The organism is Sulfurimonas sp., assembly GCF_026196735.1.
Classification (GTDB): domain Bacteria; phylum Campylobacterota; class Campylobacteria; order Campylobacterales; family Sulfurimonadaceae; genus Sulfurimonas.
Genome location: NZ_JAPHUF010000017.1, coordinates 1 through 43,972, shown reverse-complemented (window position 1 = coordinate 43,972; position 43,972 = coordinate 1). Strand labels below are relative to the sequence as shown.

Below are 43,972 nucleotides of genomic sequence, written 5' to 3'. Positions count from 1 at the left end.
ATCCTCTTGCCATTAATTACTATAGATCCATCGTCTTTTAGACAAGCATCTTCTAAAGAAATTCTTAAACTTTCGTTATGTGTAAAAAAGTTTTGATTCTTGTAAAATTCTAACTTAAACTTACTAAAAACTTGCTTCCATGAAACATTTTTTTCAATTCTTTTTAAATATATTTCAACAAGTTCATCTCTACTTACTTCTATGTCTAACTTGGCAAAATATTCAGGTGCATTTGCTATATTTAAACCAACCCCGCAAACAAGCTTATCTTCGACTATATTTGTAATCATTCCACCGATTTTTTTATTATCTATGTAAAAATCATTTGGCCATTTAATCCAAACCTGTGAATTTAACTCTTCTAGCGTCTCTTTTAAGATATAAGAAAAATATATAGATGCGGACTCTAATTTCAAATCTTTTGGCAAATCTTCCAATGCAATTGCAAAGGATAAAAACAGATTTCCGTCCAGGCCCTTCCAAGAATTTTCTCTACTGCCTATCCCATCTGTTTGAGAGTTTGCAACAACAGCATATGGCAGTGATATTTTTTTTTCTTTTATTAACTCTTTTAAGTATTTTTGTGTTGAGCTTAGAGTATCAAGATAGAGTGTCTGCAATATTTAATCTTTTACCGTTTATATAAGAGATTATATCCATCTCTTTTTTAGATTGAGGTTGAACTCTCAAGATTCTAACACTGCCCTCTTCGCAGCCAACAACTATACTGTTTTTATCTACATGTAGAATCTCGCCAATCTTGTTTTTACTCTTTTTATCTACAAGTTCCATCTGTGTTATCTTCAAACCGCTGTTTAGATATACAGCCGGCCAAGGAGTAAAGGCACGATATTTATTATATAAAGTTGTTGCATCTTTAAACTCTACTTCGCCATCTTTTTTACTTATCTTTGCACAGTGAGTAGCTTTTGAATCATCTTGCTTGACAGGAGTGTATGAAGAAAAATTCTCAAGCACTTCAATAGTTAAGTCTGACGCAACTTCTGTAAGTCTCTCAAACAGAGATTCAACCATCTCATCTTGTGGAACATCAATCTCTTTAATTTTAATTATATCTCCAGTATCAAGGCCAATATCCATAAGCATAGCAGTAACACCGGTTTTAGAGTCTCCATTTAAAAGAGTTTGCTGAATCGGGCTGGCACCTCTATATTGAGGGAGAATAGAAGCATGTAAATTTATGCATGGGGCATGTTGCAAAACTTCAAGTGGCAATATTTGACCATATGCTGCTACAACTATAAAGTCACATTCTATCTGTAAAAGCTCTTGTACCGTATCTTCATCACGAAGTCTATTTGGCTGATATACATCAATATTATTTTCAAGTGCAAGTGTTTTAACAATCGGAGGAGTTAAAACTTTTTTTCGCCCAACAGGCTTATCAGGCTGAGTATAAACTGCAACAACTTCCATATCAGGAGTTGCTATAATTCTTTTTAAAATAGCCTCTGCATAATCAGGTGTACCCATAAAGATAATACGCATTAGCTATTTACCTTTGTAAAAAGTGTTCCACCGGTATGTTTGTCATGTAACATAAAATCTTTGATATCACTCAAGTCATATCCGCTTGACAATACCATATCAAGATTATGTTTTAGGAGGTAGTCAGCTGCTTTTAATTTTGTAAGGATTCCACCTGTAGCAAAAACACCATGGGGTGTTGCCTCTTTTTCAAGGTCTTCTTGATTTATAGAGTTTACAACTTTAAGAACTTTAGCATCTGGATTTTTTCGTGGATCATCATCATAATAAGCATCTATATCTGAAAGTATAATCAACATGTCAGAACCTGTATGTTTTGTAACATAAGCTGAAAGTTGATCATTATCTCCGACAACAAGCTCTAGTGTTGATGTTGCATCATTTTCATTTATAATCGGGATAACGCCATTACAAAGAAGAGTATCGATTGTATTTTTTACTCTTTTTATGTCATCTTCTTTGTTAAAGTTAGCAGAAGTAACTAAAACTTGTGCAGTAATAATACCGTGAATTGCAAATTTTTTACTATATTTATTCATAAGTATTGGCTGACCTATAGATGCCAAAGCCTGCTTATTTTGGATGACACTTCTATCAAGTTCTAAAGCTGTATATCCTGCTGCAACCGCACCTGATGAGACTAAAATAACTTCATTTGTTTTTCTTAACTCTGCTAAAAAATTAACTAAAGCCATCATTCTGTTTAATGCTATTTCATCATTGTCAGTTAAAACAGCACTTCCAACTTTTACAACTACTCTTTTCATATTTTTCTTCTCAGTCTTTTGATGATTGTTAGCGTATTTTGACATAATACATCTTATATCATCCCAACTATAAATATTGTTTTTATTAAACCCTATCAGACTGCACTAAATTAAACAGAGCATACTTAAGTGCTTCTATATTTTTATTAGTTGCAGATGATATTGGAGCAACTAAATATGGCAATTTTCTATCAAATCCTAGCGTCTCATCTGCAGTACTTTGAACATAATATGGCATTGATTCATCAAAATTAAATTCATTTGTTTTGCTTTGCTCTATGCCTAGTAGTTCAAAAAAGCCAAGAACCAAATCTTGAAGTTCGTCTGGCGGAACAACATCAACGCGCGTTAATGCAATAGCATACTTGCTATTGCCCAGTTTTTCAGAAAAAGAAGAAATTTCATCTTTTAATACTTCTATTTGTTCTTTTAAATCTCTGTATGAAGCCAAGTCAACCATATATAAAAGAATTTTGGTTCTCTCTATGTGTCTTAAAAATTCAATTCCAAGACCTTTACCTTCGTGTGCTCCACCGATGATTCCAGGAATATCCGCCATAACAAATGATTCAAAATCACCAATATTTACTTGACCTAGTTTTGGCGTAAGTGTTGTGAACTCATAGTTTGCTATCTCTGGGCGAGCATTTGAGACAGTTGAAATAAGAGTTGATTTTCCAACATTAGGAAAACCGACTAAACCAACATCTGCAATAAGTTTTAAATCTAGTTTTATGTGCCTCGTCTCACCTTTTTCACCAGGCTGAGCATATGTTGGTCTTTGGTTTGTCGATGATTTAAAATGAACATTTCCAAGTCCGCCTTTTCCGCCTTCAAGAAACTTTACTTCTTCTCCATGTTTTAACATGTCAAAAAGAACTTCACCACTCTCTAAATCTATTATCTGTGTTCCCGGCGGCACAATAATAGTCTTTTTAACGCCTGATTTTCCGGTCATATTAGAACCTTCACCCGGAGCACCGTTATCTGCTTTTATATGCATCTTTTTTTGAAAGTGAGAGAGCGTGTGAGTGTTGTTATCACATTTAAACCAGATGTCGCCGCCCTTACCGCCGTCTCCGCCGTTTGGTCCACCGTTTACGACAAATTTTTCACGACGAAATGCAACACATCCTTGCCCACCTTTTCCAGAAGAGACTGTTAATTCTACGCTATCAGTAAACATATATTTTCCTTGATGTTTAAATACCTGATGTTACAAACTAAAACGAACTCGTCCATTTTAGCGGTCAGTTAATACTTAAGAATTTACTACTAATAATAAAAAGTAAACTGTTAAATATTTAAAATTTTGTTAGACAAGAAGTCTAAATTTGAAGTAGAAATATTTGAGCCAAGGCTCAAATATTGTAGAATTATGCAGCGGGGATAATTGAAACTTGTTGACGTTTTTTATCTTTTCTATGAAATGATACAACTCCATCAACCAAAGCAAAAATCGTATGGTCTTTTCCCATACCGACATTTTTTCCAGGATGAACTTTAGTTCCTCTTTGACGGATAATGATATTACCTGCTACTACAGCCTCTCCTCCATACTTCTTTACACCAAGTCTTCTACCAGCTGAGTCACGATTATTCTGTGTACTACCTTGACCTTTCTTATGTGCCATCTTAAATCTCCTTAAGTTTTTTTAGCTTATGCTGCTATATTTGTAATACGAACACGCGTATAATCTCTTCTAAAGCCTCTTTTTACTTTAGAGTCTTTACGACGACGCTTTTTAAAAGTTATAACTTTTTTATCACGACCTTCATTAATAACTTCAGCAGTTACAACAGCACCTTCTACGAATGGTGCTCCCATTTTAAGTTCGCCTGCATTTACTGCTAGAACTTCTTTAATTTCGATAGTAGCTTTAGGCTCAAGAGACATTTTATCAAATAATAAAATATCGCCCTCTTGAACTTTATACTGCTTACCACCGTTTTTGATAATTGCGTACATGTACAATTCCTTAAAATCTTTAATAATTAATTCTCTTGAATATATCAAATATCATAAATTCAAAAGTATCATTTCTACAAAAAGTCTGGAATTGTATCTAATGAAGCTTTAAGTCTTGTTTAATTATTAAAGAAAATTAGCTTTATTTTACTTATCTACTCAAGTTCTAACTGCATCAGATACATATCTTCACCGTCAAGAATATTAAGATCTGTACTTTTGCATTTAGGACAATAATACTCTATACTATCTAAAACTTCTTCATTTAGGCACTTATTGCACCTTATAACAACATTTTGAATGTTTATTATGAACTCGGCATCCTCGCAGATAGTTTTTTCTTTAAATACATCAAAGGCAGTTTTCAAGAGTTCGGGTTCAACCCCACTCATAACGCCTATTTTTATAACAACTTTTGTTACTTTTGTAGCACTGTTTTTTACGGCATTCTCTTCACATGAGTCTAAAAGCGACTGGACTATACTATATTCATGCATCTAAATTTCCTTTTAATCTTTGAGGTGTTTGTAATGCACACACTTTATACACAAACTCATATCTTAGTTTATGGAAAGAGCTATCTTTATCCCAAAACTCAGAATGCATCACTTTTAATTCTTCCTCTTTTTTTTGCTCAATTATATGAAGGTTTTTGGATAAAAACTCCTCTTTATCATATAAAAAATCGCTATATTCATCTTCATCTTCACATAGTTTTTGAGAAAATTCATTTAAAGAGTCAAAATAACCATCAGCTTCAAAAACTTCATCAATCATGCCAATCCCAAAAGCATTGTTTGCACTGATTGGCAGACACTTATTTAAAAGTTCTTCGGCTTTTTCTTCTCCTACTCTTTTTGGCAGTGTAAATGTGTGATACTCGCTTCCGCTAAGACCCAAAGTTTTATAGTGCGGATTTAAAACAACATCTTTACATGTCACAACATAATCACAAGCAAGAGCCAAAAACACTCCGCCTGCTCCTGCATTTTTATGCAGAGATGCAACCGTGATGACATCATCTGCAAAAAGTATTGATTTTACAACATCATTCATGGCATTTATGTTGCTCCATCCATCCTCTCCCTGTTTTTTAGAGTCTTCAAGAATATTTAGATGTATGCCGTTGCTAAAAAAATCCTGCGCGCCGATAAGCACAATGACTTTTGCACTCTCTTTTAAATGCTCAAACGCATACTTTAGCCTGATGCACTGTTCAGAATGCATAGCGCCGTTGTGAAAGTTAAAACACAAATACGCCACATCGCCGTCTTTATGGGAGCTGATTTCGTAAAATGTTTTATAACTCATGTCAAAAATAAGAGGAAGCCGCTCTTCTTTAACGCCTTTGATTTTATCTTTTAAAACATAAGTTGAGGGAAGTTTAAACCTGCCGACTTCTTGCAAGTGGCTTATCCATAAAGCGCCATCAATGGTTCCGACACAAACAGCACCGTCTCTTTTTGCGATTATCTCTTTTGGATTGCCTTTGAGTTTATCTTCTCTCCACGCTCCAAAGAGATAACACTCTATCCCAAAAAACTCATCTTTTACACCGGGAAAACTATCGCTTACATGTATCTTTTTTATAATCTCTTTTGTCGTATCTTTTTGCCAATCAATAGCTCTCTCTTTTTGCGTTAAGTAATTATGCATCGGCATTTTGAGTTGAGGAGTGGGTTTAAACTCTTTGTCATCCAAATTTTTAAGCAGCTCTTTTAAGGCTTTTGAAGCGGCATCAGCTACTTCGTTTCTATATATGGAAGCCTTTGTAGCATCTCTCATCTCGAATCTGACCTCGGCGTATATATCTCCGCCGTCAAACTCTTCGTTTGCTCTAAGTATGACAACGCCCCACTCTTTTTTATCTTCCCTTATGGCATGGTCGAGCGCATTGTGTCCTCTGTCTCCTCTTATGCCGGGATGGAGAATAAAAGTGGGAGTTTTTAGAAATATCTCACTTGGGAGATACTTTTTTAGGTACGGGCAAAATACGATATCTGGTTTAAACTCATCAACACTCTGCATCATCGCCTCATTGCTTATGGCATACTGCACCGACACTGTGTGATTCATATCTTGAAGCTCACAAAAAACTCTTTGTGTAAGAGAGTTAAAAGCCGAAACAATAAGAAGTATTTTCATAACTTTAGCAAATCCTTGGAAGCAGTTCACCGCTTGGCGTATCTAAAAACCGTGAAGTTCCCCAACTACTCTTTAAAATAACCTTTTTTAGATGAGTGTCTGTTACTTTGGCGATAATCGCTGCATTTTTGCAACTCTCAAAAGTTTTTAAAATCTCAACTGCTCTTGGTGCATCTTCATGATTTACCGCCAACACAAAGGTACCCTCATTCGCCAAAGCAGTCGCTTCAAAACCGAGCATCTCGCAGATACCTTTTACCTCATCACTGACGGGAATGATCTCTTCCTCAACCTCGATGCAGATATTTGACTGCCTCGACCACTCGTTTAAAACCGCACTCACTCCGCCTCTTGTCGCATCTCTCATGGCAGTTATCTTTATGTTTGCATCCAAAAGGGCTTCTACCTGAGGAAAGAGTGATTCACAGTCACTTTTAAGCGAACTGCTCATCTCAATGCCTTCGCGCGCCACAAAAATAGCCGCCCCATGACACCCAATATCACGGTTTACAATGATGACATCATCCTTACTTATGTTGTTTGAGCTGATACCTTTTTTTAAAACTTTACCGATTCCCGTAGTGTTTATAAAAATCTTATCAACACTCCCACGAGGTACAACTTTAGTGTCTCCGCTTACGACAATAGCCCCGTTAATCTCAAGCTCTTTTTTCATACTCCGCACGATTCGCTCAAGCTCTCTAGTCTCAAAACCCTCTTCTATAATTACGCTACATGTCAAATACTTCGGAGCAGCACCCATCATAGCCAAATCGTTACATGTACCACAAACCGCAAGCTTACCAATGTCCGCTCCCGCAAAAAAAAGAGGCGAAACCGTAAAACTATCCGTTGAAAATGCCAACTCTCCGTTATGAATAATTGCTGCATCTTCACTTTTGTCAAGTATCTCATTTTTAAAGGCTTTGTAAAAAACCTGAGAGATAAGTTCGTTATTCTCTTCTCCACCGTTTCCACAAGCTAGGCTTATTGTTTTGTTCATACCAAATTCCCATACTTATAATAAGCCGCACACGCTCCCTCAGAGCTTACCATACAGCTTCCTATGGGTGAAGTTGGTTTACATGCAGTGCCAAAAATAGTACATTCTGGTGGATTTGCCATGCCTCTTAAGATATTTCCGCAGATGCAGAGTTTATGGTCTTCTATCTCGCCAATTGGCAAAATATCTTTGTAGATATCCTCTGCGTCATACTCTTTAAACTCTAACTTTAGTTTTAGTCCGCTTTTTGGTATGTTTCCTAAACCTCGCCATTTAAAGAGGTCTGCTTTGTCAAAGTATCTATTTACAAGTTCTTGCGCTTTGACATTTCCATCATAAGTCACAAGTCGTTTGTATTCCACTTCAAGAGAGCATCTGCCCTCTATAAACTGTTTTACTATCATGCTGATTGCCTGCATGACATCAACCGGCTCAAAACCAGAAACGACTACGGGACGGTTGTAGTCCCTTGGGAACTCTTCATAGATTTTACTTCCACTGATTACACTTACATGGGAGGGTCCTAAAAATGCATCTATTTTGTTGTTGTAACTGTCAACATGTATGTCTCTGGAGTCTATAAGTTCACGCATAACTTCGGGAACGGTTACATGGTTTATGTGAAAGAAGACGTTTTTGATGTTCTGCTTTATAACCGCGTCTAAAAGTGCGGCACTCATCGGTGTCGTAGTCTCAAATCCTATAGCGAAAAAGATGACTTTTTTAGTCGGATTCTCTTTTGCGATTTTTAGACATTCAAGAGGAGAATAGACAAAACGGACATCTGCACCTTTGCTTCTTGCAGTTTGCAGACTGCCGTTGCTTCCGGGTACTTTTATCATGTCGCCTAGAGTTACGAGTATAACGTTCGGCTGCATACTTAAAACATAGGCATGATCAATGCGCTCTTTTGGCATGATGCAAACCGGACAGCCCGGACCGTGGATAAACTTGATGTTTGAGGGCAGAAGCTGAGGAAGACCGTACTTCATGATGGTATGCGTATGTCCGCCGCAGACTTCCATGATGTTTATAGAATTTTTCAGCTTTGCCGCATCCACTTTTATGATTTTTGCATAAGCTTTTATGGTGTCTGCATCTCTAAAGTCATCATACAGATTTTTTAGTTCTAGCTCCATCTCAGTCTCCTTGATTTGAACACTCATCTGCTTCTAAAATCGCCAGCTGCCTATCCTCTTCGTTCATAGCATCTATAATCTCTCTATAAAGCTCCAAACTCTCCAGTGCCTCTTTTTCATCGATTTTGTTCATCACAAATCCGATATGCAGAAGCACATAATCGCCTACATGTATATCTTCTTCGCTCATCAAAGATAAAGAGGCTTCTCTTTGCACGCCCATAGTATCTACCGTTGCTATCTCATTCTCTTTGTCTATTTTTACTACTTTTGAGGGTATTGAAAGGCACATTATCTCATCTCCATTTTAAACTTTATCCACTGGGAAACTTTTTTTATTGAGTTCACTTCTTTGGTGCTGACTTCAAGTATGTCAACACCCGGCTTTAACTTTCTCGCCGAGTCTTTCTCTTTCTCAATATCATACTCAAAGTACGGGAGCAGGTCTGTTTTAGTAAAAAGAATCAAATCTGCTTGACGAAACATAACGGGATATTTGGCTATCTTGTCTTCGCCCTCGGGAACACTGACAAGCACTATGTTTAAGTGGCTCCCCACGTCATAACTTGCAGGGCAGACGAGGTTTCCGACATTCTCTATAAAACATACGTCCATATTGTCCAAATCCATGTGATGCAGAGCTTTATGAACCATAAACGCGTCCAGATGACAAGCCGAACCCGTTTGAATCTGATGAGCCTGTATCCCTTTTGCTTTTAGTCTGTCCGCATCCCTGCTTGTCTCCAAGTCGCCCTCAACAACACCAAATTTAAAATCAGCCAAATCCGACAAACTCTCCAAAAGTGCAGTTTTTCCACTTCCGGGACTGCTCATAAGGTTTATGCACAAAACGCCGTGAGAGTTAAAATGCTCACGATTATGCTGTGCCTCTTTGTCATTTTTATCTAAAATCTTCGTAATAATCGAGATGGTTTTAGGGTCATTTAACTGTGGATTGTCATGTAGATGCTTATGAGCACTCTGGTGTTCATGCGAATCCCCATGATGATGTTCGTGTGAATGGCTATGTTCTACAACGCTGCAGCCGCAATCTTTACACATATTTATATCCTTAATTTTATTTCTTTCTTTCTATTTTTTTATCCGACTAGCATGTTAGAGCCGACGACAACGGAGACGACTCCGGCAGTTGCAAAAACTCTTCTTAAGTTCTGTTTTGAGTTTAGTAGATTTTTATTAATATAGAGTATGACTAACCCGAAACCTACAAATATACTCATAACTCCAAGTGTAAAAGCCAAAACCATTACAAAATCAACACTCTGTCCCTCAATTACTCCAAGCGTTATAAGCATTCCGCGAACTCCGCCTATGCCCATCAATGCTCCTATGGTAAATGCGGAAGCGGTGTCCCTGCTGTCATGAGTATGCTCTTTTCCAAAAAACACATGAAGATGCTCTCTGCCGTCATGCGTATGTTTTTTTAAACCTATTCTATCTGTAAAAACCATAAACAAAAGATATATACCGATGCTTAGAATCACCAATGAGGAGATAAGGTCTCCGTATCCTAAAATAGCCTCGCTTACATGATAACTCTCTAATATTTTTGCAAATACAAAAAGAGACAATCCGTGTCCGAGCGCAAAAAGAGTAGTAATGAGCATAGTTTTCTTTTTGTTTTTACCGATTGAAAAATCTGCAATAGCCGTAAGATGGTCAGGTCCAAAAGCATGCAATACCCCGTACCAAAAAATAAGCAACAATCCGACATTTTCCATACGCTCTCCTCTTAGACTGAATAGGTATTCATATTATATATTTTTTAAATAAATTTAAAATAAATTTTATATTTTATTATTACTCTTTTTGAAAAACACAATAAAGCTGCCCCAAAGCAATTCCGCCGTCATTGGTAGCCGTTTCTTGCTGAAAGTAGTATTTGATTTTCTCTTGTTTCAACTCTTGACATGTAAGCTCAAGCAGAGTTTTGTTTTGAAAAACTCCGCCGCTTAAAATCACTTCAAGTTTTTCTCTTTTTGAGATATCTACGATGATTTTTACAAGCGTGTTTATGAACATGGAGTTTAGCTCTTTTTTATCCGGCTTATTTTTTAACATGTACTCTGCTATTTTAATATCTATCACGCCGTTGTCTATTGTGTAGTCGAAGCATTTTTCTATGTTCTTGTCATAAAAACTCTCACACAAAAGTCCGCTCTCGCCCTCATAGCTTACTCTCTGGGCAATGCCTGAAAATGAAGCAACGGCATCAAAAAGTCTTCCCACTGAGCTGCTTTTTGGTGCGTTTAGATTTTTTACGTAGCTTTGATGAAGCATTTTAATTTCTACAAGCAAAAAGGATTTTACAAGGTCTAGTTCAAGCTTTAAAACCTCTTCTAAAGAGAGTTTGTCAAAAAGCATACTTAGAGCAACGCGTCTCGGCTCTTTTATGGCCTTTTCGCCGCCCAGAAGTTTTACCGGCTTGAAACTGTATTTGCGTTTGTCTCCTACAAAAACCTCTCCGCCCCAAAGTGTGCCCTCATCTCCGTAACCCGTGCCGTCAAAACTGAATCCAAGATAATCACCCCTAAGTCCGAACTCCGCTTTGCAGGCGTAGATGTGTGCCAAATGGTGCTGTACTTCTACAAGCTCTTTGTTCTGTTTTTTCGCCCATTTGGTCGTTTCATAGTTTGGATGTCTGTCATGCACTATGATGTCAGGTTCAAAATCGTAAAAGCGTTTAAAAGTCTCGATGGTTCTCTCAAAAAATCCAAAAGCTTCCATAGAGTCCAAATCTCCGATATGCGGAGAGAATATAATATTATCGTCCATCGCAAAAGCTATGGAATTTTTTGCATTTGCTCCGACTGCCAAGATTTTTTTCTCGCTTTTAAATGGGAGTTTTATTACCTTTGGAGCGTATCCGCGAGCGAGTCTTAGTATCTGCGTTTTACCCTCTACGACCTGAACGAGCGAGTCGTCAACTCCGTTTATAATATCTCTGTCAAAATCAAGAGTAAAATCAACAAAAGGAAGCTTTTTAAAAATGTTTTCTGCGTTTATGATGATAGGCTCGTCGCCGAGATTTGCGCTTGTGGCGACTATGGGATTTTGCAGATGTACAAAGAGAAGATGATGAAGGGCGGTGTAAGGCAAAAAGCAGCCTATCCTGTCAATATTTGGAGCTAAAAAGTGTGATATTTTGACATTGTTTTGACATGTAAGCTTTTTCAGTATGACGATGGGCGCTTCTTTACATGTCAGTAGTTGTTCTTCTTTCTCGTTTACATACGCCAAAGCCTTTATCTGCTCCAAATCTTTGCACATGATGGCAAAAGGTTTTGTGGGTCTGTGTTTAAACTCTCTTAACTTTTTTACCGCCTCATCATTCGTTGCATCGCAGATTATATGAAATCCGCCTATGCCTTTTATGGCTAAAATATTTCCCTCTTCTATGAGAGAAGCGACTTTTTGGATAATCTCTTTTTGAGCAATATCTACTTTTTTATCGCCTCTAAAAAGAGACAACGCAGGTCCGCAATTGTTGCATGAAATCGGCTGTGCATGGTATCTTCTGTTTAAGGGATTATTGTACTCTTCTTCGCACGATCTGCACATCTTAAACTTCTGCATGGATGTATTTTTTCTGTCATAGGGAACTGTTTTTATAATTGAGTATCTAGGTCCGCAGTTTGTACAGTTTGTGGCAAAATAGTTATGATATTTTCTGTTTTTCTCATCTTTTATATCTGCCAAACACTCTTGACATGTAGCAGTATCGGGAGGAATAAGAGCAGATTTGTATGAGGTTTTTGAGTCATCAGAGCTTTGTATAATCGCAAAGCCTTTTTTTAAAAGCGGTTCTATCTCTGTTTTTTGTATATCGTCTATTCTTGCAAGCGGCGGGAGTTTGAAGCGGAGCGACTCTTCAAAAAGCTCTATATCTTTCTGCTGTGCTTCTGCTTCAATTTCCACTCCGTTTATGTCGTTTTTGACAAAACCTGCGAGTTTGAAATCGAGTGCCGACTTATATATAAAAGGACGAAATCCGACACCTTGAACCTGTCCTTTTATAAAATATCTATATCTTTTCAAAACAATTCATTTCCGCCGTATAAAATATTTTTTCCGTCTATCGGCAACTCTTTATTGAAGTATAGCTTATGATTTATAGAAACTTCTTTGCTAAGTTTACTAAAAAGATGTCTATTTTGTAAAAGTGAACCCGTTACAACCACAGCATCGCTTTTCATCTCCTCTTTTATCTCATCCAATTGAGTTGAGACAAACTCCACAAAACTCTCAATAACCCCGTAACTAAGCGTAAGTCTATCAACATCCGCCAGCTTGAAACTCATAGCGGTTCTAATCGTCATCAATGGGTCTAAGTAAACCTTAGAGTCAACTCTTTTTAGTTTATAGTCAATTCTTGGACCTTTTGTTCCAAAAAATGAACTCGCACTATCTTCAAGCACTTTTGCAGATGCAAAAATATTTTTATCTTTTGAGTAACCTAAAACTATGGAAACTATACCCCAGAGTTTGTAAACGTTAAACTCTTCTTCATTAAATGTTATGGCAGATATTGCCTCAAAATGCTCTGGAAATTTGTTTTTAAAGTTCTCTACCAGCTTCTTGCCGCTTTCATTTGAACTCATGATAGAATCAAACACATCTTTAACAGAGTCAAATTTAAACGCAAATGAGAGATACTCTATAGTTCCGAATTTTTTACAATAGACTAAAATATTATTGTGATACATTTTGGAGATGTTTACTCCAACAACCGTGTTATCAAACAAAGAGTGCTCTTTTATAACCGAGAAAAAAGCTCCTACATGAGGGATTAAATCATTGCTGTTACTTAGATTTTGATATGGCAGACCTTTTTCTCCTCTTACTATGGCGATATGATTATCGCCGACGACAACTTCGATAGGCTCTAGCTCTTTTTCATACTCCGCTAAATCAAACTTGACATCAAAAGGAAGCTTCTCTTTTGTAATAAAGATTAGATTAATCCCCAATTTATGAAGCTCATGTAGTAAAAGATGCAAAACTAAATCATCAGGGAGTTTAAAACGGATAAGTTCATCTGCGACATCTTCAAAATCCATTTTAAATTTGATGTTTGTTTTTAACTTTACAAAAGGTTTCTCAATGGCTCCAAGTGCCGCCATTTCGCTGTTTGTACCATTTGTGTAGTGTGCAATCGTACCTAAATCATAACTGATAATATCAAAATCAACCTCATTACATTTTTTACCTAATTTACCAATGAAATATTTCCCGTAAAACGTATTTACTTCAACTACCAAACCACTGCTTATTGATTTTGCAAGATTTACAAAATCATCTTTATAGCTCTTTTTTTCGCCATGAACATCGTATCCGCAGACTTCACACTCATGAAAAATATTGTAATAGTTCTCGTTTGACTCATCCATAACTTCACGCAAACACTTAGGGCAAAATGCCATAGGAAGTTTTTGTAATTGAGGTAAAACAGAACTCTCTTGCGGCATCTCATCTACGACTTTGACATCTGTTTCATGTAAAAAAATCGAGTGAGGCAACTCAAGTGAGAGTCTGTTTGCAAAACTCTCCAACTCATTGCTATCATCTGATTTTACATACAAAAATAGATTATCTGCGCTTTTTATAATTTTTGATTCAAAGAAAAATATTCCAAGCGTATTTAAAATTATTTTTTCATAAATCAAAGATGATGAGAGATAGTTAAATGAAAACTCCAATATCATTGTGTGCCTTTTAAGTATGTATATTTTGAGACCTCTTCCAAGGTCACTTTTTTTCTGATAAGAACTTTAACTCCAAAATCTTCTATATGTTTTGTGACAACTCTCTCCATAGTTAAGCTTGCTTTTAAAACCTCTTCAGTCATTGAAAATGTACTGTTTTCCCCGATTACATGCGGGATAACACCCACAATTTTAGTGGTAGGGAGGTCGCCGAGCATCTCAATCATCTGTAGGGTTTGCAGCATTTCGACCTCATGAGCGCTCCCATTCCATGTTATAAAATCAGGCACGTCATTAAAGTTAAAACTGTAAACATCTCCGACTTTTCCATCTGTTACGTTAACACAATCTATAAGTAAAACGTTGTCATAATCGGTGATAATCGGGATAAGTCTCTGAGCCAAAGTACCGCCGTCAAGAACATCTACAACATGTTCATTTGACACAAACTCATACTTTTCATCTATTAAATTTGCAAGATGAGGACCTATGCCCTCATCTCCAAATAGAATATTACCGATACCAAGAATTAAAATTTTCAATATAAACCCTTAATGTTTTCTTTTCCATCTATATCCGCTAAATATAGAATCAACTGTTCCCTCTTTTCCGTGAACGGCATTAAAAACTACCATGTAAACATGTCCGACTACAAAAAAGATTACTCCCCACATAAGAAGATGATGCAGCTCTCTAACTGCAGCAAGACCGCCTATCATTGCTTCAATGGCTCTCATACTATCATACAATACACCGCCCATTCCAAGATGAAAACTATGAACATAAAGAATAAGCCCTGTTATAATCAAACCTGTAATAGCAATGTAAAAGACAAAATAAGCCAAAAGCTGTATAACATTGTACGCTCCGCTTAGCTTTGGATGCTTTGTTAAAAGCAGATAATAACCTATCTGACTAAGCCAATTTTTAAGGCTCAAAACATCCTTAAAAGAGTTGATTTCAATCTTATCTTTTACCGAAAAGAAGAAGTAGTATGTCTTTCCTATAAACATAGAAATCATAATAAATCCAAATATCTCATGTACACCTCTAAACTCTGCATTTAAAAAGTTTGTCGGCTCTGCATTTACTGCAGGAATTATAAAAGGAACAGAGAGATAAAACCCCGTAACCGTTAATATAATTATACTAAACACCCTAATCCAGTGGTGCCATCTATAAAACGAAGTAAACTCTAGCTCTCTCTCAATAGTTTCATCGGCATGATTAAGAGAATTTTTTTCTAATGTATCAACACTTTGCATAATGACTCCCTTAAATAGTGCATCCGCCGTAAAGCGGGTCGATTTTATACTGGCTTAACGTTTTGCCTTTTGTATCCATTACATGTACTGCACATGCTATACACGGGTCATAAGAGTGAATGATTCTGATTATCTCAAGCGGTTGCGTTAAATCCTCTATCTTTAGTCCGATTAAGTCCGCCTCGTAAGGTCCTTTTGCACCTTTAGAGTCCATCGGTCCCGCATTCCATGTTGAAGGAACTACGGCTTGATAGTTTTCGACAACGCCGTTTTTGATTCTAATCCAGTGGCTTAACATCCCGCGTGGTACATCGCCTATGCCTCTGCCTTTATACTCTTTATCTTTATCTATTACATAAGTAGCGCAAGTCTCTTGATCAACTTTAAGGTTTTCTATCAGATTGTTAAAAGCAACAAGCGCATTATCTGCAACAAGTTTTGCCTGCAGCATTCGTCCTGCGGTTCTTCCCAGGGTTGAAAACAGAGCAGCCGCAGGAACGCCTGTTTTAGCCAAGAACTCATTTACAACTGCTTGTACTTTTTTGTTCCCTTTTGCGTAACCGACCAGTATAGATGCCAACGGACCGACTTCCATAGGTTCGCCGTTATATCTAGGCGATTTTATCCAGCTGTACTTCTCTTTTTCGTTAATCATCTTAGAATCTGTCATTTTGCCGTCAGGCCCGACTGATTGACCGTCTATAAAACCCGTATAGTTTGGGTTTGTAGTTCCCTCGTATGGGTGTTGTGGAGCATCGTCTTTATACCAAGAGTGGGTAGCTTCTTCCGTTATCTTATCTTCATCAATCTCAAAAACCTTACTCAAATCTCCGTTCATAATGATTCCGCTATCAAAAAGATACTCTTCTCTGCCTATCATAAACTCTTTATGCGCCATAAAGTTTTTAACACCCATAGGCTTCATAACCGAAGGCTCTGTTTTATACATCTCTGCAGCCATTACGATATCTGCATAGTAAGCGTTGTTTACAAAATCTGCTATTATTTGATACTTCACTAAATATTCGCCCATTCTAGCGGGATTAAGAAGATCCATAACACATGTAACGCCGCCTACCGCCAAACTCTGAGGGTGTGGATTTTTACCGCCAAATATTGCCATTATCTGCGCCGCCGTTCTTTGAATCTCAAGTGCCTTTAAATAGTGTGAAAGCGCTATAAGATTTTGCTCAGGCGTGAGTCTATATGTTTTATGCCCCCAGTATGCATTTGCAAAGGGTCCTAGTCCTTGAGGATTTTTAGCAAATTTTGCCACTTTTTCTTTTACTTTTTTAAGCTCATTTTCGCCTGTTCCTATAGGATTGTCCGTATATTTAAAAGCCAATTTACTAGCTTTTGCCTCATCAGCTGAGAGTGCAGAAACGATATCGACCCAGTCAACTCCGTGCAGATGATAAAAATGAACGACATGGTCATGTAAAAACAGAGCCGCATTCATAAGCGTTCTTACAAGCTCCGCATTATAAGGAATCTTAATTCCGAGTGCATCTTCAACGGCAATCGTACTTTTTAAATAGTGCGAATATGTACAAACGCCGCAAATTCTTTGCATCATCAAAGGTATATTTCTAGGGTCTCTCCCTTTTGCTATTACTTCTAATCCTCTCCAAAGAGTAGAAGAGACAAAAGCGTCTTGAACTACTCCGTCATCCCCTACTATTACTTCGGCTCTTAAATGTCCCTCTATTCTTGTTATGGGGTCAACTATTACTCTTTTTGACATATCTATACTCCTTGATTATTCTTTTGGGTTTTTAATTAGCGAAATCGCCGCATGTGCCGCTATACCTATTGCAGTAACCGTTAAAATTCCAACACCGATTTTATCCGCCGTTGCATCTGCACCAAGACCGCCAAAGACCGTATGATAAAGTCTATCGCCGAGAGGCTCGTGAACAATTCCCATTTTATCCCAGAAATCTGGCTCGCTACAACCCATGCAACCATGTCCTGCCTGAATAGGCCAAGAAGTACCTTGATTGAACTTCTGTTTTGAACAGTTGTTAAAAGTGTACGGTCCTTTACAGCCTACTTTATAAAGACAGTAACCATCTTTTGCGCCCTCGTCTCCAAACTCCTCTACAAATTCACCTGCATCAAATCTGCCTCTTCTCTCACAAGAGTCATGGATTCTAAGTCCGTAAGCCCATTTTGGTCTGTTAAAAACATCAAGCGCAGGAAGCGTTCCGTAAAGAATAAAGTGAAGCAGCGTTCCGACAATATTGCTCTCGCTCGGCGGACACCCCGGTACATTTATAACAGGTTTGTCCGTAACATTGCTAAGTGCCGTTGCATTTGTAGGATTTGGATATGCCGCTTGAACACCGCCAAAAGATGAACAGGAACCGATTGCAAAAATAGCCGCAGCATTTTCCGAAGCTTCCCTTGCACTCTGTTCTCCCGTTTTACCGTGAGCGCCGATAGTTAAGAAGTAATCACTCTGAGCGTGCGGAATACCGCCTTCAACCATTAAGATGTATCTGCCTTTATATTTTTCCATGGCATGTTCAAGATTGTGTTCAGCCTGCCAACCCGCCGCTGCCATAATCGTTTCATGATACTCTAGTGAAATATAATCAAATATCAGACTATCTATGCTCGGTGTTGCAGACCTAAGCAGTGATTCACTGCATCCCGTACACTCCGCCATATGAAGCCAAACCAAAGGAAGTCTATCTGCTAGTTCAGCAGCTTTTGCAACAAGAGGGGTAAAACTAGCAGGGAGCATCAACATGGCTGTCATAGCTCCCGCCCAACTCATAAACTCTCTTCTTGAAAAGCCTTTCTCTTCAATCAACTTTGATATCGATACCTCATCATCAAGTTTCGGTAAATTTGACAACTCATCCAATCTAGAAGACAATTTGTTAAACAGACTATTTTTCTCCATGATATACTCCCATTCAATTTTAATTATATTCAAAAAATGAATATTCATTCAGTAATAGTATATGAAAAAAACTTAAACTAAAATTAATCTAGTTCATATAACTATTATTTATACAAATATACTCTTCTTGGCTTAAAAAAAGATTATATTTTTTTTTTAATGGGTAGTACAAACTGAGCAGACATCAAACGATTTAAAAACAAGTTCGGCAGTTTTAACATCGCTTAAACCAATCATGGCTTTTTGCGAAACTCCCTGTTTATCTTTTGTTCCGCCACTTAAGTTCCATTGTGTCGGCGTGATAATCTCATAGTTTTTTATCATTCCGTTTTCTATCTCAACTTTATGAATAAGCGTGCCGCGCGCAGCTTCTACGGCAGAATATCCGCTGGAACTTAGTTTTGATATATCAATTGAGGGTTCAATATATGACTTTTCACTCAAATCCAAATCTTTAATCAACTCTTTTGAGTGTTGTAAAAGTTGAGATATTTCACAAACCCTTGCCAGTATTCTGCTAAAGATACTGTCGCCGTATTTTTTATGGGCATCTGCTATAAGCGGAGTTTTGTTCACCATGGCGCGGGCAAGCGGACCTACTTCATAATACTTATCTTTAAAGCTTACGTTTTTTGCAAACGATGAAGGCATTTCAGACTCTTTGACATGTAATACGGAGATATTATGAGTTACTTTTGCCTTTAGCGATTTGCCCTTTTTAAAGTAGCTGTTCTCTCCAAAAGAGATAAATCTGTCATAGCTTTTTCCATGCTCTAAAAACCCCTCTTTTTTTATCTCTCTTAGTATGTCGGGCAAATCTCCCTCATAATCCAAAAGAGCATCTGCATCCTTACATGTTAAAAAAATCTCACTATCTGTTTTTACCAGATTCTCTTCTACGAACTTAGAAGTCTGAGATATATAGTGCTCTAGTTTTACGATATCCATCTGCGTTATTTCACAAACCACTCCGCCGACAACTGCATAAGAGGTATGAGGATACTGCCCGCCGAATATTGCAATGGCTTTTCCCATAAGCTGAGACGGATAGGTAGCTTTTAAAATCTCTTGCTTATGTCCGAACAGCGGCAGCATTGTGAGATAAAACCATTTAAAGTGGTTTTGGATAAGCTCGAAATTAAGAGTCAACTCCCTTATAATCTTCGCCTTGTTTGAAAGCTTCAAATTACTATAGCAGCTCTCTAAGGCTTGAACTGTAGCTATTAAGTGGGCATGTCCGCAGATTCCGCAGACTCTGGGATTTATGACAAGTGCATCAAAAGCATTTTTGCCTCTTAAAATATTTTCAATATTTCTCGTTGACATAAACTCTATATCAACAAAATCAATCCTGCCCTCTTTAAAATTAAAGTTGAGTTTCGCCTCGCCCTCTATCTTCTCTATTAGTTTAATCATCAAAGAGCTTCTTTTCTAGTCTATCAATTTTAAATGCTTTTGAAATACCTGCGAGAGTAAGATAGACTCTTTTACCCACACCAACGGGGAGATTTTCTGGTATTGCCATATTTTTTTTCGTACTGAAGAGATTTTGTCTTGGAAAGGCAGGTTCTGTACAACCCATGCAAGGAAGTCCCGCTCTTGTTTTTGAGTTTACTTCATTCCACAGTATTTTGTTACAGCTTCCGTGGGTAAAGGGCGCTTGACAGCCGTGGTCGTAAAACATACACCCCTCTAGTTCTCCAAAACGGTGATTATCTACTTTATACTCAAAATATTCGTTTCTCGTACAGCCGTTATGGACGGTATAAGCGTAAAACTCTTTTGGTCTAAGAAAATTATCCAGTTTTAACGCGACGCTTTTTTTGATTGCATAAAGAGTGTTTACCAAAACTTCGGGATGAACGGGACACCCTGAAACCGAGATGGTTTTATCCAGCAAATCTTGATGTGTTTTTAGCGGTTCTTCTTGGTCAAAATGCAGACCTGAAGTCTCTTCATAACCGCTTTCTCTAAAGATACCGCCAAAAGTTGCACATGTACCGACTGTAACTATTTTTTTAACTATTTTGGAATATTTTTCGATTATTTCCACAACCGACACGTCGGCTCTTTTAAACTCTTTGGAGATTGCGCCTTCTATTAGCAAAATATCACATGCAATCTCTTTTGAGACTATATCTTCAAGAGAATATTCAGAATCTATAACGGGATGATAAATAAACTCAAAATCATCTAAAAATTGTTCCATGTACGGATAGTTTAAAAATGAGTGAGTATTGCCGTTGCAAGCGATTGCGCTAAGCCATAATACTCTCATTTTCTTTTTCATAACTACTCTGTGCTGAGTGTTTTGTAGATATTAAACGATATATCATCTACATAGTCGTTTAAATCGTTGGGCAAAATATTTTCACCTTTTAAGAAAACCATACCGCCTAAATAGCCCATAAAGAGGCCAAATGCGCTGAAAAAATCCTGTTCTCTCAAATCTCCGCATTTAACGCCCTCTTCAAAGTAAATCATTATCTCTGTAACAAATTCATTTACGCAGAGCATTCCCTCACAGCTCTCTTTAAAAACCTCACGGTTTGAGAGATATATTCTTAAAAAGTAGTCTATCATCTCAGGTTTTAAAGAGGCTGTTTTAAAATACATCTCTACTATTCTTCTTGTTTTTTCTTTAGTGGATATCTCTTCTTCATTTATCTCTTTTAACTTTTCGCCTAAATAAGCAGAGATATATTTGATGATTTCTATCGCTAAAACATCTTTAGATTTAAAGTAGTTATACATGTTGCCTACACTCATCTTTAGCGAAAGGGCAATGTCGGGGATTGTAGTGCTATAAAACCCTTTTGAGGCAAATAATTCTAGAGCCGCTTGTATTATCTGCTCTTTTTTTAACTGCTTTTTATCTAACAAAATACTCTCCTACTATCTTTGCGTAACAAAATTATACTATAAAGCCTTCTCAATTCAACTGCATCATCTGCTACTTAAGTTCTACTCTTCTCTCATAAAACTTCTTTAACCACAAATCCAGCGGAGCTATAACCCTGTATATAACCGGTACGACAAGAAGAGTGAGAACCATTGAGCTTAAAAGTCCTCCGATGATTGAGATTGCCATCGGCGCTTTTGTCTCGCTACCAAGACCCTCTCCAATTGCGAGCGGAAGCATGGCAAAGACCATCGCAATGGTGGTCATCAGTATCGGGCGAAGTCTCTTCTCTCCCGCTTCTATAAGTGCCTCATCCGCATTTTTGCCGTTTTGCACCGCATGGTTTGCAAAATCAACAAGCAAGACCGCATTTTTTCCAACCATTCCCATCAGAAGCATAAACCCGATCATAACAAAAAGACTAAACTGCAGCCCCGACATGTAGAGTGCGAGCATGACGCCGATTATGCTAAGAGGGAGCGCGACCATTATGATAATGGGCTGAATAAGCGACTCATACAAAATCGCCAAAATAATAAACATCAAAATAACACTCAAGGCTATTGCAGCCGCAAAAGCATCCGCCGTCTTCACCATCTCTTCGGCAAATCCCGTAAATCTATATGTCACCCCTTTTGGCAACAGTTTTTCAATCTCCTCTTCAGTGTAGGAGACCGCGCCGCCGAGATCTAGTCCGAAAAGGTCTGCAAAAATAGTGACTTCCCTTTCTCTGTCAAAGTGATTTATCGTCGCAAACGTTTGGCTCTTTGTAAAAGTAACCAAGCCATCAAGATAGACGAGCCTGCCCTCTTTTGATCTGACTTGAAGTTTTTTGACATCATCCAAAGAGACTCTCTCTTCATCGCTAAATCTCAGCGTGATATTGTACTGTTTTCCATCCTCTTCAAAATATGAGATCTCCAAATCGCTTGAGAAGGCTATTGCTATCGCCTCTGCTATATCCGATGCTGAAACGCCAAGGCTAGAAGCATTTTCTCTTAAAATATTTATATCTATCTGCGGTTTTGGCTCATCCAAATCCGTGTCAATATCAACAAACCCCTCTTTTTTTGAGAGATACTCAACAAGATTTTTCTTCGCACTCTGCAAATCTTCAAACGAGTCGGACTTTAAAACTATCTGATAAGGAACCGATACGCCTGCGCCTTTTATGTCGGGAATTGCCGAAGCGGTTATAAACATATCCTTTTTAAAGAGCTCAAGCTTCTGCCTAAGATCCTGAATAATCTCCTCTTGGCTCTGCTCTCTTTTATCTTTTGCGCTTAGTTTTACATATATGAGCGCTTTATGCTTCTCTTGGTTTGTGTTGTACCCTACATTTAAGGTCGTGTACTCCACATGAGGATTTGCTCGCACCAACTCCTCCACCTTTTTGGATTTTTTAACCATCTCTTCAAGCGAGATTCCGGCATCTGCTTTTATCTTTATCTCAAACTCAGACTTATCCTCTTTTGGTATGAAATCCATACCGATCTTTGGAAAGAGAGAGAGCGAACCAAAAAAGAGTATAAACATAAAGATCAGGGTAATCGTTTTAAACCTGAGAACAATTTTGAGCATCGCCTCATAGATGCGCTCCAGAGATCTGAAAATAGGCTCCGTCATGTCATAGAACCTGCTCTCGCCTCCCTTTAAAACCCTCGCACTCAGACTCGGGATGAAACTAAGAGCAATCGTGTAGGAGATGATGATGGCAAACCCGACGGTCATGGCAAAGCTCTCGAAAAACTTGCCTACTATGCCGCTCATGAACGAGACTGGGATAAAGACCGCCAAAAGCATTGCAGAGATAGCCAAAATGGTAAAAGCCATCTCTTTTGTACCCTCGTAAGCCGCCTCAAACTTGCTCATGCCAGCTTCCATCTTTTTGTAGATGTTTTCAATAACCACGATAGCGTCATCTATAATGATGCCTATTGCAAGTGTAAGCCCGATAAGAGTCATTTTGTTGAGATCGAATCCCATGTAGTTCATAAGCGCAAAAGTGCCTAAAATAGAGGATGGTATGGAGAGGGCAGAGACAAAGGTGATTGTGAAATTTCTTAAAAAGACAAAAACTATGACCGCGGCTAAGATCGCACCGTATATAAGGTCAAACTCTACATCTTTTAATGAGTTGACGATAAATGGCGAGGTGTCATTTAAAACCTTTACCTCAAATCTATCTGCAGCCATTGCTTCAAGCTGCGGAACTACACTTTTTACGCGCTCTACAATGCCGAGAGTATTTGTACCCGAGATCTTTTGAACCTCAAGCATAACACCCTCCACACCGTTGTACGAAGCGTAGCTTTTTGCATCGCTTAGAGAGTCTTTGACCTCGGCGATATCTCTTAATCTAATGTTGTCTTTTATCTTTATGTTCTTTAGCTCTTCAATGCTTAGCGCATCCGCTTTTGTTTTAAGTGTAAGCTCCTGCTCTTTTGTTATAAGCTTTGCACCTCCTATCTTTACATTCTCTCTGGCTACCGCCGAGTTTAGCTCCGAGATAGTTATAGCGTATTTGTTCAACTCTTTTGTATTTGGAAATATCTTGATCTCTCTATCTTTGTAGCCGACGATATTGATCGCACCCACACCGTTTATCTTTTGAACGGAGGGTTTTACTTTCTCATCAGCAAAGAGCATAAGATTTTGAAGAGTATCGCCCTTTGCGGTTAAAAATATGTTGATAATGGGCGCTGAGCCGATATCCAGCTTGCTTACAAGCGGAGTCTGCGCATCATTTGGTAGTTTTACGGCTGAGACCTTGTCTCTTACGTCATTTGTCGCTTCATCAATATCACGCTCTAGAAAAAACTTTACCGTGACTACGCTCACACCGTCGCTGCTGCTTGATATTATGCTGTCTATTCCGCCGATCCTCGATATGGCATCCTCTATCTTATCGGTGACCTGCGACTCTATCGTGCCCGCTTCGGCACCCGGATAGTTTGTCTGGATTGTAACTATTGGAAAATCGACATTTGGAAAGAGTGCCGAGGGCATTGACTTGTAGCTCATAAAGCCGAATATCACCAATGTAACTACATACATAAGAGTCGCGATCGGTCTTTTTATGGCTAGTTTATACATGTCATGCTACTTTTTAGTTTCAATATAGCCGTCACCGAAGAGTCCTGTGGCAAAACCCTTTACCTCGACCTCAGCGCGTAGTTTTCTGCTCTGTTTGTCTACCTGCGGGTAGAGTTTTGAAATAATGCCTCTGTGCTCTTTCTCATCCCCGTCAACCTTGTATCTGAAACTCTCTCCTATCTTTACATCCTGCCAATACTTCTGGTCAAACTCCAAAACAAGCTTCTGTTTTTCTATGCTTTGGAGTTTTAAGATGACCTTTGGCGACATCTCGGTCACGACATCCCCAGTTTCTACGCTCTTTTCATATATAACACCGTCAAAGGGAGCATAAAGCATGGTTTTTTTATAAAGCGCCTCTTGGTAGGCAAGATTTGCTTTTGCAAGCTCTAAAGCTGATTTTGACTTCTCATAGGCAAGAGCGTAGATATCAAACCTTGCTTCATCGATCAGATGGCGGACTTTTTGTTGTCTCTCATAATCTCTTGCGGCATACTTATACTCAACCTCCGCATTTGCCAACTCTGCTTTTGCAACATCCAAGAGCGCTTTTATATCATCGTTTGCCAAAGTCGCAAGCAAATCTCCTTTTTTAACGCTGCTAGAGACCTCTGCACGTACCTCTTTGACAATACCGCCTGCATGAAACGCCAAAGCCGCATCTTTAAGAGGCTCTACGAAAAAGTTTGCATAAACATCCTCGGCACTAAGGCTAAAGATGCTAAAAAGCACGCCAAAAAATATCTTCATCATTCTATAAACTCCTCTAAATCTCTTCCGCTGTAGAAGTAGTACATGGCATATGCTGTCTGCAACTCATTCAATGAGCTCTCATAAAGGGAGGTAGCATCTGTTTTAGCACTTAGCGCGTCCAGATAGATAACATAGTCGACCAAGCCTGCATTGTACTTCTCGTTTATGGTCTCAAAGGCGCTTGATGCGGCGACCAAAGCACTTTTTGCGCTCTTTATCTTAACCTTTACACTCTTTATCCTGTCGATGGAGAGCTTATAACGGAGCTTCTGCTCTTTTGACATATATTTTATCTTCTCATTCAGAGCCTTAGCACTCAGAAGCATGGACTCTCTTGCCTCCCTTGTAGCGCCATAGTCAAAGATCCTCATATTGAGAGTAAGCATAAAGACGTTTTGCTTATCTATCTTTGCAAAATGATCCTCGGCTATATCTCCATACTCATAGACCGTATAGACATCCTCGGCTTTTATGTTTGGATAGTAGATGCTCTCAATGGCATCTGCGCTCTTTTTAAGCGCTCTCTCTTTGTATATAAGCGACTTTACGGCATCTTGGGTCTCAATATCGCCAATATCAGCCTCTTTAAAATAGGAGTTATCAAAGCTCTCTATCTCTCTGCCGACTTTTAGCTCCAGAGAGCTTTTACGCTCAAGGAGCTTATACTTAAGCGACTCTATCTCATAAAGAGCTCTCTCATAAGATGCCCTAAGCCTCTCTACGTCATCCTCTGTTGCCAGTCCCGCGCCTCGAAACTGCCTTACTCTCTCAAGCTGTTCTTGCAGTGATCTTTTAGCGTCCTCTTTTGCTTTGAGGCTCGCTTTTAGACTGAGTATTGCGTAAAAATCTCCGACTATCTCCAAAGAGAGCTCTTGTTTTAGACTCTCTTCATCATGAAGGCTTGATGAGAACTCATCTTTGGCTTTTTGCACTAGTGCCGATCTTGCTCCGCCGTCATAAATATCAAACTCTGCTCTGGCATATCCTGCATAGACATCTTTTATCTGAAAAACTGTTCTATTACTTGTATTAGTGTAGGAGGCACCGATATCTACGGCAGGGAGATAGCCGCTCTTTTGTGATTCGACCTCTTGGAGTTTTGACTCTTTTATATATTTTGAAGATTTTATATTGTTGTTATTTTGATAAGCATACTCTAAAATAGATTGCAGGCTCTCTGCCGCCAAAAGAAAAGGCAGCATCAAAAAGAGGAGTTTTATCATTTTACCAGCGCTACTGCATCGATCTCTACAAGTGCATTTTTTGGAAGCGTCTTAACTGCGACCGTTGAGCGTGCGGGTTTGTGAGAACCAAAAGCCTGAGCATATATCTCATTGACCGTTGCAAAATCATCCATAGAGTCCAGAAATATAGTAGTTTTAATAACGCTTTGCATTGAAGCGCCCGCCTCTTCTAAAACTGCCTGAAGATTTTTCAGTACCTGTTTTGTCTGAACGACCACATCATTCTCGAGCATAACACCCTCGGGAGTAAGAGCGATCTGTCCTGATGTATACACCATTTTATTAGCTACTACTGCTTGGGAATATGGTCCTATTGCCGATGGCGCTTTGCTCGTTTGTACAAATTTCATCTAATTCCTTTAAAATATTCTGTAGAATTCTACTAAGTTTTTACTTATTTTAATTTTATTAATGCTTAGCTGAACAAGATTAATCTTCGTTTTCTTCCTTAACATCATTTAAGACTTCATATAAAGCTTCAACACTTCTATAGCCGACTATTGTATATATTATTTCGCCATTTTCAGTTAAGAAGTAATGCCTAGGAACAGGAGTTTTCTCTAAATGAGTTGGTATATCATCTATCTCTCTTGAAAGATAGATTAGAACATAGTCTTTTTCTAATTTTTCAATTACCTCTTTTTGAGATAAAACTTTTTTCTCAAACTTTTCACACCATGGACAATACTCGGACCCTATCAACATGTAAATGTTTTTCTTCTCTTTTTTTGCCTGCTCTTTAGCTTCATCGTAATCACTCGGCCAGTCAACAGCACAAAGAGTTGATATTAGTGCGATTGTTAAAATTAAATACCTCATCATCTAGCTCCTATTTCCATGTCTTAATTAAATCTTTAAATACTTCATAAAGATCTTGAACTTCTTTTTTAGTTGTTCTCTCATTTATACTATGTATTGTATCGTTTTTAACACCAAACTCTATAACATCTATGCCAGCAGCAGCTATAAATCTTGCATCTGAAGTACCGCCTGCGGTTGAGTGTTTTGGTTTAATACCCGTTATTTTTTCAATTGAGGAGTCAATATTTTTTACAAGTTTTGTATCAGTATTTGTTCTAAACGGATATGAACCCTGTGTCAACCTTAATTCATAATCAAGTCCATTAAGATTTTTTGCAACAAATGCGGTAACTTCTTTTTGAGTAGTCAAAGTCGTGTTTCTAACATTAAACATCATATCAAGATGACTTGGTGTTACATTTGTCACCTGCATGCCAGAGCGTATATCTGTTATTACAAATTTGCTTGGACTAAAAAACTCATCACCCTTATCTAAATCAACTCCTGCCATATCTGAGAGGACCTGAGCTATATTATGTATGGGATTTATGGCTTTTTCAGGATATGCTGCATGACCCTGTTTGCCTTTTAAAGTAATGTAGCCGTTTATAGAACCGCGGCGCCCTACTTTTATGGCATCGCCAAAATTATCTTCACATGTAGGTTCTGCAACGACTACAGCATCGGGAAGCATCTCGTTATTCTCTAAAAACTCTAAAACTTTTACAGTCCCATATGTCGCTTCACCCTCTTCATCTGAAGTAAGCAAAAGAGAAAGTGTACCTTTGAAGTTTTGAGCTTCTTTTACAGCCTGAGTAAAGGCAGCCACACCGCTTTTCATATCTTGAGTACCGCGACCAAATACAAAGCCGTCTTTCTCAACTGCTTCATAAGGATTTGTGTCCCATCCTCGGCCAGCTGGAACAACATCTACATGTCCTGCAAAGCAGAGGTGATCACCATCTGCAAATTTCTTATAAATAAAGAGATTTTTGACATCTTCTACATCAACACGAACGGCTGTAAAATCCGGCAGATAGCTCTCTATAAAATCCAGAAGTCCTCCATCATCAGGAGTCTCGCTCTTTTGAGCTATCATATATTTAAAAAGTTCTATTATCTGCACTATTTAGTACCTGGATTGTCATAAAAAATATATGGAGTAGCATAGTCACTTATCTCAAAATATAGCTTTTTCTCTCCATCATCTACTTTGTAATTGTAGTTTAAATCCAAATAACCGTATCCGTAACGATAAGTTCTTGGGGAACCTCCTTGGGTAGCCTCTGCCGTTGATAGTTTATCTATCTTTATGAATCTTTTTACAAGTTTTTCACCCATATAAATATCTAAAACACCATTTGTTCCGGTCCAGTTTTGTATAGTTCTTCCCATCTTATTCTGAGTCTCTTGAGTACATCCAGAAATCATAATGCTAAAAAGTATGCCTATAGTTATTGCTAATTTTTTCATATTTTCTCCAATTATCCAATGATGAATTATACAGTTTTTAAATTATAACTTTCTTTTAGTAAAATTATCTGTTTTTTAATATAGTCGTTAGTTAGACAATGTTATTATACTTCTAAATAAAATTTGGAGATATGCATGCAAAATCTCATAAAAGACAATTTTCAGAAGTACTATAAACTTATTATGGATAATTTGGAAGAGTACTCATACAGAGAAAAAAGATATGGTGTTGAATATTCACTAACACTTTGGTTATCTGACAATAATGTTAACTTTAAAGATTTTATCGATCACAAAAGAAAAACAGACATGTTTATTGAACTAGAGAAAAATCTCTGTTGCATCATTCTGGATTCAACAACTTCCCAAAATGCCATTAAAGCCACTTCAAACTTACAAACTGCATTCCAAAATAAAAACTTTGGCAAAAAATTATACACAAGTGTAGTCTTTTCAGAAGATTATGAAAATAATGAAAATATGATAAAAGATCTTTTCTATGTCTTAGAGTATTCTATATCTAACAATATGGACAATATTGTTATTGACAAGAGTCAGATGTTACTTCAAAACCGTTAATTTTTCTCTAATATAAAGCTGTTTACCCCATCAGTATACTCGTATTTTAAGCTATATTCATTAGCATTTAGTATATTCTTTACAATATATAAACCAAGTCCAAAACTTTGATTTGATTGCACATTATCCCCCTTAAAAAACGGTTCATAATACGCATCTAATTCATATAGTAGTTCTTTGCCTCTGTTTTCAAATATTATCTTGTTTGCATCTGTTTTTACAACTACCCTACTGTCCTCAGAGTACTTTATGCCATTGTCGATTAGATTTTTAATAGCAATTGAGAACAGTTTGAAGTCAATATTGATTTTAATATTTTCATACTCCTGAATTACACTATTCTCATCGCACATCAAAAGGTCAACCGCATTGTCAATGACATCTGCTAAATAGTACTCTTTTTTGTCCAATACTTTTTTACTAGATATCAACTCTTCAATAGAGGCAAATTCATTAATCAGTGCTTCAAGCCTGTAAAAGACTTTTTGCATTTTTTCACTATTTTCTTCTGTTTGTTCTAGTTGAGTTAGAAACTTTCCTTTAGTAATGGGTGTTTTTAACTCATGCATAATATTTCTGATGAAAATATTTCTTGATTCTTTTAGATTTTTTAGTTTTTTGGCAGATTTACTAAACTCATTTGCAAGAAGCGATATCTCATCTTGTTTTGTTGTTGCACAATCTATCTCAAAATCTTCATTTGCCAATCTTTGAACTTTCTTTCTTAAAGCTTTAAGCGGTTTTAACTTTTTTAATGTGGTTATATATAAAAAAATAAATGCTAAAAATATAACTGAAAATATAACTAAAATTGTACTTTGATGATTTGTGCTTTTGTTGTTGTTAGCTAATAGTACACTGCCTCTTGGTGTCTGAATATATACATAATACTTACCATTGAGTTTTAACTGCTCAAATCTGGCTCTTCTGGTGGTTCTTTCATCTACATGTAATAATTTTTTATCACTGAGTATTTTGTTTTGCTCTTGTGTGTCACTTATAATTGAAAAGTTCATAATTTGCAACTCTTCTTCTAGCTCTTTACTCAAGCCATTATGTCTATACTCTCTAAAAAACATTTGAGTTGTATCGCTGTTAATCTTTTGCATAAAGTGCTCTTCTCTTTTTTGAGAGCCTACATAGAGCACAACAAAGCTGATTAAAATCAATATTAACGATGTTACAAAAGTTACGGTTATTGCAAACAGTATGGAATCTTTTTTCATTCTACTAATTTATACCCCGCACCTCTGATAGTTAAAAAATAATTTGGTTTTTTTGGATCTTCTTCTATTTTATGTCTTATTCTGTTTATGATTACCGCTATACTTCCACTATCCTCATCACTGTTAAAAAGGTCACAACTATCTAAAATATCATATCTTGAAACTACAAAACCTTTTCTTTTGCACATTAAAGACATTATTTGAAACTCTGCAGGAGTGAACTTTATAAACTTACCGTCTTTTTTTATCTCTTGTTTTTCTTCATCTAAAACAAATATCTCTTTTTTATCTTCAACTACTTTTGGCATACTTTTGTTAAAGCGTCTAAGTATAGTCTTGATTCTAACTTCAAGTTCTCTAGGCTCATACGGCTTTGCTAAGTAGTCATCCGCACCAAGTTCTAATGCTATGACTTTATCTGTTATATCACTTCTAGCACTTGAAATTATAATGGGAATATCATGCTTGCTAACAAGCTCTTTACAAACTTCCAGTCCATCCATACCAGGAAGAGTAAGATCTAAAATGATTAGATCAAACTCCTCTAAAGCTATGGCACTAAGTGCTAAAAACGGGTCTTCATAGTTTGTTACCGAGATATTAAATTTTGACAAATACTGAGTCAAGACATCTGCTAACTCTCTGTCATCTTCTACCATTGCAATTTTTAGCATTTTGGCCTCCGCCTAGCATCATGTTTTTTTTCATAAGCTGTCTCATATCGAGCATAGTTTTAAAATCTTTCTTTTGAGAAGAGTCTAGTACTTTATAAATTTTTTCAATCATTTCAGCTCTTCTTTTTATTTTACCATCTCTTTTCTCTTTTGCCAATTTAATGAACGCTTTTTTATCAAAAGAATCATCACTAAATGCACTATGCGGTTTTGGCATACTTTCCATACTAGCCTTGACGATAGCTTTAACCTCAGCTCTTTGTTTATCACTTAAATCAAGTTTCATAAACATTTTTACCAAACCCTTATTTCCTCTATGTCCTTGACCTTTCATCATCTTTTGTTGATTACATCCAGCGTTATTTCCTTGTCCTTTACCACTTTGAGGAGAAAATGCTAACAGTGATGATGCTAAAAGTGCTGTAGCACCTAAACTTAAAATTATTTTTGTGTTCATAATGAACTCCTTACTTTAGATACTCAAAGTATAGGCTAAGTGGCTTAACAACATTTTAATAGAGGTTTAACGAAGTATTAACAGCAGGGTGATTATTTAATCCCAGTCATCCAACACAAAGCCATCAGACTCATCTTTTTGTTTTACTTCATTGATTTCAGGTTCTTCTATTTTAACTTCTTTAGGCTTACTCATCTGCTCTTGGAACTTTAACTCTAAACCATTTGAAGTCATAACAAAACCATCAACTCTTATTTTACCATCATGTATCTCTTTGTGATGATCCTTACATAGTGGAACAAGGTTATGCTTTGAATCTTTATGAAAATGCCCTATAAACCCAGCAGAGTCAGCTAAAGACTTATGGTTAATATGGTGAACATCTTCAGCTAAACTGCCACAAATTACGCACTTGGTTACATAGAGGTCTTTGTTATACTTACTTGTTTTTTTCTTCACAAGAAGTTCTAACTCATCAAAATCTTTTGCGAGTCGTTTCCTGATTTTATTGGCAGTATCTAAGAACTCACTATCCATATGAAGTGATTTTGCAAATTCTAAACCATATATACTGCTTCCACTTCCAGCTTGCAAGACTCTATTGAAAAGTAGAGTATCTTTTTCTTCATCATATTCAACACTTAGATGTAAATCTACAACATTGTTCAGTGAAGTAATCTCTTTCATAGTTGAGAGTTGGTGGAGATGTGTAGCAAACAAAAATAGTGAACGAAGTTTTGCTAACTTGATAATAGCACTTGATACTATCGCTACTCCAGAGAGTGTTTCTGTTCCGTGGCTTATCTCATCACCAAGTATAAGTGAACCAACTGTGGCTCGGTTAAATATATTTTTCATCTCCAACATCTCAACCGCAAAAGTCGAAAGTCCTTTTGCGAGATTATCTTTAGAGACAATACGAGTAAAAAGTGAATCAAACAGAGAAAATTTCATAACAGCAGCGCTTACAAAAAAGCCTGACTGCGCCATAAGAGTAGCTATTCCTATACTTTTCATAAGTGATGATTTTCCACTTGAGTTTATTCCATACAAAAGTACACCGTTTACATCATGTCCGTCATGCACACTAACTTCAGTCATAACTGTCTCAGGATGAGGCAGATCCATATAAGAGCGGTTTCCCATGACTATATCATTTGGGACATATATTCCGCCGCGTTCTTGAACCTCTATAAGCGGATGACGAAGCTGCATAACCTGCATAAAGTTTTCATCTTCTTCAACATCAACTATCATTGGTCTTGAGTGTTTATACATGTCGGCAACTTTTGATGAGCTTACCCCAACATCCAAGTCTGCAACATAACCTATTACACGGTCAAACAGCAGAGAGTATCGCCTCTCATAAATACCTTGAAGCTGTATATATCTATCTCTAACCAGAGAGATTATCTTGCGGCGGTTTTTCATAATCTTATCTGAGAGATTATCTGTAAAATCTGATGTGATTTTCACAGAGTTTGTAAGCTTTTTAACAGTGAACTCTTTAAAATCCTCGCTCTTTTTAAACTCATCTTCTATCATAGTGAATCTATTTTTGCTAAGAGAGATATAATAACCCTCTTTTTCCAGCAAACCAAGTGTAACTAAGCGGCTTGAGCTACCGGCATTAGCGCTCTCTAACAGTATCTCAATCTTAGCCATGATATCTTCAAAAGCTATAAGCATAGTGGAGTTTTCTTTAACAAGAGTATCTATAGTCTCATCAACACCCCTCATTAAAAAATTCTCATCCACCGTTGCATTTGTAAAACGGCGGGATACATCAAGGTCTATGCTTTTGCTTATATCCCTTAAAAACTCATCTACTTCACTCTCATGAAAAGGAGTCTTTTGGATTTTGTGCTTTTTGACATAGAGCATCAATTCTTTCACACTAAGCATTGACTCATATATGTGGTTCATCTCAAAAGGATGCAACCTTCCTAAATCAAGTCTGCGCGATAGCCTCTCTAGGTCATAGACTCCTCGCATAGTCTCATCTAAATATCTCGTATGAGATGAAACTCTCTCTATCAGGTTGTATCTGCGTTCAAGCTCATCTTTTTCCATAATCGGGTTTAGAAGTCTCTCTTTTAAAAGGCGACGACCTATAGCTGTTGCACTTTTGTCCATCATTTTTAAAAGTGTGAACTCTTTTTTATCTTTAGAGACTACACCCATCTGCTCTAACGCATTGTTGCCAAGATACATAAAACGGCGGTTATCTATGATATTTGGATGGTCTAATTTTTGAACTATATGTATGTCATGCTCTATTACAAAGTGAATAAGTATTGCCAATGACTCGGTAATCATCGGACTTCTCTCTAGGTCTAAATGCTCTATGGGAGAAAGAAGCGATCGAATCTGATAAACTTCGCGAAAAAGCTCGTTTTGAAACTCAATACGAGGTCTTTGGTTGTTCACGCTATAGTGGTAATGCTCTTGTATCTCAAGGTACTGTATGACATGTCGCTGGTCTGTAATGCCATCTAAAAATGTAACAACAACCTCACTAGTTCTGTAAATATTGAGAAGGTTAAAGATTTCATCTAGTGCATAAGAAGGGTCTTCACTTGTTCCATGACCTTCATAAAGCCAAGTCTTTCCTGTTGTAACATCTATTGCAGAGTATCCGACTGTATAGATATCTTTGTGACAATCTACTAAAAGCGAAACTATATAATTATCATCATTGTCTACTATGTGGTCAAAGTTTGTACCTGGAGAGACAATTTGTGCAATATATCTGCTTATTTTTGGAGGATTGCCTTTTTGCTTTACTACGATGACGGTATATTTTTGCTCTGAGATAAGACGGCTTAAGTAGCGCTCAAAAGAGACAGCAGGAACTCCAGCTAAAAGCGGGTTTTTATCACTATTTTCAATGATATTTTTATTTTTTTTTGTAAGTTGTATATTTAAAAGTTCAGCAATCTCTTTTGCTTTACCAATCTGTTCTTCATCGTTGTTTACTTCATAGACTTCAAAAAAAGTTCCTATCTCCATAAAAACTACGGTATCGTTGCCATACTTATCTTCAAAATATCTCTGCAAATCGAAATATGTTTGAGTCAACAATCTGTCTTTATTATCTAAAATAGAGCTTACATCTGATGAACGCATATACCACTTTTCTATAGTCTTTTTTATTATTGAGATTATATCAAACTTTATGCTAAGATATACAAATAACTTTTATTTTGGAGTATAGATTATGAAATATATACGCTTTTTTAGTGAACTTAATATCAACGATGTTTCTACAGTCGGCGGCAAGAATGCTTCTCTTGGAGAGATGTACCAAATTCTGACTCCAAAAGGCATAAATATACCTAACGGTTTTGCAACAACAGCAGATGCATATTGGCTGCTGCTTCAAGAAAACAATATCAAAGACAAGATACAAGATATACTTCAAGATTTGGATATTTCAGACACCAACAATCTTCAAAAACGAGGACTAGCTGTTCGTAACCTGATACTTAATTCAAAACTTCCAAAAATACTAGAAGATGAAATACTCCAGGCATATAAAACTCTCTCTTTAGAGTATGATTGTGAAATGGTTGATGTAGCTGTGCGTTCTTCTGGAACTGCAGAAGATTTACCCGAAGCTAGTTTTGCAGGACAGCAAGAGACTTACTTGAACATAAGCTCTCCTGAATCTCTGCTAAGAAGTGTTCACCACTGCTTTGCATCACTCTTTACAGACCGTGCTATCAGTTATAGAACAAGTCGCGGGTTTAATCATTTCAAAGTTGCTCTCTCAGTAGGTGTACAAAAAATGGTACGAAGTGATATATCCTCAAGCGGTATCATGTTTAGCATCGATACAGAGAGCGGCTCAGAGAATTTGATACTAATCAACTCAATATGGGGTTTAGGCGAGAATGTTGTGAGCGGAAAAGTAAATGCTGATGAATTTTTCATCTTTAAACCTACTCTAAAAATGGGGATAAATACTATTTTAAAACGCTCTTTGGGGAGTAAAAAAGAGAAGATGCTTTATAGCGGGGACTCCAAAAATACTGTCAATGTTCATACCACTGAAAAAGAGCAAAAAAGTTTTTCTATTACTGATGATGAAGTAATAGAATTAGCTTCCCAAGCCCTTATAATTGAAGATCATTATAATCGGCCGATGGACATAGAGTGGGCAAAAGATGGACATGACTCTAAATTATATATAGTCCAAGCGCGACCGGAAACCGTGCAGAGCAAACAAAACCAAAGTATGACGATAGAGCAATTTTCGCTTAATGATGTCCAAGATGCAAAAATACTAACATCAGGACGGGCTATCGGAGACAAAATTGGTCACGGTGTGGTAAATATCATTAACTCTACTTCTGAGTTTGAGCGCTTCAAAGATGGTGAGATTCTTGTAACGGACACAACAAATCCAGACTGGGAACCTATCATGAAAAAGGCTTCAGCAGTTGTAACAAACCGCGGCAGCCGTACATGTCATGCAGCAATAGTCGCGCGTGAGATTGGTGTGCCTGCTGTTGTTGGGTGCAATAATGCAAGCAAAGTACTTAATAACGGTGAAATTGCAACTGTTAGTTGTGCAGAGGGAGATGAGGGGTACATTTATGAAGGCGAACTTTCATACTCTGTAAAAACTGTAGATTTGAGTGAGCTTGCACCAACAAAAACAAAACTTTTTATGAATATTGGAAACCCGGCAGAAGCTTTTAAGCTTGCTAAAATGCCAAATGACGGTGTAGGTCTTGCAAGAATGGAGTTTATCATGAACAACTCCATCAACGCTCATCCAATGGCACTCGTTGACATGTACAAAGAAAAAAATGTCAAAAATGAAAATAAAATTCGCTCGTTTATGACTCCTCACACTAACGCAAAAGAATTTTTCTTGCAAAAATTAAGCGAGGGAGTCGCAACAATTGCAGCAGCTTTTTATCCAAAACCCGTAATTATAAGAACAAGTGATTTTAAAAGCAATGAGTATAGAAATATGCCCGGCGGTCTTGATTATGAAGCAGTTGAAGAGAATCCTATGCTAGGTTTTAGAGGAGCTAGCCGCTACTACGATGAGAGCTATAAAGAAGCATTTGAGTGGGAGTGTGAAGCACTAAAGAGAGTTCGCGATGATATGGGACTAACTAACATAAAAATAATGCTCCCGTTTGTGCGTACTCCGAATGAGGGCAAAAAAGTCATAGAGATTATGAATACACAAGGGCTTATTCAAGGTAAAAATAGTCTTGAGATTTATGCGATGTGTGAGATACCTGCAAATGTAATATTAGCAGATAAGTTTTTAGAAATATTTAACGGATATTCCATAGGCTCAAATGATTTAACGCAACTAACACTTGGGGTTGACCGTGAGAGTGCAAAAATTGCTCATATATTTGATGAGAGGGATGAAGCTGTAAAGCGGATGCTGAAAATGGCCATAGAGGCTTGTAATGCAAAAGGTAAATACATAGGTATTTGTGGACAGGCACCATCTGATTATCCAGAGATAACCAAGTTTTTAGTACAAAACAATATTGACTCAATTTCACTTAATCCCGACTCATTATATAAAATGCATAAGATTGTAAGTGAACTGGAAAAAGATGACATGTAGAAAATTATTGTCACAAAATAAGCATAAATTACTTATAAAAACTAAAAAAACATTAGCAGTAATCATAATTATAGCTTATTTTAATATTATCGCGGTAAAATTGCTGGAGTATAAAACAAATTAGGAATATAATTTTATGAACAAAACCATACTTCTGGCTGTATTACTAGCAACTGCAATAAACGCGCAAGACTTAAAGACGACTGTGAACGAAGTCCTATCGACAAACCCTATTATTTTAGAAAGACTTAAAAACTACAATGCTACAAAAGAAGATATAACAACTGCAAAAGCAGGCTACTATCCTAAACTAGACTTATCTATCGGCGTTGGTAGGGAAGATGGTGAAACAGCGGCAGGTCAAGATTTTGACTATAGTGTATATCAAAACTCACTAACATATACTCACAACATTTTTAAAGGTTTTGAGACAACCTACAGAGTTAAACAGCAAGAAAGCAGAACTGCATCAGCAGCTTACAGCTACATTGAAAAAGTAAATGACACCTCTTTTGAAATGGTAAATACTTATCTGCAAGTCATGAAAAACAAAGAACTTCTCAACATTGAGAGGGAAAACATTGAAATTAATGCCGAAATACTTGCAAAAGTACAAAAACTTTATGATTCTGGATTAACGACTCTTTCTGAGGTAAATAAAATCGAGTCTTCTCTCTCTCTTGCAAAATCAAACTATATTGTTCAAGAAAACACCATGCTTGATGTTAAATACAATATGCAAAGAGTCCTCGGCAGATATATAGACCCTGACGAGATGAGCAGACCGGTACTAAATGTAGCACTTCCTGCAAGCTTGGAAGAAGCAACGCTTTTTGCAATGCAAAACAATCCCTCATTATTGGTTGGCAAACATAATGTAAAACTGGCTCAAGCAACATATCAAGAGAAAAAATCACCATTTTATCCATCAGTAGATATAGAAGTATCTCAAAATATGAACAAAAACTTAAGCGGTATCCCTGGCGAGTATGACAACCTTAGAGCTATGGCATACCTAAGATACAACTTTTTTAACGGCTTCGCAGACAAGGCAACACTACAAAAAAGTGTAAGCACTATCCACCAAGAAGTACAAACAAAAAATCAACTAAGACGAGAAGTTATTGAAGGACTTAGTCTCTCTTGGGCAGCAAATGAAAAGCTCTCAAAACAACTTGAACATTTAAAAGACTATAAGAATTTTTCGATAAAAACTTTAACGCTCTACTCTAAAGAGTATGATCTGGGTCGCCGTTCTCTTTTAGATCTTTTATCTGCTCAAAATGACTTCATTGCTGCAAAGGCTCAAATAATTAATACTGAATACAGCATGCTTTTTGCAAAATATAGAATTTTAGATGCGATGGGTACTTTGGTTTCAACAATCAACGAAGATACCGATACTATATACTCAAATGTAGGACTAGCCGGAAAAACACCTGAAAATATGGACTCATTGCCTATCTCTTATGATAATGACAATGATTTAATTGTTGATGAGATGGATATATGTAACAATTCTCTTTCTGATAAGATGAGAAACTTATATGGCTGCGAATTTACCTTTAATGACACTCAGCGCATTGAAAGATACAGTGGTTTTTTATTTAATAATGAAAGCTATGAGTTAACAGATGATGGCACAGATAGACTAAACGACTTAATAAAACAAATGAAACCTTACGGTTGGGAAAATTTGAAATTTGATATACTTGGTAATGTTGATAGCCAAGATATGACAAAAGAAGAGATGCATAACTTATCAAAACAAAGAGCTCAAGCAATCAAAGACAAACTGATTTTGGCAGGTGCCATTGATGTAAATATTGTAATCCATGCTCAAGAAGACAAAGCTCCTATGTTTAGCAAAGAGAGTAATCAATCATCAAATTTAAATAATAGAGCTGACATAATAGTAAGAAAATTAAAAAAATAAAAAAAGGGTTGTAAATGCTTTTAACAAGTGCTGAAAACTTAAGAATGGACGCCTTGCTCGACTGCTTGGTTCTCTTTACAAAACTTTATCACAAACCATTCTCTGCAGAAGCACTAACTGCCGGACTGCCGATAGAGCCTGGAGCAGATGCACCTGAGCTTTTCTCAATTAATAATGCAAAAGGTCTTTTCTCTCGTGCTGCTGAGAGAGCCGGTCTCAAATCATCCCTAATCAGAAGGCCGCTTGCTCAAATATCTCCGCTTCAACTTCCAATGATTATACTTCTCTCCAATCAGGGTGCTTGTATTTTAGATAGATTTAGCGAAGATGGTACTCAAGCTAAAATTATTATGCCTGCTGAAGAAGCTATCGAGCAGTGGGTTGATATGGACTTGCTTAAAGATGAGTATATCGGTTTTGGTTTTATGATTAAAAAGGCTTATGAGTATAGTGATGAAAATAAAAGAACTCTAAACCTAGACCAAAAACACTGGTTTTGGAGCACTATAAAATTGTCTGCATCTACATATAAAGATGTTTTATATGCTTCTTTGCTTATTAACCTCTTTGTTCTCGCCTCGCCTCTCTTTACCATGAATGTCTATGACAGAGTTGTTCCAAATAATGCCATTGAGACTCTCTGGGTATTTGCTATAGGTGTAAGTATAGTTTATGTTATAGATACTTTTTTAAAGTTTACAAGAACCTACCTGCTTGAGAGTGCCGCAAAAAAGAGTGACATCATTATGTCCTCAATTATTTTTGAAAAAGTCTTAGACTTAAAAATGGAAAACCATCCGGCATCCGTAGGCTCGTTTGCCAGTAATCTTAAAGATTTTGACTCTATACGAAGCTTTTTAACAAATGCGACGATGGCTGCTATTATCGATCTTCCTTTTGCTGTGATATTTTTGGCAGTTATTTGGTATATAGGTGGAGCACTTGTTATCATTCCTATGATAACTATGTTATTGATTTTGACTTATGCGTTTATTATAAAAAAACCTCTTCGTTCAAGTATTGAGAGTACGCATGAAGCTAGTGCTAAAAAAAGTTCTATTCTTATTGAGAGCCTAAACAATATTGAAACATTAAAAACACTAGGCACACTAAATCAAGTACAATGGAAATGGGAAGAATCTACAGGCGAAATAGCAGGTAAAAGTCTAAAATCTCGTCTTCTTTCAGCTTCTATTCCAACTATTACTCAACTGCTAATCCAGCTAAATACTGTTATGGTGATTGTTTATGGTGTATATCTCATCCAAGAGTTTGAGTTATCTATGGGTGGTCTTATTGCCATAGTTATTCTTACCTCAAGAACATTGGCACCAATGGGTCAAGTAGCGGCACTGCTCACTAACTACGAAGATACAAAAACATCTTATGAAACACTCAATGAGATAATATCTCAAGCAAGTGAAAGACCAAGTGGCAAAAAATTTGTCCAAAGACCTGAATTCAGTGGTCATATAGAGTTTGTTGATGTTACTTTCTCGTACCCAGGGACAGATGTTCCGGCACTAAAAAATGTTTCTTTTACTATAGAACCAGGTGAACAAGTGGCAATTATTGGTCGTATAGGTTCAGGTAAAAGTACAATAGAAAAACTCATCCTCGGTTTGTATGAGCCTAGTTCCGGTCAAATTTTAATTGATGGGATAGATATAAAACAAATTGATCCGGCAGACTTACGAAAACATGTAGGTTATGTTTCTCAAGACATAATGCTCTTTCGTGGAACAGTAAAAGATAATATTACATACCGTGCCACTCACGCAAATGATGCCGCTATGATTAGAGCCGCACAGATAAGTGGAACTTCTGAGTTTATCAAAAGACATCCAAAAGGTTACGAGATGCCAATTGGAGAGCGTGGACAAGGACTTTCTGGTGGTCAAAGACAGAGTATTGGTATTGCTCGTGCTTTTTTACTTGATGCTCCTATTATGCTAATGGATGAACCTAGTAATGCAATGGATCAGATTACCGAAGCTAAACTTTTAGAAAATCTCAAAAAAGCTTTAAAAGGAAAGACTTCCATACTAGTAACTCAAAAAATGACTCTGCTTAGTATTGTAGATAGAGTTATTGTTATTAATGAAGGTAAAATTTTTATTGATGCTCCAAAAGCAGAAGCATTAAAAAAACTCCAAAGCGGAGGAAAAAATATTGAAAAAAAATAATAAACCTATAGAATATACCAAAAACGACTATAATTTTATGAATAGTCTAAGTGCTGCTGTTTTAGAGCAGACACCTACTAGGATGAGCAGAGTACTTAAAGTATGGCTATTTACTGTTGCGGCTTTTTTAATCTGGGCATCATTAGCTGAAATAGATGAGATAACCAGAGGAGACGGTGATGTTATCCCTTATGGTCAAAATCAAATCATTCAAAATCTTGAAGGTGGTATTGTTGAATCTATATTAGTTGAAGAGGGTCAGGTAGTTAAAGCCGGCGAAGTGATTTTAAAAATCAATAATGCCAAATCAACATCTGAATCTCGTACAAATGAGATGAAATACTATGAGCTCGAAGCCAAAAGCTTAAGACTCCGCGCACAAGCCAATCAAACACCTTTCAAAGCTCCAACAGTAGAAGATAAAGAATTTGCAAGACAGATAAAACTCTCAGAAAATATATATAATTCAAACAAAAAAGAGTTTGATGCCAAAGATAACTCATATATAAATCAGATTAAGCAAAAAACGCAAGCATTTAAAGAAGCAAGTGCAAGAGTTAAGTCTCTGCAAAAATCTTTGGAGTTTGTAACAGAAGAGATACAGATGACTGCACCAATGGTAAGAGAAGGTATCAAGTCTAAAGTTGATTTTTTAAAGCTCAAAAGAGAAGCAAACAGCATAGAAAATGATATAGAAGCTGCAAAACTTTCTCTGCCTAGACTACAAGCTACTATTGATGAGTTTAAAAATAAAAGAAAAGAATCACGCCAGCTTTTTATAAATACTGCCAAAGAAGAGTTAAGCGAAGTGCTAGCTGAGATATCCAGACTCCAAACTCAACAAATTGCATTTAGTGACCAAGTAAACAGAACGATGGTTAAATCACCGGTTGAGGGCATTGTTCAAAAACTATTTGTAAACACTGTAGGCGGAGTTATCAAGCCAGGTGCCGATCTTGTAGAGATTGTTCCGACAAATAAAAAACTTTTTTTAGAGATCAAAATCAAACCTAGCGACATTGCTTTCATCCATCCAGGAGCAGAAGCGAAGGTAAAGGTATCTGCATATGATTTTGCTATTCACGGTGGGCTCGTAGGTAAAGTTGTAAATATATCTCCCGATACTATTACAGACAAAAAAGAGAATACCTTTTATCTTATACATGTAGTGACTGAGAAAAATTATTTAGGCACAAAAGAACATCCCCTAAAGATTATTCCGGGAATGACTGTAAATGTAGATATAGTAACAGGACAAAAAACTGTAATGCAGTATATTTTAAAACCTATACTTAAATCTAAACAATATGTTTTTTCGGAGAGATAAAATGAGCATTATATTTTTTAGTACAGACATGAATATGATTGATGAGTGGAAAGAAAGACATGGTATAGAAAAATATGCTACATGTCATGACTTGGAATCTTTGACGATAGAGCTGCAAGAAGACAAGAACACTATCTTAATCGCTGATTACGATAGTGTTGCTCATGAAGTAAACTCCCTAATATCTTCAGGCTCTATTCCCAATAACCTGATAGTTTTAGAAAAAGAACCTGCAATTGCAACTGGGAAAATTTTGATATTTCGTGGAGCCAAAGCTTATGCAAACTCTAGAATGCTAACACATCACTATACTCAAATGATTGAAACGGTTAAAAATGGCAATATCTGGACATACCCTGAGTTAACAGCCCAACTTGCTAAAATAAATAAAAACAACTCTTTAAGCACTGATTCATTGGCACTTTTAGAAAATAGATTATCATCTAAAGAGTTAGAGGTAGTTTACCTGATACTCGATGGCTTAACAAACGACGCAATAGCGTCAGCACTCGATATTACTACTAGAACCGTAAAAGCACATATCAGCTCGATATTTTCAAAGCTACATGTTAATGACAGACTCTCTTTGGTCTTACTTTTAAAATAAACAAAGATATTAAACTTCGTTAATATCTACATCCGTACTTATTTCTAAAGTAACTGTACTGTCACCTTCTCCAGCGGTATACTCTTGATATCCTTGTCCCGTCTCAGCATCTGTTTTAAAATTACCTAAACTCCACTCAGCATCAGGGCCTTGCGTATTTAAATTTATAGTATCGCTATTATCACCGTCTATACGAAGTAAATTATCTACATCTGTTATATTCATAACATCTTCTATTGAAATTGAAGTTATATGTTGTGAACCATCAGCTAAGTTTATAGACTCTATATTTGATATATTTTCACTTATTGCACTCATATCAATATTCATGTCTTCAGTTATTAACAATGTATCATAACCTTCAGCCCATGAATAGTAGCACTTGCATCAAACGCTATTGTGTCATCACCAGAACTTCCATTTATAATCGTTTGTGCATCAACAGTATCTTCATCTGTTGTTTCTTCTGCTGAAGCAGCAACATTTTCTACTGCATCTATTGTACTCTCAGCAACTGCGTCAGTTGTATCTTCATCAACTGTATCTTCCGCTACTGCATCTGTAGTATTTTCCGCTGTTGTGTCTTCATCAACCGCATCTATAGTATTTTCATCTGTTGTTGATTCATCGCTTGCCGGAGTGTGAACAACATCGTCTATTGTGTCTTCTGCT

At 37.0% G+C, this 43,972-nt stretch carries 41 protein-coding genes; 6 read left to right on the top strand and 35 right to left on the bottom strand.

The annotated features are described in order from the left end of the window. From OQK60_RS10170 to OQK60_RS10030, 29 genes are all read right to left on the bottom strand, one after another. Positions 1-620: biotin--[acetyl-CoA-carboxylase] ligase (locus OQK60_RS10170; RefSeq protein ID WP_297686673.1), on the bottom strand; the 620-nt coding region annotated here is incomplete at its 3' end. Then, positions 601-1,509: a methionyl-tRNA formyltransferase gene (gene fmt / locus OQK60_RS10165; RefSeq protein ID WP_297686671.1), complete on the bottom strand. Its 909-nt coding sequence runs from the start codon at positions 1,507-1,509 to the stop codon at positions 601-603. The genes OQK60_RS10170 and fmt, both read right to left, overlap by 20 nt. Further along, positions 1,509-2,276, bottom strand: a complete 768-nt coding sequence (proB, locus tag OQK60_RS10160) for a glutamate 5-kinase (RefSeq protein ID WP_297686675.1) — start codon at positions 2,274-2,276, stop codon at positions 1,509-1,511. The genes fmt and proB overlap by 1 nt, the downstream gene beginning before the upstream one ends. Positions 2,277-2,361: 85 nt before the next feature. After that, on the bottom strand, positions 2,362-3,462 hold the full coding sequence (gene obgE / locus OQK60_RS10155) for a GTPase ObgE (protein WP_297686669.1): 1,101 nt from the start codon (positions 3,460-3,462) through the stop codon (positions 2,362-2,364). Positions 3,463-3,652: 190 nt separating this feature from the next. Continuing rightward, on the bottom strand, positions 3,653-3,910 hold the full coding sequence (gene rpmA / locus OQK60_RS10150) for a 50S ribosomal protein L27 (RefSeq protein WP_295060586.1): 258 nt from the start codon (positions 3,908-3,910) through the stop codon (positions 3,653-3,655). 26 nt (positions 3,911-3,936) lie between these two features. After that, on the bottom strand, positions 3,937-4,245 hold the full coding sequence (gene rplU / locus OQK60_RS10145; RefSeq protein ID WP_297686667.1) for a 50S ribosomal protein L21: 309 nt from the start codon (positions 4,243-4,245) through the stop codon (positions 3,937-3,939). A 155-nt stretch (positions 4,246-4,400) separates the two neighbouring features. Continuing rightward, positions 4,401-4,742, bottom strand: coding sequence for a hydrogenase maturation nickel metallochaperone HypA (gene hypA, locus OQK60_RS10140; protein ID WP_297686665.1), 342 nt, complete (start codon positions 4,740-4,742; stop codon positions 4,401-4,403). Next, positions 4,735-6,390 carry a hydrogenase maturation protein gene (locus OQK60_RS10135; protein WP_297686663.1) on the bottom strand — a complete coding sequence of 552 codons (1,656 nt, stop codon included), beginning with the start codon at positions 6,388-6,390 and terminating at the stop codon, positions 4,735-4,737. The genes hypA and OQK60_RS10135 overlap by 8 nt, the downstream gene beginning before the upstream one ends. Positions 6,391-6,394: 4 nt before the next feature. Continuing rightward, a complete protein-coding gene (hypE, locus tag OQK60_RS10130; RefSeq protein WP_297686661.1) occupies positions 6,395-7,393 on the bottom strand; it encodes a hydrogenase expression/formation protein HypE in 999 nt (332 codons plus the stop codon). Further along, positions 7,390-8,532: a hydrogenase formation protein HypD gene (gene hypD / locus OQK60_RS10125; RefSeq protein WP_297686659.1), complete on the bottom strand. Its 1,143-nt coding sequence runs from the start codon at positions 8,530-8,532 to the stop codon at positions 7,390-7,392. The genes hypE and hypD overlap by 4 nt, the downstream gene beginning before the upstream one ends. Position 8,533: 1 nt before the next feature. Further along, on the bottom strand, positions 8,534-8,824 hold the full coding sequence (locus OQK60_RS10120; RefSeq protein ID WP_297686657.1) for a HypC/HybG/HupF family hydrogenase formation chaperone: 291 nt from the start codon (positions 8,822-8,824) through the stop codon (positions 8,534-8,536). Then, on the bottom strand, positions 8,824-9,594 hold the full coding sequence (gene hypB / locus OQK60_RS10115) for a hydrogenase nickel incorporation protein HypB (protein ID WP_297686655.1): 771 nt from the start codon (positions 9,592-9,594) through the stop codon (positions 8,824-8,826). The genes OQK60_RS10120 and hypB overlap by 1 nt, the downstream gene beginning before the upstream one ends. Before the next feature lie 38 nt (positions 9,595-9,632). Beyond that, entirely contained in the window at positions 9,633-10,274 is a 642-nt protein-coding gene (locus OQK60_RS10110; protein ID WP_297686653.1) for a hypothetical protein, read from the bottom strand. 79 nt (positions 10,275-10,353) lie between these two features. Next, positions 10,354-12,591 (bottom strand): carbamoyltransferase HypF, encoded by a 2,238-nt coding sequence (gene hypF, locus OQK60_RS10105; protein WP_297686651.1) that lies wholly within the window; start codon positions 12,589-12,591, stop codon positions 10,354-10,356. Further along, positions 12,588-14,258, bottom strand: coding sequence for a hydrogenase (locus OQK60_RS10100; RefSeq protein ID WP_297686649.1), 1,671 nt, complete (start codon positions 14,256-14,258; stop codon positions 12,588-12,590). The genes hypF and OQK60_RS10100 overlap by 4 nt, the downstream gene beginning before the upstream one ends. Next, entirely contained in the window at positions 14,255-14,800 is a 546-nt protein-coding gene (locus OQK60_RS10095; RefSeq protein WP_297686647.1) for a HyaD/HybD family hydrogenase maturation endopeptidase, read from the bottom strand. Before OQK60_RS10095 ends, OQK60_RS10100 begins: the two co-directional genes overlap by 4 nt. 9 nt (positions 14,801-14,809) lie before the next feature. After that, positions 14,810-15,523, bottom strand: a complete 714-nt coding sequence (gene cybH / locus OQK60_RS10090) for a Ni/Fe-hydrogenase, b-type cytochrome subunit (protein WP_297686645.1) — start codon at positions 15,521-15,523, stop codon at positions 14,810-14,812. A 10-nt stretch (positions 15,524-15,533) separates the two neighbouring features. Beyond that, positions 15,534-17,267 (bottom strand): nickel-dependent hydrogenase large subunit, encoded by a 1,734-nt coding sequence (locus OQK60_RS10085; protein ID WP_297686643.1) that lies wholly within the window; start codon positions 17,265-17,267, stop codon positions 15,534-15,536. Between the two features lie 15 nt (positions 17,268-17,282). Continuing rightward, entirely contained in the window at positions 17,283-18,434 is a 1,152-nt protein-coding gene (locus OQK60_RS10080) for a hydrogenase small subunit (RefSeq protein ID WP_297686641.1), read from the bottom strand. Positions 18,435-18,590: 156 nt separating this feature from the next. Further along, on the bottom strand, positions 18,591-19,850 hold the full coding sequence (locus tag OQK60_RS10075) for a nickel-dependent hydrogenase large subunit (protein WP_297686639.1): 1,260 nt from the start codon (positions 19,848-19,850) through the stop codon (positions 18,591-18,593). Further along, the gene (locus OQK60_RS10070) at positions 19,843-20,724 is read right to left on the bottom strand and encodes a hydrogenase (RefSeq protein ID WP_297686637.1); all 882 of its coding nucleotides are present in this window, start codon (positions 20,722-20,724) and stop codon (positions 19,843-19,845) included. Before OQK60_RS10070 ends, OQK60_RS10075 begins: the two co-directional genes overlap by 8 nt. Positions 20,725-20,726: 2 nt before the next feature. Beyond that, positions 20,727-21,317, bottom strand: a complete 591-nt coding sequence (locus tag OQK60_RS10065) for a TetR/AcrR family transcriptional regulator (RefSeq protein ID WP_297686635.1) — start codon at positions 21,315-21,317, stop codon at positions 20,727-20,729. A gap of 70 nt (positions 21,318-21,387) precedes the next feature. Then, positions 21,388-24,432: an efflux RND transporter permease subunit gene (locus OQK60_RS10060; protein ID WP_297686633.1), complete on the bottom strand. Its 3,045-nt coding sequence runs from the start codon at positions 24,430-24,432 to the stop codon at positions 21,388-21,390. Between the two features lie 6 nt (positions 24,433-24,438). Then, complete coding sequence (locus tag OQK60_RS10055) at positions 24,439-25,185, bottom strand: efflux RND transporter periplasmic adaptor subunit (RefSeq protein WP_297686631.1); 747 nt, start codon at positions 25,183-25,185, stop codon at positions 24,439-24,441. Next, positions 25,182-26,408: a TolC family protein gene (locus tag OQK60_RS10050; RefSeq protein ID WP_297686629.1), complete on the bottom strand. Its 1,227-nt coding sequence runs from the start codon at positions 26,406-26,408 to the stop codon at positions 25,182-25,184. The genes OQK60_RS10055 and OQK60_RS10050 overlap by 4 nt, the downstream gene beginning before the upstream one ends. After that, positions 26,405-26,779: a RidA family protein gene (locus OQK60_RS10045; RefSeq protein WP_297686628.1), complete on the bottom strand. Its 375-nt coding sequence runs from the start codon at positions 26,777-26,779 to the stop codon at positions 26,405-26,407. The genes OQK60_RS10050 and OQK60_RS10045 overlap by 4 nt, the downstream gene beginning before the upstream one ends. A 79-nt stretch (positions 26,780-26,858) precedes the next feature. Next, complete coding sequence (locus tag OQK60_RS10040) at positions 26,859-27,251, bottom strand: thioredoxin family protein (protein WP_297686626.1); 393 nt, start codon at positions 27,249-27,251, stop codon at positions 26,859-26,861. A 7-nt stretch (positions 27,252-27,258) separates the two neighbouring features. Then, positions 27,259-28,356 (bottom strand): succinyl-diaminopimelate desuccinylase, encoded by a 1,098-nt coding sequence (gene dapE / locus OQK60_RS10035; protein ID WP_297686624.1) that lies wholly within the window; start codon positions 28,354-28,356, stop codon positions 27,259-27,261. Next, positions 28,356-28,703, bottom strand: a complete 348-nt coding sequence (locus OQK60_RS10030; RefSeq protein ID WP_297686622.1) for a hypothetical protein — start codon at positions 28,701-28,703, stop codon at positions 28,356-28,358. The genes dapE and OQK60_RS10030 overlap by 1 nt, the downstream gene beginning before the upstream one ends. Positions 28,704-28,838: 135 nt before the next feature. Between OQK60_RS10030 and OQK60_RS10025 the strand changes: the two genes are divergently transcribed. Next, complete coding sequence (locus OQK60_RS10025) at positions 28,839-29,282, top strand: hypothetical protein (RefSeq protein ID WP_297686620.1); 444 nt, start codon at positions 28,839-28,841, stop codon at positions 29,280-29,282. Here the strand turns inward: OQK60_RS10025 and OQK60_RS10020 are convergent. From OQK60_RS10020 to OQK60_RS10005, 4 genes are all read right to left on the bottom strand, one after another. Then, complete coding sequence (locus OQK60_RS10020) at positions 29,279-30,508, bottom strand: ArsS family sensor histidine kinase (RefSeq protein WP_297686618.1); 1,230 nt, start codon at positions 30,506-30,508, stop codon at positions 29,279-29,281. The genes OQK60_RS10025 and OQK60_RS10020 overlap by 4 nt on opposite strands. Next, on the bottom strand, positions 30,505-31,182 hold the full coding sequence (locus tag OQK60_RS10015; RefSeq protein WP_297686617.1) for a response regulator transcription factor: 678 nt from the start codon (positions 31,180-31,182) through the stop codon (positions 30,505-30,507). The genes OQK60_RS10020 and OQK60_RS10015 overlap by 4 nt, the downstream gene beginning before the upstream one ends. Further along, a complete protein-coding gene (locus OQK60_RS10010) occupies positions 31,154-31,639 on the bottom strand; it encodes a Spy/CpxP family protein refolding chaperone (RefSeq protein WP_297686615.1) in 486 nt (161 codons plus the stop codon). Before OQK60_RS10010 ends, OQK60_RS10015 begins: the two co-directional genes overlap by 29 nt. Positions 31,640-31,735: 96 nt before the next feature. Then, the gene (locus tag OQK60_RS10005; protein WP_297686613.1) at positions 31,736-34,768 is read right to left on the bottom strand and encodes a DNA mismatch repair protein; all 3,033 of its coding nucleotides are present in this window, start codon (positions 34,766-34,768) and stop codon (positions 31,736-31,738) included. A gap of 91 nt (positions 34,769-34,859) precedes the next feature. Between OQK60_RS10005 and ppsA the strand changes: the two genes are divergently transcribed. The 5 genes from ppsA (at position 34,860) to OQK60_RS09980 (ending at position 43,300) form a co-directional block, all read left to right on the top strand. Further along, positions 34,860-37,244, top strand: a complete 2,385-nt coding sequence (ppsA, locus tag OQK60_RS10000; protein WP_297686611.1) for a phosphoenolpyruvate synthase — start codon at positions 34,860-34,862, stop codon at positions 37,242-37,244. 136 nt (positions 37,245-37,380) lie between these two features. Beyond that, positions 37,381-39,180: a TolC family outer membrane protein gene (locus OQK60_RS09995; RefSeq protein WP_297686609.1), complete on the top strand. Its 1,800-nt coding sequence runs from the start codon at positions 37,381-37,383 to the stop codon at positions 39,178-39,180. A 14-nt stretch (positions 39,181-39,194) separates the two neighbouring features. Further along, a complete protein-coding gene (locus OQK60_RS09990; protein ID WP_297686607.1) occupies positions 39,195-41,366 on the top strand; it encodes a type I secretion system permease/ATPase in 2,172 nt (723 codons plus the stop codon). Next, positions 41,353-42,693 (top strand): HlyD family type I secretion periplasmic adaptor subunit, encoded by a 1,341-nt coding sequence (locus OQK60_RS09985; RefSeq protein ID WP_297686605.1) that lies wholly within the window; start codon positions 41,353-41,355, stop codon positions 42,691-42,693. Before OQK60_RS09990 ends, OQK60_RS09985 begins: the two co-directional genes overlap by 14 nt. A gap of 1 nt (position 42,694) precedes the next feature. Next, a complete protein-coding gene (locus OQK60_RS09980) occupies positions 42,695-43,300 on the top strand; it encodes a LuxR C-terminal-related transcriptional regulator (protein WP_297686603.1) in 606 nt (201 codons plus the stop codon). A gap of 9 nt (positions 43,301-43,309) precedes the next feature. On the opposite strand, the gene OQK60_RS09975 is transcribed toward OQK60_RS09980, so the two are convergent. Both OQK60_RS09975 and OQK60_RS09970 read right to left on the bottom strand, forming a co-directional pair. Beyond that, the gene (locus OQK60_RS09975; protein ID WP_297686601.1) at positions 43,310-43,648 is read right to left on the bottom strand and encodes a hypothetical protein; all 339 of its coding nucleotides are present in this window, start codon (positions 43,646-43,648) and stop codon (positions 43,310-43,312) included. Next, positions 43,642-43,972: hypothetical protein (locus tag OQK60_RS09970; RefSeq protein WP_297686599.1), on the bottom strand; the 331-nt coding region annotated here is incomplete at its 5' end. The genes OQK60_RS09970 and OQK60_RS09975, both read right to left, overlap by 7 nt.

Coding starts and splice junctions, on each gene's coding strand:
- fmt (WP_297686671.1), bottom strand. CDS start 1,509: ATGCGTATTATCTTTATGGGTACACCTGATTATGCAGAGGCTATTTTA.
- proB (WP_297686675.1), bottom strand. CDS start 2,276: ATGAAAAGAGTAGTTGTAAAAGTTGGAAGTGCTGTTTTAACTGACAAT.
- obgE (WP_297686669.1), bottom strand. CDS start 3,462: ATGTTTACTGATAGCGTAGAATTAACAGTCTCTTCTGGAAAAGGTGGG.
- rpmA (WP_295060586.1), bottom strand. CDS start 3,910: ATGGCACATAAGAAAGGTCAAGGTAGTACACAGAATAATCGTGACTCA.
- rplU (WP_297686667.1), bottom strand. CDS start 4,245: ATGTACGCAATTATCAAAAACGGTGGTAAGCAGTATAAAGTTCAAGAG.
- hypA (WP_297686665.1), bottom strand. CDS start 4,742: ATGCATGAATATAGTATAGTCCAGTCGCTTTTAGACTCATGTGAAGAG.
- OQK60_RS10135 (WP_297686663.1), bottom strand. CDS start 6,390: ATGAAAATACTTCTTATTGTTTCGGCTTTTAACTCTCTTACACAAAGA.
- hypE (WP_297686661.1), bottom strand. CDS start 7,393: ATGAACAAAACAATAAGCCTAGCTTGTGGAAACGGTGGAGAAGAGAAT.
- hypD (WP_297686659.1), bottom strand. CDS start 8,532: ATGGAGCTAGAACTAAAAAATCTGTATGATGACTTTAGAGATGCAGAC.
- OQK60_RS10120 (WP_297686657.1), bottom strand. CDS start 8,824: ATGTGCCTTTCAATACCCTCAAAAGTAGTAAAAATAGACAAAGAGAAT.
- hypB (WP_297686655.1), bottom strand. CDS start 9,594: ATGTGTAAAGATTGCGGCTGCAGCGTTGTAGAACATAGCCATTCACAC.
- OQK60_RS10110 (WP_297686653.1), bottom strand. CDS start 10,274: ATGGAAAATGTCGGATTGTTGCTTATTTTTTGGTACGGGGTATTGCAT.
- OQK60_RS10100 (WP_297686649.1), bottom strand. CDS start 14,258: ATGATATTGGAGTTTTCATTTAACTATCTCTCATCATCTTTGATTTAT.
- cybH (WP_297686645.1), bottom strand. CDS start 15,523: ATGCAAAGTGTTGATACATTAGAAAAAAATTCTCTTAATCATGCCGAT.
- OQK60_RS10085 (WP_297686643.1), bottom strand. CDS start 17,267: ATGTCAAAAAGAGTAATAGTTGACCCCATAACAAGAATAGAGGGACAT.
- OQK60_RS10080 (WP_297686641.1), bottom strand. CDS start 18,434: ATGGAGAAAAATAGTCTGTTTAACAAATTGTCTTCTAGATTGGATGAG.
- OQK60_RS10075 (WP_297686639.1), bottom strand. CDS start 19,850: ATGATTAAACTAATAGAGAAGATAGAGGGCGAGGCGAAACTCAACTTT.
- OQK60_RS10070 (WP_297686637.1), bottom strand. CDS start 20,724: ATGAAAAAGAAAATGAGAGTATTATGGCTTAGCGCAATCGCTTGCAAC.
- OQK60_RS10060 (WP_297686633.1), bottom strand. CDS start 24,432: ATGTATAAACTAGCCATAAAAAGACCGATCGCGACTCTTATGTATGTA.
- OQK60_RS10055 (WP_297686631.1), bottom strand. CDS start 25,185: ATGATGAAGATATTTTTTGGCGTGCTTTTTAGCATCTTTAGCCTTAGT.
- OQK60_RS10050 (WP_297686629.1), bottom strand. CDS start 26,408: ATGATAAAACTCCTCTTTTTGATGCTGCCTTTTCTTTTGGCGGCAGAG.
- OQK60_RS10045 (WP_297686628.1), bottom strand. CDS start 26,779: ATGAAATTTGTACAAACGAGCAAAGCGCCATCGGCAATAGGACCATAT.
- OQK60_RS10040 (WP_297686626.1), bottom strand. CDS start 27,251: ATGATGAGGTATTTAATTTTAACAATCGCACTAATATCAACTCTTTGT.
- OQK60_RS10030 (WP_297686622.1), bottom strand. CDS start 28,703: ATGAAAAAATTAGCAATAACTATAGGCATACTTTTTAGCATTATGATT.
- OQK60_RS10025 (WP_297686620.1), top strand. CDS start 28,839: ATGCAAAATCTCATAAAAGACAATTTTCAGAAGTACTATAAACTTATT.
- OQK60_RS10020 (WP_297686618.1), bottom strand. CDS start 30,508: ATGAAAAAAGATTCCATACTGTTTGCAATAACCGTAACTTTTGTAACA.
- OQK60_RS10015 (WP_297686617.1), bottom strand. CDS start 31,182: ATGCTAAAAATTGCAATGGTAGAAGATGACAGAGAGTTAGCAGATGTC.
- OQK60_RS10010 (WP_297686615.1), bottom strand. CDS start 31,639: ATGAACACAAAAATAATTTTAAGTTTAGGTGCTACAGCACTTTTAGCA.
- OQK60_RS10005 (WP_297686613.1), bottom strand. CDS start 34,768: ATGCGTTCATCAGATGTAAGCTCTATTTTAGATAATAAAGACAGATTG.
- ppsA (WP_297686611.1), top strand. CDS start 34,860: ATGAAATATATACGCTTTTTTAGTGAACTTAATATCAACGATGTTTCT.
- OQK60_RS09995 (WP_297686609.1), top strand. CDS start 37,381: ATGAACAAAACCATACTTCTGGCTGTATTACTAGCAACTGCAATAAAC.
- OQK60_RS09990 (WP_297686607.1), top strand. CDS start 39,195: ATGCTTTTAACAAGTGCTGAAAACTTAAGAATGGACGCCTTGCTCGAC.
- OQK60_RS09980 (WP_297686603.1), top strand. CDS start 42,695: ATGAGCATTATATTTTTTAGTACAGACATGAATATGATTGATGAGTGG.